This window comes from Kitasatospora sp. NRRL B-11411, from assembly GCF_000721345.1.
Classification (GTDB): Bacteria; Actinomycetota; Actinomycetes; order Streptomycetales; family Streptomycetaceae; genus Kitasatospora; species Kitasatospora cineracea.
The window spans coordinates 1-56,277 of sequence record NZ_JOGH01000003.1 but is presented as its reverse complement, the minus strand read 5'-3'; the positions used below and the strand labels follow the sequence as shown (position 1 = coordinate 56,277).

At 73.4% G+C, this 56,277-nt stretch carries 51 protein-coding genes (1 of these 51 only partly in view); 29 read left to right on the top strand and 22 right to left on the bottom strand.

The genetic code is table 11. From position 1 onward, the window contains the following. From IH44_RS0102665 to IH44_RS0102645, 5 genes are all read left to right on the top strand, one after another. Nucleotides 1-785, top strand: partial view of a F0F1 ATP synthase subunit gamma gene (locus IH44_RS0102665; protein ID WP_030457721.1) — the 3' portion only. Its footprint begins 130 nt before the window's first position; only the last 785 of its 915 coding nucleotides appear in the window; its start codon lies off the left edge, out of view; its stop codon occupies nt 783-785. 2 nt (nt 786-787) lie between these two features. Continuing rightward, a complete protein-coding gene (gene atpD / locus IH44_RS0102660) occupies nt 788-2,233 on the top strand; it encodes a F0F1 ATP synthase subunit beta (protein ID WP_030457720.1) in 1,446 nt (481 codons plus the stop codon). 215 nt (nt 2,234-2,448) lie between these two features. Beyond that, nucleotides 2,449-2,832, top strand: a complete 384-nt coding sequence (locus IH44_RS0102655) for a F0F1 ATP synthase subunit epsilon (RefSeq protein ID WP_030457719.1) — start codon at nt 2,449-2,451, stop codon at nt 2,830-2,832. Nucleotides 2,833-2,955: 123 nt separating this feature from the next. Then, nucleotides 2,956-3,456, top strand: a complete 501-nt coding sequence (locus tag IH44_RS0102650) for a DUF2550 domain-containing protein (RefSeq protein WP_030457718.1) — start codon at nt 2,956-2,958, stop codon at nt 3,454-3,456. Between the two features lie 57 nt (nt 3,457-3,513). Then, nucleotides 3,514-4,086 (top strand): cob(I)yrinic acid a,c-diamide adenosyltransferase, encoded by a 573-nt coding sequence (locus IH44_RS0102645; RefSeq protein WP_030457717.1) that lies wholly within the window; start codon nt 3,514-3,516, stop codon nt 4,084-4,086. Between the two features lie 7 nt (nt 4,087-4,093). Here IH44_RS0102645 and IH44_RS0102640 read toward each other — a convergent pair whose 3' ends face one another. Continuing rightward, nucleotides 4,094-4,624 carry a hypothetical protein gene (locus IH44_RS0102640; RefSeq protein WP_030457716.1) on the bottom strand — a complete coding sequence of 177 codons (531 nt, stop codon included), beginning with the start codon at nt 4,622-4,624 and terminating at the stop codon, nt 4,094-4,096. 123 nt (nt 4,625-4,747) lie between these two features. Here IH44_RS0102640 and IH44_RS0102635 point away from each other — a divergent pair, with 123 nt between their 5' ends. From IH44_RS0102635 to IH44_RS0102620, 4 genes are all read left to right on the top strand, one after another. Continuing rightward, nucleotides 4,748-5,938, top strand: coding sequence for a sensor histidine kinase (locus tag IH44_RS0102635; RefSeq protein ID WP_030457715.1), 1,191 nt, complete (start codon nt 4,748-4,750; stop codon nt 5,936-5,938). Beyond that, nucleotides 5,935-6,591 carry a response regulator transcription factor gene (locus IH44_RS0102630; RefSeq protein WP_030457714.1) on the top strand — a complete coding sequence of 219 codons (657 nt, stop codon included), beginning with the start codon at nt 5,935-5,937 and terminating at the stop codon, nt 6,589-6,591. The genes IH44_RS0102635 and IH44_RS0102630 overlap by 4 nt, the downstream gene beginning before the upstream one ends. A 420-nt stretch (nt 6,592-7,011) precedes the next feature. Then, on the top strand, nt 7,012-7,347 hold the full coding sequence (locus tag IH44_RS0102625) for an STAS domain-containing protein (protein WP_030457713.1): 336 nt from the start codon (nt 7,012-7,014) through the stop codon (nt 7,345-7,347). Between the two features lie 147 nt (nt 7,348-7,494). Then, nucleotides 7,495-9,993, top strand: coding sequence for an ATP-binding protein (locus tag IH44_RS0102620; protein WP_157852067.1), 2,499 nt, complete (start codon nt 7,495-7,497; stop codon nt 9,991-9,993). Between the two features lie 13 nt (nt 9,994-10,006). Here IH44_RS0102620 and IH44_RS0102615 read toward each other — a convergent pair whose 3' ends face one another. The 3 genes from IH44_RS0102615 to nucS form a co-directional block, all read right to left on the bottom strand. Further along, nucleotides 10,007-11,209: a nucleotidyl transferase AbiEii/AbiGii toxin family protein gene (locus IH44_RS0102615; RefSeq protein WP_051816475.1), complete on the bottom strand. Its 1,203-nt coding sequence runs from the start codon at nt 11,207-11,209 to the stop codon at nt 10,007-10,009. Beyond that, nucleotides 11,206-11,862: a hypothetical protein gene (locus tag IH44_RS45125; RefSeq protein ID WP_030457710.1), complete on the bottom strand. Its 657-nt coding sequence runs from the start codon at nt 11,860-11,862 to the stop codon at nt 11,206-11,208. Before IH44_RS45125 ends, IH44_RS0102615 begins: the two co-directional genes overlap by 4 nt. Before the next feature lie 67 nt (nt 11,863-11,929). Further along, a complete protein-coding gene (gene nucS, locus IH44_RS0102605; protein WP_030457709.1) occupies nt 11,930-12,589 on the bottom strand; it encodes an endonuclease NucS in 660 nt (219 codons plus the stop codon). Nucleotides 12,590-13,178: 589 nt separating this feature from the next. On the opposite strand from nucS, the gene IH44_RS0102600 reads away from it, so the two are divergent. Beyond that, nucleotides 13,179-13,571, top strand: coding sequence for an SCO5389 family protein (locus tag IH44_RS0102600; protein WP_030457708.1), 393 nt, complete (start codon nt 13,179-13,181; stop codon nt 13,569-13,571). Between the two features lie 184 nt (nt 13,572-13,755). Here the strand turns inward: IH44_RS0102600 and IH44_RS0102595 are convergent, their stop codons facing one another. Further along, nucleotides 13,756-14,865 (bottom strand): LLM class flavin-dependent oxidoreductase, encoded by a 1,110-nt coding sequence (locus tag IH44_RS0102595; protein ID WP_030457707.1) that lies wholly within the window; start codon nt 14,863-14,865, stop codon nt 13,756-13,758. A gap of 425 nt (nt 14,866-15,290) precedes the next feature. Between IH44_RS0102595 and IH44_RS0102590 the strand changes: the two genes are divergently transcribed. Further along, nucleotides 15,291-15,605 carry a hypothetical protein gene (locus tag IH44_RS0102590; protein ID WP_030457706.1) on the top strand — a complete coding sequence of 105 codons (315 nt, stop codon included), beginning with the start codon at nt 15,291-15,293 and terminating at the stop codon, nt 15,603-15,605. 14 nt (nt 15,606-15,619) lie between these two features. Here IH44_RS0102590 and IH44_RS0102585 read toward each other — a convergent pair whose 3' ends face one another. Further along, nucleotides 15,620-16,387, bottom strand: coding sequence for an ABC transporter permease (locus tag IH44_RS0102585; RefSeq protein ID WP_030457705.1), 768 nt, complete (start codon nt 16,385-16,387; stop codon nt 15,620-15,622). 1 nt (nt 16,388) lies between these two features. Next, nucleotides 16,389-17,366 (bottom strand): ABC transporter ATP-binding protein, encoded by a 978-nt coding sequence (locus IH44_RS0102580; protein ID WP_030457704.1) that lies wholly within the window; start codon nt 17,364-17,366, stop codon nt 16,389-16,391. Between the two features lie 96 nt (nt 17,367-17,462). Here IH44_RS0102580 and IH44_RS0102575 point away from each other — a divergent pair, with 96 nt between their 5' ends. After that, nucleotides 17,463-18,254 (top strand): alpha/beta fold hydrolase, encoded by a 792-nt coding sequence (locus tag IH44_RS0102575; RefSeq protein WP_030457703.1) that lies wholly within the window; start codon nt 17,463-17,465, stop codon nt 18,252-18,254. A 94-nt stretch (nt 18,255-18,348) separates the two neighbouring features. Here the strand turns inward: IH44_RS0102575 and IH44_RS0102570 are convergent, their stop codons facing one another. The 3 genes from IH44_RS0102570 to mce all read right to left on the bottom strand — a co-directional run bounded on the left by IH44_RS0102570 (nt 18,349) and on the right by mce (nt 24,585). Continuing rightward, nucleotides 18,349-19,278 (bottom strand): cellulose-binding protein, encoded by a 930-nt coding sequence (locus IH44_RS0102570; RefSeq protein WP_030457702.1) that lies wholly within the window; start codon nt 19,276-19,278, stop codon nt 18,349-18,351. Nucleotides 19,279-19,386: 108 nt separating this feature from the next. Continuing rightward, nucleotides 19,387-23,802 (bottom strand): hypothetical protein, encoded by a 4,416-nt coding sequence (locus IH44_RS49300; protein ID WP_035953680.1) that lies wholly within the window; start codon nt 23,800-23,802, stop codon nt 19,387-19,389. Between the two features lie 348 nt (nt 23,803-24,150). Beyond that, nucleotides 24,151-24,585: a methylmalonyl-CoA epimerase gene (gene mce, locus IH44_RS0102560; protein ID WP_030457700.1), complete on the bottom strand. Its 435-nt coding sequence runs from the start codon at nt 24,583-24,585 to the stop codon at nt 24,151-24,153. 243 nt (nt 24,586-24,828) lie between these two features. Here mce and IH44_RS0102555 point away from each other — a divergent pair, with 243 nt between their 5' ends. Together IH44_RS0102555 and meaB are read left to right on the top strand one after the other, a co-directional pair. Then, nucleotides 24,829-26,019, top strand: a complete 1,191-nt coding sequence (locus IH44_RS0102555; protein ID WP_030457699.1) for an acetyl-CoA C-acetyltransferase — start codon at nt 24,829-24,831, stop codon at nt 26,017-26,019. Between the two features lie 90 nt (nt 26,020-26,109). Then, nucleotides 26,110-27,063: a methylmalonyl Co-A mutase-associated GTPase MeaB gene (gene meaB / locus IH44_RS0102550; protein ID WP_030457698.1), complete on the top strand. Its 954-nt coding sequence runs from the start codon at nt 26,110-26,112 to the stop codon at nt 27,061-27,063. Between the two features lie 9 nt (nt 27,064-27,072). Here meaB and IH44_RS0102545 read toward each other — a convergent pair whose 3' ends face one another. Next, complete coding sequence (locus tag IH44_RS0102545; protein ID WP_030457697.1) at nt 27,073-27,594, bottom strand: MarR family winged helix-turn-helix transcriptional regulator; 522 nt, start codon at nt 27,592-27,594, stop codon at nt 27,073-27,075. 190 nt (nt 27,595-27,784) lie between these two features. Here IH44_RS0102545 and IH44_RS0102540 point away from each other — a divergent pair, with 190 nt between their 5' ends. From IH44_RS0102540 to IH44_RS0102515, 6 genes are all read left to right on the top strand, one after another. Further along, nucleotides 27,785-28,765 carry an MBL fold metallo-hydrolase gene (locus IH44_RS0102540; RefSeq protein WP_051816474.1) on the top strand — a complete coding sequence of 327 codons (981 nt, stop codon included), beginning with the start codon at nt 27,785-27,787 and terminating at the stop codon, nt 28,763-28,765. Nucleotides 28,766-28,818: 53 nt separating this feature from the next. Further along, entirely contained in the window at nt 28,819-30,216 is a 1,398-nt protein-coding gene (locus IH44_RS0102535) for an ATP-binding protein (protein WP_051816473.1), read from the top strand. Continuing rightward, nucleotides 30,213-30,632, top strand: a complete 420-nt coding sequence (locus tag IH44_RS0102530) for a roadblock/LC7 domain-containing protein (protein ID WP_030457694.1) — start codon at nt 30,213-30,215, stop codon at nt 30,630-30,632. Before IH44_RS0102535 ends, IH44_RS0102530 begins: the two co-directional genes overlap by 4 nt. Beyond that, entirely contained in the window at nt 30,629-30,997 is a 369-nt protein-coding gene (locus IH44_RS0102525) for a DUF742 domain-containing protein (RefSeq protein ID WP_030457693.1), read from the top strand. Before IH44_RS0102530 ends, IH44_RS0102525 begins: the two co-directional genes overlap by 4 nt. Before the next feature lie 70 nt (nt 30,998-31,067). Beyond that, the gene (locus tag IH44_RS0102520; RefSeq protein WP_030457692.1) at nt 31,068-31,616 is read left to right on the top strand and encodes an ATP/GTP-binding protein; all 549 of its coding nucleotides are present in this window, start codon (nt 31,068-31,070) and stop codon (nt 31,614-31,616) included. Next, nucleotides 31,613-32,791 carry a cytochrome P450 gene (locus IH44_RS0102515; RefSeq protein WP_030457691.1) on the top strand — a complete coding sequence of 393 codons (1,179 nt, stop codon included), beginning with the start codon at nt 31,613-31,615 and terminating at the stop codon, nt 32,789-32,791. Before IH44_RS0102520 ends, IH44_RS0102515 begins: the two co-directional genes overlap by 4 nt. A 267-nt stretch (nt 32,792-33,058) precedes the next feature. On the opposite strand, the gene IH44_RS0102510 is transcribed toward IH44_RS0102515, so the two are convergent. The 4 genes from IH44_RS0102510 to IH44_RS0102495 all read right to left on the bottom strand — a co-directional run bounded on the left by IH44_RS0102510 (nt 33,059) and on the right by IH44_RS0102495 (nt 36,238). Beyond that, nucleotides 33,059-33,907 carry an AIM24 family protein gene (locus IH44_RS0102510; protein ID WP_051816493.1) on the bottom strand — a complete coding sequence of 283 codons (849 nt, stop codon included), beginning with the start codon at nt 33,905-33,907 and terminating at the stop codon, nt 33,059-33,061. A gap of 143 nt (nt 33,908-34,050) precedes the next feature. Then, nucleotides 34,051-34,701 carry an AIM24 family protein gene (locus IH44_RS0102505; protein ID WP_030457689.1) on the bottom strand — a complete coding sequence of 217 codons (651 nt, stop codon included), beginning with the start codon at nt 34,699-34,701 and terminating at the stop codon, nt 34,051-34,053. Then, nucleotides 34,701-35,339, bottom strand: coding sequence for an AIM24 family protein (locus IH44_RS0102500; RefSeq protein WP_030457688.1), 639 nt, complete (start codon nt 35,337-35,339; stop codon nt 34,701-34,703). The genes IH44_RS0102505 and IH44_RS0102500 overlap by 1 nt, the downstream gene beginning before the upstream one ends. Nucleotides 35,340-35,464: 125 nt before the next feature. After that, the gene (locus IH44_RS0102495) at nt 35,465-36,238 is read right to left on the bottom strand and encodes a DUF2127 domain-containing protein (protein WP_030457687.1); all 774 of its coding nucleotides are present in this window, start codon (nt 36,236-36,238) and stop codon (nt 35,465-35,467) included. Nucleotides 36,239-36,398: 160 nt separating this feature from the next. On the opposite strand from IH44_RS0102495, the gene IH44_RS0102490 reads away from it, so the two are divergent. Continuing rightward, nucleotides 36,399-36,728, top strand: a complete 330-nt coding sequence (locus IH44_RS0102490) for a DUF3817 domain-containing protein (protein ID WP_035953674.1) — start codon at nt 36,399-36,401, stop codon at nt 36,726-36,728. 79 nt (nt 36,729-36,807) lie between these two features. On the opposite strand, the gene IH44_RS0102485 is transcribed toward IH44_RS0102490, so the two are convergent. Further along, nucleotides 36,808-38,442, bottom strand: a complete 1,635-nt coding sequence (locus IH44_RS0102485; protein ID WP_030457685.1) for a M4 family metallopeptidase — start codon at nt 38,440-38,442, stop codon at nt 36,808-36,810. Nucleotides 38,443-38,902: 460 nt separating this feature from the next. Between IH44_RS0102485 and IH44_RS0102480 the strand changes: the two genes are divergently transcribed. The 3 genes from IH44_RS0102480 to IH44_RS0102470 all read left to right on the top strand — a co-directional run bounded on the left by IH44_RS0102480 (nt 38,903) and on the right by IH44_RS0102470 (nt 41,656). Next, the gene (locus tag IH44_RS0102480; RefSeq protein WP_030457684.1) at nt 38,903-39,442 is read left to right on the top strand and encodes a MarR family winged helix-turn-helix transcriptional regulator; all 540 of its coding nucleotides are present in this window, start codon (nt 38,903-38,905) and stop codon (nt 39,440-39,442) included. A 20-nt stretch (nt 39,443-39,462) separates the two neighbouring features. Then, nucleotides 39,463-39,795 carry a DUF3817 domain-containing protein gene (locus tag IH44_RS0102475; protein WP_030457683.1) on the top strand — a complete coding sequence of 111 codons (333 nt, stop codon included), beginning with the start codon at nt 39,463-39,465 and terminating at the stop codon, nt 39,793-39,795. A gap of 175 nt (nt 39,796-39,970) precedes the next feature. After that, the gene (locus IH44_RS0102470; RefSeq protein ID WP_030457682.1) at nt 39,971-41,656 is read left to right on the top strand and encodes a methylmalonyl-CoA mutase; all 1,686 of its coding nucleotides are present in this window, start codon (nt 39,971-39,973) and stop codon (nt 41,654-41,656) included. A 31-nt stretch (nt 41,657-41,687) separates the two neighbouring features. Here the strand turns inward: IH44_RS0102470 and IH44_RS0102465 are convergent, their stop codons facing one another. Further along, complete coding sequence (locus IH44_RS0102465; RefSeq protein WP_030457681.1) at nt 41,688-42,380, bottom strand: TetR/AcrR family transcriptional regulator; 693 nt, start codon at nt 42,378-42,380, stop codon at nt 41,688-41,690. 338 nt (nt 42,381-42,718) lie between these two features. Between IH44_RS0102465 and trxA the strand changes: the two genes are divergently transcribed. The 4 genes from trxA to IH44_RS46175 all read left to right on the top strand — a co-directional run bounded on the left by trxA (nt 42,719) and on the right by IH44_RS46175 (nt 46,899). Beyond that, entirely contained in the window at nt 42,719-43,702 is a 984-nt protein-coding gene (gene trxA / locus IH44_RS0102460; protein WP_030457680.1) for a thioredoxin, read from the top strand. 591 nt (nt 43,703-44,293) lie between these two features. Beyond that, a complete protein-coding gene (locus tag IH44_RS0102455; RefSeq protein ID WP_030457679.1) occupies nt 44,294-44,944 on the top strand; it encodes a DUF6230 family protein in 651 nt (216 codons plus the stop codon). A gap of 147 nt (nt 44,945-45,091) precedes the next feature. Continuing rightward, nucleotides 45,092-45,658 carry a DUF6114 domain-containing protein gene (locus tag IH44_RS0102450; RefSeq protein ID WP_030457678.1) on the top strand — a complete coding sequence of 189 codons (567 nt, stop codon included), beginning with the start codon at nt 45,092-45,094 and terminating at the stop codon, nt 45,656-45,658. Then, nucleotides 45,655-46,899, top strand: a complete 1,245-nt coding sequence (locus tag IH44_RS46175; protein ID WP_030457677.1) for a hypothetical protein — start codon at nt 45,655-45,657, stop codon at nt 46,897-46,899. The genes IH44_RS0102450 and IH44_RS46175 overlap by 4 nt, the downstream gene beginning before the upstream one ends. 82 nt (nt 46,900-46,981) lie before the next feature. On the opposite strand, the gene pyk is transcribed toward IH44_RS46175, so the two are convergent. The 3 genes from pyk to pta all read right to left on the bottom strand — a co-directional run bounded on the left by pyk (nt 46,982) and on the right by pta (nt 51,871). After that, nucleotides 46,982-48,412 (bottom strand): pyruvate kinase, encoded by a 1,431-nt coding sequence (gene pyk, locus IH44_RS0102440; RefSeq protein ID WP_030457676.1) that lies wholly within the window; start codon nt 48,410-48,412, stop codon nt 46,982-46,984. 112 nt (nt 48,413-48,524) lie between these two features. Beyond that, nucleotides 48,525-49,730, bottom strand: a complete 1,206-nt coding sequence (locus tag IH44_RS0102435) for an acetate/propionate family kinase (RefSeq protein WP_030457675.1) — start codon at nt 49,728-49,730, stop codon at nt 48,525-48,527. Continuing rightward, the gene (gene pta / locus IH44_RS0102430) at nt 49,727-51,871 is read right to left on the bottom strand and encodes a phosphate acetyltransferase (RefSeq protein ID WP_035953703.1); all 2,145 of its coding nucleotides are present in this window, start codon (nt 51,869-51,871) and stop codon (nt 49,727-49,729) included. The genes IH44_RS0102435 and pta overlap by 4 nt, the downstream gene beginning before the upstream one ends. A 376-nt stretch (nt 51,872-52,247) precedes the next feature. On the opposite strand from pta, the gene IH44_RS40500 reads away from it, so the two are divergent. After that, nucleotides 52,248-53,330: a Fic family protein gene (locus IH44_RS40500; RefSeq protein ID WP_369794885.1), complete on the top strand. Its 1,083-nt coding sequence runs from the start codon at nt 52,248-52,250 to the stop codon at nt 53,328-53,330. 2 nt (nt 53,331-53,332) lie between these two features. Here the strand turns inward: IH44_RS40500 and IH44_RS0102420 are convergent, their stop codons facing one another. Both IH44_RS0102420 and glgB read right to left on the bottom strand, forming a co-directional pair. Next, nucleotides 53,333-54,226, bottom strand: a complete 894-nt coding sequence (locus IH44_RS0102420) for an undecaprenyl-diphosphate phosphatase (protein WP_030457673.1) — start codon at nt 54,224-54,226, stop codon at nt 53,333-53,335. A 109-nt stretch (nt 54,227-54,335) separates the two neighbouring features. Further along, the coding region (glgB, locus tag IH44_RS0102415; RefSeq protein ID WP_030457672.1) for a 1,4-alpha-glucan branching protein GlgB at nt 54,336-56,277 on the bottom strand (1,942 nt) is incomplete at its 5' end.

Sequence of the window (56,277 nt, the reverse complement as noted above, 5' to 3'; positions counted from 1 at the left end):
CTCCGTACGCCGACGAGCTCACCCGCGCGGTGACCGCGGTGGCCACCCGGTCCACCGCGAAGCACCCGCTGACCACCGAGAACCCGAACGCCTCGCGCGCCGCCGTCCTGCTGATCACGGCGGACCGCGGCCTGGCGGGCGGCTACTCGACCAACGCCATCAAGCAGTCGCTGGCGCTCGCCGCCCGCCTCCGCGAAGAGGGCAAGGAAGTGGTCACGTACATCGTCGGCCGCAAGGGCGTGGGCTACTACGGCTTCCGCAACCTGGCGGTGGCGAACTCCTGGACCGGCTTCTCCGACAAGCCGACCTACGGGGACGCCAAGACGGTCGCGGCGGACCTGATCGAGGCCTTCACCGCGGAGACCGGCGGCGTGGACGAGCTGCACCTGGTGTCGACCGAGTTCGTGTCGATGCTGACGCAGAACGCCGTGGACGCCCGCCTGCTGCCGCTGAAGCTCGACGAGGTCGAGCTGAGCGACGGCGCGCCGGCCAAGAACCAGATCTTCCCGCTGTACGACTTCGAGCCGTCGGCGGAGGGCGTCCTCGACGCGCTGCTGCCGCGGTACGTCGAGAGCCGGATCTACAACGCGCTGCTGCAGTCGGCCGCTTCCGAGCACGCCGCCCGCCGTCGTGCGATGAAGAGCGCGACGGACAACGCCGGCGAGCTCATCAAGTCGCTCACGCGGCTTGCCAACTCGGCCCGTCAGGCCGAGATCACCCAGGAAATCAGCGAGATCGTGGGCGGCGCGAACGCGCTGGCCGACGCTAGCGCGGGGAGCGAATGAGTATGACCACCACTGTTGAGCCGACCACGGCGACGGGCCGCGTCGCGCGGGTCATCGGCCCGGTCGTCGACGTGGAGTTCCCCGTCGACGCCATCCCGGACATGTTCAACGCCCTGCACGTCGAGGTGGACAACCCCGACGGCTCGGGCAAGAAGACCCTGACCCTCGAGGTCGCCCAGCACCTCGGCGACGGCCTGGTCCGCGGCATCTCGATGCAGCCGACCGACGGCCTGGTCCGCGGTTCGCAGGTCACCGACACCGGTGCGGCGATCTCCGTCCCGGTCGGCCAGATCACCAAGGGCAAGGTGTTCAACGCCCTCGGTGAGGTGCTGAACGTCGACAAGGCCGAGTTCGAGTCCCAGGTGCAGGTCAAGTGGCCGATCCACCGCAAGGCCCCGAACTTCTCCGAGCTCGAGTCGAAGACCGAGATGTTCGAGACCGGCATCAAGGTCATCGACCTCCTCACCCCGTACGTGCAGGGTGGCAAGATCGGTCTGTTCGGTGGTGCCGGTGTCGGCAAGACCGTTCTGATCCAGGAGATGATCTACCGCGTCGCCGAGAACTTCGGTGGTGTGTCGGTGTTCGCCGGTGTCGGCGAGCGCACCCGTGAGGGCAACGACCTCATCGACGAGATGGTCGACTCGGGCGTCCTGGACAAGACCGCGCTGGTCTTCGGCCAGATGGACGAGCCGCCGGGCACCCGCCTCCGGGTCGCGCTCTCCGCGCTGACCATGGCGGAGTACTTCCGCGACGTCGAGAAGCAGGACGTGCTCCTCTTCATCGACAACATCTTCCGGTTCACCCAGGCCGGTTCCGAGGTGTCGACCCTGCTCGGCCGCATGCCCTCCGCGGTGGGCTACCAGCCGAACCTGGCCGACGAGATGGGCCTCCTGCAGGAGCGCATCACCTCGACCCGCGGTCACTCGATCACCTCGATGCAGGCGATCTACGTCCCCGCGGACGACCTGACCGACCCGGCGCCGGCCACCACCTTCGCCCACCTGGACGCGACCACCGTTCTGTCGCGCCCGATCTCGGAGAAGGGCATCTACCCGGCCGTCGACCCGCTGGACTCCACGTCCCGCATCCTCGACCCGCGGTACATCACGCAGCTCCACTACGACACGGCCGTCCGTATCAAGGGGATCCTGCAGAAGTACAAGGACCTCCAGGACATCATCGCGATCCTCGGCATCGACGAGCTGTCCGAGGAGGACAAGGTCACGGTGCAGCGGGCCCGCCGCATCGAGCGCTTCCTCTCGCAGAACACCTACGTGGCGAAGCAGTTCACCGGTGTCGACGGTTCGACCGTGCCGCTGTCGGAGACCATCGAGGCCTTCAACGCGATCGCGGACGGCAAGTACGACCACGTCCCGGAGCAGGCCTTCTTCATGTGCGGTGGCATCGAGGACCTCGAGCGCAACGCCGCCGAGCTGCTCAAGAAGTAACCGCAGGCCGGTTGCAGGCAGACCGAACCGTTGAGGGGTGGTCCCCGGCTCTCGTCGGGGGCCACCCCTCACCGCTGGATCTGCTGTGATCCCGGTCATTTACGAGGTCTTGGTTTCGTTCCGGGGCCGCGCGACCGTTATTCTTACCGAAACTGCCGAGATCGCCGCCCGTTCGCCCGGGTGCCCGAGGACCGGCAAGAGCCAAGGAGCCCACGTTGGCTGAGCTGCACGTCGAGCTGGTCGCAGCCGACCGCAAGGTGTGGTCCGGTGCGGCCACCATCGTTGTCGCCCGCACGGCCTCCGGTGACACCGGCATCATGCCCGGCCACACCCCGGTGCTGAGCGTGCTGGAGACCGGACCGGTCACCATCCGCACCACCGACCAGGGCACGATCGTCGCCGCGGTGCACGGCGGCTTCATCTCGTTCGCCGACAACAAGCTGTCGATCCTCGCCGAGATCGCCGAGCTGGCCGACGAGATCGACGTCGCCCGGGCCGAGCGGGCGCTGGAGAACGCCAAGACCGACCTCGACTCGCACGCCGAGCGTCGTGCCGAGGTCCGCCTGCTCGCCGCCGGCGGGCTGAAGGCGCACCACTGAGCCTGGACTCAGCGACGGTCCCGGGGACGCCTGGAGCGTGACCCCGGGACTGTCGTATCAGTTGGTAGGAATGAGCGGTCGCAGGCCGACCGCCACGGGGAAGCAGCGAGGAGGTAGGTGAGCATGGTCCTCGCCCTTGTGGTGTGCGCGACGGTGGTGGTCCTGGCCATTGCCGGGCTGGTCGGCTTCGCGGTACGCCGCCGCCTCATCCAGCGGGTGGGCGGCACCTTCGACTGCTCCTACCGGTTGAAAATGCCGGCCGACGCCTCCATCCAGCCGGATCTCGACGAGAACGGCCGACCCACCTCAGCCCCGGTCCCGCAGACCGACGGCAAGGGGTGGGTTTTTGGTATCGGCCGCTACAGCGGCGACTCGATCGAGTGGTTCCGGGTCTTCTCCTACGCGCCCCGGCCGCGGCGGGTGCTGCCGCGCACCGAGATCGAGGTGCTGGGCCGCCGCTACCCGCAGGGGCAGGAGGAACTCGCCCTGCTGTCCGGCTCCGTGGTGCTGCGCTGCCTGCACAAGGGCGCCCCGCTGGAGCTGGCGATGAGCGACGACGCGCTGACCGGCTTCCTGGCCTGGCTGGAGGCGGCGCCGCCCGGGCAGAGGGTCAACGTCGCGTGATGTTCGGCTCAGTGAGCCGCCGTTAACACGGTTCGGCGTGCCCGCTAGGCTGCGGGCATGGTGAACCTCACGCGCATCTACACCCGGACCGGGGACGACGGCACGACCGCGCTCGGTGACATGAGCCGGACGACGAAGACCGACCCCCGGCTGATCGCGTACGCGGACACCAACGAGGCCAACGCGGCGCTCGGCGTGGCGCTGGCCGCCGGGCAGCTGGACGAGGAGCTCGTCGCGGTGCTGACCCGGGTCCAGAACGACCTGTTCGACGTCGGCGCGGACCTGGCCACCCCGATCGTCGAGGACCCGAAGTACCCGCCGCTGCGGGTCGAGCAGTCGTACGTCGACCGGCTGGAGGGCGACTGCGACCGGTTCCTGGCCGACCTGGAGAAGCTGCGCAGCTTCATCCTCCCCGGCGGGACGCCCGGCGCCGCGTACCTGCACCTGGCGTGCACGGTGGTGCGGCGGGCCGAGCGGGCGACCTGGGCGGCGATCGAGGCGCACGGCGAGGGCATCAACCCGCTGACCGCGAAGTACCTGAACCGGCTGTCCGACCTGCTGTTCATCCTGGCCCGCACCGCCAACAAGGAGCGCGGCGACGTGCTCTGGGTGCCCGGCGAGAACCGCTGACGCCCGGTCACTTCTCCCGCTTGGGAAAGACCGTGTAGCTGGCGGCGACCAGCAGGTTGATGCCGACCACCAGGCCCATCCGCGGGTACCAGGAGTCCAGCGCCGCCGTCCGGGCGCTGTCGCCGACCAGCCACTGCACGGCCGCCACCAGCGCCACCGTGACCGCCGAGGCGAGCAGCGTCAGCGCGAACACGCCCCACTCGTAACGGGCCCGCGGCGCACCGTACTTGGGCATCCCGGCGGGCTTCGGGCCGCCGGCCAGGCGGTGCGCGGCGTGGCCGTCCGCCCAGCGGACCAGGCGGTGGCCGTAGGCGAGCGAGAAGCCGACGTACGAGGCCGCCAGGCCGTGCGTCCAGTCGGCGGTGGCGCCGCCGCGCAGGTCGGCGACGGTCGCACCGAGGATCACCAGGTCGACCACCGGGAGCAGCGCCAGCGCCGCCGCGCCCGTGCGGCGCAGGCGCAGCCCGTACCGGGCCAGCAGCCCGGCGGTCAGCACCACCCAGAAGCCGATCTCACCGGCGACGATCAGGGAAACCATGCTTCGAGCATGCCGCGCGGGCGGGGCCGGGTCATCGTCCGGCGAGTCGAGCGGGGCGTGCGACTTTCGTCGGACGGCGGGTCGTCCGGCCGGTCGTTCCCGCAGGTCGGAAGGAGTGCTGGGATGGGGCCCGTGAGGCTCACCGCCCGCCAGGAGGACCTGGCCGTCGCCGCCGCCGGGCTGCTCGGCGGCCTGCTGCTGCTCGCGTTCCGCGCCTACGACGCCCGGCCCGGGCTGCCGGTGTGGGCGGTGGCGCTGCCGCTGGTGGCGATGGCCGCACTGGAGACGGTGCGCCGCCGGTGGACGGTGTGGACGGTCTGCCTGGGCGGCGCGCTGTTCGGCGCCGCCGTGTACCTGGGCTCGCTGACGGCCACCCTGCTGATGTACACCGACCTGCTGTACGCGGCCACCCTGTACGGGCCGGCCCGGATGAGCAAGGTGCTGCAACTGACCGGCGCCGCCGCCACCCTGGTGCTCTCCGCGCTGACCTGGCGCTACGGGTCGGTGCCCGGGGCGCTGCTGGTCGCGGTGTTCTGCGGGCTGATCTTCCTCGCCCCGGTCTGGACGGCCGACCTGCTGCGCCGGCACCGGGACCGGGCCGAGACCGAGCGGCTGCGGGCCGAGCAGACCGCGCTGCTCGCCGAGCTGGACCGGCGCGGGGCGGTGGTCGCGGAGCGCGCCCGGATGGCCCGGGAACTGCACGACGTGATCGCCAACCACCTGTCGGCGATCGCCATCCACGCCACCGGTGCCCAGGCGGTGGCCCGCCGCCAGCACCGGGCGCCGGACGAGCCGCTGGTGGAGGCGCTCGCGGTGATCCGGGAGAACAGCGTGCAGGGCCTGGCCGAGATGCGCCGGATGATCGGCCTGCTGCGCGAGAGCGTCCCCGAAGAGCCGTACGCCGCACCGCGGTTGGCCGCCGTGGACGTGCTGCTCGACCAGGCCCGGGCGGCCGGGCGGGACGCCGGGCTGCGGTTCGAGGCCGAGGAGAGCGGCGAGCGCGGCGAGCTGTCCGCGCCGCTGGAGCTCGCCGCGTACCGGATCGTCCAGGAGTCGCTGACCAACGCCGTCAAGCACGCCGCGCCCGGCCCGGTGCGGCTGCGGATCCGGTACGGGGAGGGCGAGTTGGCGATCTCGGTGGAGTCCGCGTACCGGGCCGGCGAGGGCCGGCCGGTGCCCGGGGCGAAGGCCGGGCTGGTCGGCATGGGCGAGCGGGCCCAACTGCTCGGCGGGGAGTTCACCGCCGGGCCGCAGGGGGAGACGTGGACGGTGCGGGCGGTGCTGCCGCGGACGGCGGGCGGGGAGCGGGCATGATCCGGGTACTGGTGGCCGAGGACCAGGCGGCGGTGCGGGCCGCGCTGGTGATGATCCTGCGGGCCGAGGACGACCTGGAGGTGGTCGGCGAGGCCGCCGACGGCGAGCAGGCCGTCCGGCTGGCGCTGGAACTGCGGCCCGACGTGGTGCTGATGGACGTCCAGATGCCCCGGCTGGACGGCGTCGCCGCGACCCGGCAGGTGGTCGCCGCCGGGGCCGGACAGGTGCTGGTGCTCACCACCTTCGACCTCGACGAGTACGTGTGGGGCGCGCTGCGGGCCGGCGCCGCCGGGTTCCTGCTCAAGGACCTGGAGGCCGAGACCCTGGTCGACGGCATCCGGACGGTCGCCCGCGGCGACGGGATGCTCGCGCCGTCCGTCACCCGCCGGCTGATCTCCTCCTTCGCCCGCACCGGCGCCGCCGCCCCCGCGGGCGCCGACGCGCTCGCCGAACTCACCCCCAAGGAGCGCGAGGTGCTGGGCTGCCTCGGCGCGGGCCTGTCCAACGCGGAGATCGCCGCCCGGCTGCGCACCGCCGAGGCCACCACCAAGACGCACGTCAGCCGGATCCTGGCCAAGCTCGGCCTGCGCAGCCGGGTCCAGGCGGCGATCCTCGCCCAGGAGCTGGGAGTGCCCGTCCCCGAGGGGGAGTAGCGGCGGGGGAGGGGGCGCAGATCACACCCGCTCCGGCGCAGATCACACTGCCGGAACGCACCACGGCGGGCGCGCTCCCACTAGAGTCCGGCGAGAGCGATGCCGCTCCCGCAGGTGGTCCGTGCTGCCCGGGTTGCGGGGCGTTCCGGGCGGTTGGGTGAGTTTGCTCACCGTCCGCCCCGCAGACGGGTGATTTGGGCGGTAATCGAGCGTAGGTGTGAGGTGATCCTGCGTATATTCCCTCGGACGGGTGAAGTTGAGGGACAGTCCGGCGGGTGACAGCAACCTGCGGAACTGGTTCACCGTCAGATTCAGGAAGGGCCGGTGCGCGGACCCGGCCCAGCGGAGCACGGACGTTCCCCGAGGTGCGGGCGGCACCGTGGAACGAACGTACGGCGGACGGCCGAGGAGGAGGACAGCGTGCGCATCACCGGCGACCACACCGGACTGGCCATCGAAGGGCGGCTCGACGTGCGCAGCGCCGCCGACGCCCGGGCGCTGCTGCACGCCGCCGTCGACGGCGGCGAAGGAGACCTCGTCCTCGACCTCGGCCACCTGGAGTTCTGGGACGCCACCGGGCTCGGCGTCATCATGGGCACCCACCGCCGGGCCGGCCGGGCCGGCCGGCGCCTGGTGCTCCGGGAAGTGCCCGTCCAGCTGCAGCGCCTGCTGGTGGCCACCCGGCTGCACCGGATCCTGGCGGTCGAGGGATCGGTCCAGGACCCCTGCGGGACGACCCTCCCCGCACTCGGCTAGGCCCTGTCGTCGAACCCCCGCCCGCGGGGCGCGCGCGGAGGTTCGTGTGCCGACCGGCCCGGGGCCGGAACCACCCCTGTGTGGTGACCCGCTGTGCCCGTGTGGGAAAGTCTCCGCTCAGGTGTCCGAGTGGCGGGGAGCAGCGACGTGGGTCAGCCGAGCGGGGAGTTCCGGGGGGACGGGGTGCGCCCGCGGAGCGGGGAACTGGTCAGCGGCGAGCGGCTGGTGGTGGTCGGCGGGCCGGAGGGCTCCGAGGCCCGGCACTGCCCGGACGAGTGGATGCCGCAGCCCCGCCGGATCCGCGGCCTGGTGCAGGCCCGGCCGGAACTCGGCCCCAGCCCCGCCGTCGGACCGCTCGCCCTGGGCACCGGCCCCGCCGACCTGCGGCTGCTGGACCGCGAGGGCGACATCGCCGCGCTGCTCGAACAGCTCCGGGCCGGTCGCTCGGTCCGGCTGCTCGGCCAGGCCGGCTCCGGCCGCTCCGCCCTGCTCGCCGCCGTCGCCGAAGCCGCCGCGGAACTCGCCCCCGACGGCGTGGTGCGGCTCAGCGGCTACCGGCGCACCGCCGCCGACCTGCTCCAGGACCTGTTCGCCGTCACCCACCAGGCCCCCGACTTCCGCCCCGACCGCGAACAGCTGGCCGAACTGCTGGCCGGCGTCGCCGCGGTGGTGGTGATCGACGACGTCGAACCGTTCGGCGAGGAACTGGAGGACCTGCTCGCGCTCGCCCCCGAGTGCGCGTTCCTGCTGGCCACCGTCCCCGACAGCCCGCCCTCGGCCCCCGGCTCGCGGCTGCGCGACCACCTGGTCGCCGGCCTGTCCCGCCCCGCCTGCCTGACCCTCGCCGCCCGGCTGGCCGGCCGCCAGCTGGACGACACCGAACGGGCCTGGGCGGTCGACCTCTGGTTCGAGTCCGAGGGCCTGCCGCTGCGCTTCGTCCGGGCCGCCGCCCTGCTGCGCCAGCGGGACGTCACGGTCGACGCGCTGGTCGCCGCCCAGGAGGACCGGCGGAGCATGTTCGGCTCCGTCCAGGAGTACGAACCGCCCCGCGACCCGGCCGAGTTGGAGCGGGAACTGCGCCGCCAGGTGCCGCTGCCCTCGGTCGGCGAGAGCGCCGCGCCCGCCCGCCGCCTGGTCCAGGGCCTCAGCGAGTCGGCCCGGCTGGTGCTGCGCCTGGCCCTCGCCCTCGGCGGCGAGTGCCCGACCGCCCCGCACCTGCCCGCCCTGGTCGACGTCGGCCTCGGCGAGAGCGCCCTGCAGGAACTCGTCGACACCGGACTGGCGGTCTCCGTCGGCGGCCACCACCGCCTCACCGAGGGCGTGCTCGACGCGCTGCTCCCCGAGGTCGAGGACGACAGCAACGGCCTGCCCGCGCCGTTCGCCCCCGGCGGGATCGCGCACGGCGCCGCCGAACACCTCGCCTGGTGGGTCGGCCACGCCTCGGTCACCACCCGGCAGGTCGCCGCCGAAGCCGAGGTCATCCTCGCCGTGCTGCTCGCCGAACGGGACGCCGACCGCCCCGCCGAGGTCCTCCGCCTGGCCCGGGCCGCCGCCCCCGCCCTCGCGCTGTCGCTGCGCTGGGGCGCCTGGGAACGCGCCCTGCAACTCGGCCTGGAAGCCGCCAGGATGCTCGGCGCCACCGCCGAACAGGGCTGGTTCCACCACGAGTTGGGCGTGCACGCGCTCTGCTCCGGCAGCCCGCAGCGGGCCGTCGCCGAACTCGAGGCCGCGGTCGCGCTGCGCGCCGCCGCCGGAGAGCAGCGCGGCGCCGCCGGAGCCCGCCGGATGCTCGACGTGATCCGGCTGGAGGAGACCGCCGCGCTCACCGCCGGCTCCGGCGCCGCACCCGCCCGCCGCCGCCGCTCCATCCGGGCGATCGCCCAGGTCGTCCCCGGCCGGCTGCGCAAGCGCGCCCCGCGCGGGGCCCGCAAGACCGTCCTGCTCGCGGGCGCGGCCGTGATGGCGCTCGGCGTGTTCGGTACCGCGATAGGCGTCGCCGCCGGCGGCGACGACCACCCCGGCGGCGACCGCACCGGCAACTCCGCGGACGACCTCCCCCCGCTCGACCCCACCACCACCCCCCGCCCCAGCACCTCGCCCACCTCCACGCCCTCCGACAGCGGCAGCCCCACCGCGACGGACAGCCCCGGCGGCAGCGACAGCCCGACGGCCTCCGCCACCGGCCCGGCGAGCACCAGCCCCACGGCCACCCACAAGACCACCACCGCCCCGACCACCACGGCCACCACCACGAAGCCGGGCACGGGCGGCACCACCGGGGGCACCACCGGCGGCAGCACGGGCGGCGGCAGCACCGGCGGGACCACCGGGGGCACCACGGGCGGCGGCACCACGAGCGGCGGCAGCACCGGAGGGACCACCGGCGGCAGCACGGGCGGCACCACCACCGGGGGCAGCACCGGCGGGACCACCACGGGTGGCACGACCACCGGCGGCACCACCGGCACGGGCGGCACGACCACGGGCGGCACCGGCACGACGACCGGCGGCACGGGCACCACCGGGGGCACGACGACCGGCGGCACCGGCACGACGGGCGGGACGACCACCGGCGGCACCACGACCGGGGGGAGCACCGGCGGGACGACCGCGGGCGGCACGACCACCGGCGGGACCACGCCCTGACGGTGGCGGGGCGTCAGTTCAGCAGTTGCTCCAGGCTGATGTGCCCGCGGGCGAGGATGCGGGCGTACCAGGCCCAGGCCGGGCGGGAGAGCAGGGCGTCCAGGGGGTCGGGGGCGTCCGGGCCGAGGGCGCGTTGCAGGAGGCGGCGGGCGACGCCCAGGGAGGCGTTCCGGGCGCGGAGCCAGTCCTCGGCGGCGTCCAGGCCCCCGGCGGCGTGTTCCGCGCGCAGGCGGGCCGCCCAGCCCTCGGCCCACCAGTCGGCGCGTTCGGCGTCCGGGACTTCGGCGAAGGCGGGGGCCAGCGCGGCGGCCAGGCGGCGGGACAGCTCCTCGCCGGAGGTGGTCAGCTCCGGGTACTCCTCGCGGAAGTGCGCCCAGTCGGCGGCGGCGGTGTCCGGTTCGGCGCCGGGGACGGCGTCCGGCCCGGGCGGGGCCTCGGCCAGCCACGCCTCGCCGCCGGTGAACACCTCGCGCAGCACCCCGTACCGCAGCGGGGCGGACTCGGCGAGCAGCACCGCGTCGTACAGGTCCTTGGGCTGCGGGTAGTGGTCGGTGGCCAGCCAGAGGAGTTTCCAGGCCAGCGAGAGCTCCCGCCCGGCGACGCGCAGCACCGCGCCCGGGGCGGCCTCCAGCGGCTCGGGCGGCAGCGGCAGGTGCTCGGTGAAGACGAAGTCCAGCTGGATGCCGCCGCCGGGCAGCCCGTCGGCCGTCCAGGGCAGCAGCAGGCGGCGGCCCGGGACGCGCTCGTACGTCCAGATCTCCTCGTGGACGGCCTCGTCGGGCAGGAAGCGGACCGGCCCGGTGGTGGGGACGGCGGCGGTCAGGTCGTGCAGCAGCTCGGCGGTGCGCGGGTCGTCGGGCGTCCAGTCGGCGGGGGTGAGGACGAAGTCCAGGTCGCCGGGTTCGCGGGCGGCGGCGCCGAACCAGGCGCGCAGCACGACCGAGCCGCGCAGCACCAGGTGCTCGGCCCAGCGGGAGGCGGCGACGGCGGACAGCACGGCGTCCATCGCGGTGCGGCGGGCGGCCAACCAGGCGGCGGCCAGGACCGGGTCGGCGTAGCGCGGGTCGGAGGTCCGGTAGGCGCGGGAGTACTGCTTGAGCGACGGGTCGAAGAGCGCACTCTGCCGGGCCCGCCCGTCCCCGACCGGACGGAACGTCAGCGGCAGCTCCTCGGGGAAGCGGCGGGCCAGGTCGTCGGCGTCGTGGGCGGTGCTCACGGCAGCTCCTCGGTCGGGGTGTCGTCGTCGAGCCAGCCGTCGTCCAGGGCGAGCGCCGAGTCGTGCACCACGTACTCGCGCTCGGCCTTCAGCGGCGGGAAGCCGGCGGCGGTGAGGGCGGCGGTCAGGCGGTCCAGGCGGGCGGTGGCGGTGGTCAGGCCGACCCGGTGGCAGCGCTGGGTGACGAAGTACTGGCGGTGGCCGTCGGGTTCGGTGCGGCGGGCGTTCCAGGAGACGTGCGCGCCGTGGCCGGACGCGGCGCGGGCCAGGGCCGCGCGGGGGGTGCCGGGGGCCAGCCGGATCTTCACGTGGTGTTCGAAGTAGTGGGCGGGGTCGGCGCGTTCGGCCTCGGCGTCGGTGCCCGGGACGCCCGGCACCCAGGGCGCGGCCTCGATCTTGACCCGGACCGGGGTGAACCCGGCCGCCCGCAGCCGGGCCGTCTCGGCGACGGCCCGGCGGTGCTGCGCGGCCAGCGTGCCCTCGGCGCGCCAGGACAGCATCGGCTGCGAGGGGTGCCGGCCGCGGGCCAGCAGGATGTGGGTGAACTCCAGGCCGTGCGCGGCGGCCCAGCCCGCCAGCGCGTCGGCCTCGGCCGGTGCCAGCGTCAGGTGCGTCTCGTACGGGCCGGCCCCGGCGGTGCTGCGAACGGGCATGCCGGGATTGTGGCAGCCGGGTCGGACGGCGCCCCCGGCGGGAGGCGGTGTCGGTCGGCCCGGGGGGCTAGAAGAGCTTGAGCTTGTCGTCGTCGATGCCGCGCAGCTCGTCGTAGTCGAGGACGACGCAGCCGATGCCGCGGTCGGTGGCCAGCACCCGGGCCTGCGGCTTGATCTCCTGGGCGGCGAAGACGCCCTTGACGGGGGCCAGCAGCGGGTCCCGGTTGAGGAGTTCGAGGTAGCGGGTGAGCTGCTCGACGCCGTCGATCTCGCCGCGGCGCTTGATCTCGATGGCGACGGTGGCGCCGTCGGAGTCGCGGCAGAGGAGGTCGACCGGGCCGATCGGGGTGGGGTACTCGCGGCGGATCAGCTGCCAGCCGGAGCCGAGCACCTCCATCCGGTCGGCGAGCAGTTCCTGGAGGTGGGCCTCCACGCCGTCCTTGATCAGGCCGGGGTCGACGCCGAGTTCGTGCGAGGAGTCGTGGTGGACGTCCTCCAGGGTGATGATCAGCTTCTCGCCGGCCTTGTTGGTGACCGTCCACACGCCGTCGGCCTCCTTGAGGGAGCACGGCGGCGACATCCAGTTCAGCGGCTTGTAGGCCCGGTCGTCGGCGTGGATGCTGACGCTCCCGTCGGCCTTCACGATCACCAGGCGCACGGCGGAGGGCAGATGTGCAGCGAGGCGGCCCGCGTAGTCCACGGTGCACTTGGCGATGACAAGACGCATGGGGACAAGCCTAAGGCCCGCCGGGAGTGCCCCGGTCCGTGTTCGATTCCGGAGGGGCGGGGCGGACGGGGGAGCGGCCGGTCGGCGGCGGGCGGGCCGGTGGGGCCGAGGCGGCGGAATCCCGAGACAGCCGGTCCGGGCGGAGCGGGCCCGGGAGCCGTTTGAAGCGAGTGTGCGCGCGGCGGGTGTCGGCCGGGCGGGAGCGGCGAAACATGGTGACCGCACGAGCACGTGCGGTGAGGGGCCGCAGCTCGGCGCACAGGGTTGGGACACGGCGGATTCCGGCCAATCTCCCCTCGGGAGGGGTGTTTCGGGCGGCAATCCGTTGATTCACCAGCCCGGGTGAGAGGGGGCCTGCCACGCTGGTCTGACCCCCGGCCCGAACCCCCCGACGCGCGGCGTCCACCGGGTCGTCGCGCCGTCACCACTCGAACGACGCGCGGGGTTCACCGCACGTCAGTCCCGGCGTCCCGGCGTCCCGGCGCCCCACCCCCGGCGCCGACCGCACCACCGCACCGCCGCACCACCGCACCGCACCGGCACCACCGCCCCGGCGACCACGTCGGAGCGGACCACGAGAGGAGAACCCATGTCGCTCGACGTCTCACCGGCCCTGCTGGAGAAGGCCGAACGAGGCGAGGTCGACGAGCGGGAGTTCGTCGACTGTGTCCGCACCTCGCTGCCCTACGCCTGGGACATGATCAGCTCGCTGGTCGCCCAACTGGAGGTCGACGGAACCGACTTCGCCGACAACGAAGTCCCCCCGCCGAGCGAGCAGGAGCGCGGGCAACTGCTCCGCGCGCTGGCCAGCGACGCGATCCGGGGCGCCCTGCAGCGGCACTTCGGCGTCCAGCTGGCGTTCCAGAATTGCCACCGGGTCGCGGTCTTCGCCCCCGGCCCCGACACCGAGGCGCGGCTCGCCCGCTTCACCTCGATCCGGGGCCAGCTGCTCAACCAGTCGCCGGAACTGCGCGACTGCTGATCCGACGTCACGGCCCGGCGCCGTCCGCCCGCCGACGCACGCCCGGCGGCCGCACGGCAGCCGAACGCGGGCCCCCCGGTCCTCCCGGACCCGGGGCGGCCCGCGGCCGCGCCACGGGCCCGCGCAGCGCCTCCGCGGCGCGGCCGCAGTGCCTCTTCGGCGCCCCCGGGACCGGCGGCGGCCCTCAGGACAGCTGCGGCAGCACCTCCGCGCCCAGCCGGTCCAGGTTGTGCAGCGTCGCCGCAGTGTCGCCCGAGCCCTCCGCCAGCAGCGCGAAGCGCCGGATGCCGGTGCGCTCCGCGGTCGCCAGCAGCCGGTCCGCGCACTGCCGGGGCGTGCCCACCGCGTGCAGGTCGCACAGCAGCTCGGTGTACGCCCGCGGGTCGCGCATCGAGCGCTCCCGGCCGTCCACCGTGCGGTGCGCGCCCAGCCCGTGCGCGAAGAAGTCCGGCATCGCCCGCAGCAGGCTGGCCCGGGCCGCCCCCGCCCGGTCGTCGACCTGCGCCACGCCCGCCGCCACGTGCTCCCGCTCCACCCGGGCCAGCTGCTCCTCGCCGCGTCCCGCCGCCCGCCAGGCCGCCCGGTACGCGGCCAGCATCTCCCGCTTGTCCTCGTCGCCCGAGTGCATGCCCAGCAGCATCGGCAGGCCCCGCTCGGCGGCCGTCCGCACCCCGCCCGGCGAGGTGCAGGCCACCACCACCGGCGGGCCCGACCGGGCCGGCGCCGCCTCGTCCTGGCGCTGGCGCGGGATCACCGCGCCCTCCAGGCCCAGCCAGCCCGCCAGGTCCGCCCGCCGGCCCGGCTCGGCGGCCCGCGGCACCACCGCCACCTCCGGGAACGCGAACTGCGGCCCCGCCGCGCCCACTCGGGCCCCGCGCAGCCAGCGCAGCAGCAGGTCCAGCCGCTCCGGGAAGCCCTGCTCGTACGCCTCCAGGCCGCTGCCGAACACCGCCAGGTCGATCCACGGCCCGCCGCGCCCCACGCCCAGGGTGAACCGGCCGCCCGAGGTCAGGTGCAGCAGCGCCGCCTGCTCGCCCAGCGCCACCGGGTGACGGGTGCTCAGCACGCTCACCGCGGTGCCCACCCCGATCCGCCGGGTGCGGCCCAGCAGCATCGCGGCCAGCGTCGCCGCGTCCGGGCAGACCCCGTACGGCACGAAGTGGTGCTCGGCCAGCCACACCGCGTCCAGGCCCGCCCGCTCGGCGGCCGTCGCGGCCGAGAGCGTCCGCTCCAGCGCCTCGCCGTGGTCCTGGCCCGGGAACTGCGCGGACAGCAGGAAGGCGCCGACCCGGATCGCGTCCGCGCCGGCGCCCGGCGACTGCTCGGGCCGCTCCGCGGGCACCACCCCGGCGCCAACCGTCCGCGGGGCGGCGGAACGGGCCTCGGGCCGGGCGGTGGTCTTCGTCATCGGGTGCCTCCATCGGTACCGCGCAGGGTCGCGGCCCCGCCGTGTCACCACGTGAGTAACCCATGTCATGTGCCAATGGCACGCCGAACCCGCGATTTCCCCGGGGAAAGGGTGGATTACCGCCGAAACGCCGGCGACCGCCCGCCGCCCGTGCTAATGGGGCGGACGGGGCCCGCGGGACGGCCGGCGGCCCCCGGGGTACAACGCGGCACGGGGCCCGCCGGTCACCGCCGGACGGCGGGGCGCTCCCGCCCCGCGGGCCCGGCGCGGCCCGTACCCTGGAGGGACACCGTGCCGAGAGAGGGAGTCCCGTGTCACCCCGCCGCAACCGGATCGACAAGCCCGAGGACCGCGGCAGCGGTGCGCCGATGGGGAGTTCGCTGCGCCGGGTGGAGGAGTACCGGGGCGAGGACTGGGTGGTGCAGACCGTGGCCGGCACCGCCGGGCGGTACTACCGGTGCCCCGGCTGCGACCAGGAGATCCCGCCCGGCGTCGGCCACGTGGTGGCCTGGCCCGACCACGGCGGCGGCGTCGACGACCGGCGGCACTGGCACCGGGCCTGCTGGGGAGCGCGGGAGCGCCGCGGCTCCAACGTGCTGCGGGGCCGCGGCGCTCCGAAGTACTGACGGCTGACGGTCCCTCAGGCGTCGCGCTTCCTCAGCACCAGGTAGCCGCCGAGCAGGGCCGCGACCGTCCAGGCCGCGCAGATCAGCAGGCCGGCCCACGGCCCGTACGGCAGGTCGTCGGTCGGGAAGACCTGGGTGACGGCCGAGCCCGCCTGGTCCGGGAAGTAGTGGACGGCGTTCTTCACCACGGGGACGATCGACAGGATCGGCGAGACCAGCAGGATGAACGGCACCAGGATCGCCAGCGCCAGGATCTGGTGGCGCACCATCACCGTGACGCCGGCCGAGAGCAGGCACAGCAGGGTCAGGTAGAGCGCGGTGCCGAACACCGCCCGCAGCACGTTGTCCGAGCCCAGCGAGGTGGACAGCCCGCTGCCGAGCGCGGCCTGGCCGAGGAAGAAGGTGATGAACACCGTCACCAGCGAGGCGGCCAGCGCCAGGGCGCCCAGCACGGCGGTCTTGGCGGCCAGCAGGGTGCCGCGCTGCGGGACGGCGGCCAGCGAGACCCGGATCATGCCGCTGCTGTACTCGTTGCCGACGGCCAGCACGCCGAACACCACGATGGCGAGCCGGCCGAAGCCGACGCCGATGAACGAGACGGCGGTGGCGTCGAAGGGCACGCCGTCCCGGGTGAAGTCCGACGCGTTGTTCCGGGCGACCAGGCTGATCGCCAGGCCCAGCGCGGCGGTGATCAGGAAGACCGAGACCAGCGACCAGACGGTGGAGCGGACGCTGCGGATCTTGGTCCACTCGGACTGGGCGACGGCGGGGAACGCGGCCATCTCAGCTCTCCTTTCCGGACTTGCGCCCGTTCCAGCCCTCGCCCCAGGCGGCGGGCGGCTGCTCGGGGGTCGCCCCGGCCCCCATGTGGTACTCCACCGAACTCGCGGTCATCTGCATGAACGCCTCCTCCAGCGACGCCTGCTGCGGGCTCAGCTCGTGCAGGGTGACGCCGTGCGCGGCGGCCAGGTCGCCGAGGAAGGCCGGGTCGCCGTCGACGACCTCCCAGGAGCCGTCGGGGCCGCTCTCGGCCCGCAGGCCGGCGCCGTGCAGGGCGTTCAGCAGCTGTTCCTGGTGGGGCGTGCGCAGGCGGACCGCGGAGCGGGAGTTGCGCTTGATGAACTCGGCCATCGGGAGGTCGGCGAGCAGCCGGCCGCGGCCGATCACCACCAGGTGGTCGGCGGTCAGCGCCATCTCGCTCATCAGGTGGGAGGAGACGAAGACGGTGCGGCCCTCGGAGGCCAGGCGCTTCATCAGGTTGCGGATCCACAGGATGCCCTCGGGGTCGAGGCCGTTCACCGGCTCGTCGAACATCAGGGTCTGCGGGTCGGCCAGCAGTGCGGAGGCGATGCCCAGGCGCTGGCCCATGCCGAGCGAGAAGCCGCGGGCGCGCTTCCTGGCCACCGCGGTCAGGCCGACCAGGTCGAGCACCTCGTCGACCCGGCCGCGCGGCACCCGGTTGGACTGGGCCAGCCAGAGCAGGTGGTCGTACGCGGTGCGGCCGGGGTGGACGGCCTTGGCCTCCAGCAGGGCGCCGATCTGCCGCAGCGGGTCCTGGATCCCGGAGTAGTGCCTGCCGTTGATGGTGACCTCGCCGCCGGTCGGGTGGTCGAGGTCGAGGATCATGCGCATGGTGGTGGACTTGCCGGCGCCGTTCGGTCCGAGGAAGCCGGTCACCACGCCCTCCGGGATCCGGAAGCTCAGATCGTCGACGGCCAACTTGTCGCCATAACGCTTCGTCAGGTGGTGCAACTCGATCATCTGCCGCTCCTTGGTCTGGAGCCAGGTTATGGCAAAAAGCGGATGAATCGGACAACCTGCGTCCGGGGCGTGCCCGGCGGGCCCTACGGTGGAACCATGACCTCGTCCAGCGCGCCGGCCGTCCGCGAGAACGGCACCGGCACCCCGCTCGTCCTGCTGCACGCCTTCCCGCTCTCCGCGCGGATGTGGGAGGTCCAACTGGAGCGCGTCCCCGGCCCGGCCGGGGACGACGCCCGGGTGATCGCGCCGGACCAGCGCGGCTTCGGCACCGCCCCGCTCGGCGACCTGCCCCCGTCGCTGGACACCGCCGCCGACGACCTGGCCGACCTGCTGGACGCGCTCGGCGTCGAACGGGCCGTCCTGGCCGGCCTGTCGATGGGCGGCTACGTGGCGATGGCCTTCGCCCGCCGCCACCCCGGCCGGCTGGCCGGACTCGTCCTCGCCGACACCAAGGCCACCACCGACACCGACGCCGCCCGCGCCAACCGGGAGCGGATCGCCGCCGCCGTCCTGGAGCGCGGCAGCGTCGAGCTGCTCATCGAGGAGCAGATGGCGGAGAAGCTGCTCGCCCCCGGCACCGACCCCGAACTCACCGACGCGGTACGGCGGATGATCGCCGAGGCCGACCCGGCCGCGGTCGCCTGGGCGCAGCGCGCGATGGCCGCCCGCCCCGACTCGCTGGACGAACTGGCCGCCCTGGACGTCCCCGCCGCGGTCATCGTCGGCGAACTCGACACCGTCACCCCGCTCAGCGAGGCCCGGATGATGGCCGAGGCGCTCTCCGACGCCGAACTGACCGTCATCCCGGCGGTCGGCCACCTCTCCTCGCTGGAGGCCCCCGAGACCTTCAACACCGCCGTCCGGGCCCTGCTCAAGCGGGTCAAGTAGCCGGACGGCCGCCGGAACGCGCCGAGGGGGCCCGGAGCACGAGCTCCGGGCCCCCTCGGGCCGTTCTGGACTTCAGCGGTGTCCGGACAGGGTGTCAGCGCGACTGCTGCGCCGGCACGCCCAGCGAGTCGTCGGTCGGCTGGGAGGCCGCCGCGACCGCCGCACCGGTCAGCGTGGCCAGCATCTCGCGCACGTTGGTCAGCTGGGCGTTGATCGAGTCGCGGCGGTTGGTGAGCGCCGCCAGCTCGCGCTCCGACTCGCTGCGGACCCGGTCGGCCTTCGCGTTGGCGTCGGCCACGATGTCCTCGGCCTGGCGCTGCGCCGTCTCGATGGTCTGCCGGGAGCGGCGCTCCGCGTCGGTGCGCAGCTTCTCGGCCTCCAGGCGCAGCTGCTCCGCCCGGTGCTCGATCTCGGCCAGGCGCTTCTCCGCCTTGGCCTGACGGGCCGCCAGGTCGCGCTCGGACTGCTCCCGGCGCTTGGCCAGGTTGGTCTCGAACTCCAGGGCGGCCTGGGCGGCCTTGGTGCGGGTCTCCTCGAAGAGGGCGTCCGCCTCCTCGCGCTTGTTCTGCGCGTCCTTGTTGGCCTCGGCCCGCAGCTGCGCCGCGTCCGACTTGGCCTTGTCGACGATCCGCAGGCCCTCGTCCTCCGCCTTGGCCTTGCGGTCCTTGGCGTAGTTCTCGGCCTCGGTGCGGACCTGCTGCGCGGCGGCCTCGGCCAGCTCGCGGTGCTGCTCGGCGGCGCGGTGCGCCTCGTCGCGCAGGTCCTTGGCCTCCTCCTCGGCGAGGCGGAGGATCTTCTCGACGCGGGCACCGAGGCCGGCGTACGAGGGCTCCGCGTCGGTGACCGCGGCCTGGGCCGTCTGGGTCTCCAGGTGGAGTTCCTCGATGCGCTTCTCCAGCGCGCTGATCCGGGAGAGCGCGCTGTCTCGGTCGGCCACCAGCTTGGCGATCCGCTCGTCGACCTGGGCGCGCTCGTACCCACGGCGTACCAGGTCGAAGCCGTGCGGGGAGTGACTGTCGCTCATGGGATTTCTGGGCTTCCTGTCGTCAAACCGCTGAGATGGTTGAGGGAATCCTGACACGGTACCGGAGTGTCAACGGCGAAACGCCGTCGGTTCGCGGACAATGTCCGCTCAATCGGGTGGCGCGCCCCCGGAGCGATTGCCTCCCGACCGCGGAGAGCCCACTCCGGCACCTGCCTTGGGCCCTCCGTCCTTCTTGCTTCCCCCGTTGCCGTGGGCCGACGCGGCGGGCGCCTCGAACGCCTCCAACGCCGACAGCACGTCCTGGACCCGAGAGATCTCGGTGTTGATGTCCTTGCGCCGACGGACCAGCTCGTCCAACTCCCGCTGGCCCTCGTCGGTCACGCGCTTGGCCTCGGACTTCGCCTCGGCGAGGATCCGCTCGCTCTCCTCCGCGGCCAGCCGCAGCTGCTCCTCGGCGTCCGAACCGGCCCGGCGGATCCGCTTCTCGGCCTCCTCGTCGGCACGCTTGAGCCGGGACGCCGCCTCGTCGGCCGCCGCCTCCAACTGCTCCTCGGACTCCATCTCGGCGGCCTTGAGCTTCGCCTCCGCCTTGATGATCAGCGCCTCGGCCCGGGTGGTGGAGTCGGCCAGCTTGTTCTCGGCCTCCTTGAGCAGCGTCTCGGCCTTGCGCACCGCGGCGATCCGCACCCGGCCCGCCTCCGCGGACGCCTCCGACGTCAGCTCGGACACCCGGGACTCGGCCGCCGCGATCAGCTCCGCGGCCCGCTCCTCGGCCTCCGCGACCTGCGCCTGCGCCTGCTCCTCGGCCTCGGTCAGCTGCTCCTGGGCCGCCGTCACCAGCGCGTCCACCCGCTCGCCGGCGGACTTCATCGCCTGCGCGTTCTCCTTGCGGGCCCGCTCGTGCAGCGCCTCGATCTCGGCGTCGGTGCGCTCGCGCAGCTCCTCGGCCCGCTCGCGGATCGCCGTGGAGTCCCGCCGGGCCTCCGAGAGCAGCGCGTCCGCGTCCGAACGGGCCTTCTCCACCTCGGCCTTGCCCTGCGCCTCGGCCTCGGCGCGCAGCCGCTCCGCCTCCTGGCGGGCCGCCGACACCATCGCGTCGGACTGCTCCTCGGCGGCCGCGGCCACCGCCAGCGCCTCCGCCTGGGCCTCCTCGCCGAGCTGCTCGGCGTCCGCGAACGCCTTCTCCAGCACCGACTTCGCCTGCTCGCGGGTCGCCTTGTCGTACGCCTCGGCGGCCTCCCGGGTCTCCCGGTCGAAGGACTCGGCCCGGCCGCGGATGTCCGCGTCGAAGTCCTCCGCCAGCGTCCGGGTCGCCAGCGCGTACTCCTCGGCGTCCGAGCGCAGCGCGGCCGACCGCTCCTCGGCCTCCGCCAGCGCCGCCGCCGCCAACTCCTCCGCCTCGGCCAGCACGCGCTGTCCGGCGGCCTCCGCCTCGGCCCGCTGCTGCTGCACGAACTCCGCGACCGCGGCCCGCAGTTCGGCGCTCTCCCGCTCCGCGGTGGCCCGCAGCTCGCGGTCGTACGCCTCGGCGCTCTCGCGCAGCTCGGTGCTCTCCCGCTCGGCCGCGGCCCGCAGCTCGGCGATCTGCCCGGTGGCCTTCTCGTGCATGCCCGCCACCGACTGGCGGACCTCGGCGGCCTCCTGCTCGGCCGCCGCGACCAGCTCGGCGGCCCGCGCCTCGCCGTTCGCCCGCAGCTGCTCGGCGGCGTGCTCGGCCCGCTCGCGCAGCTCCGCGGTCTCCCGCTCGGCGGTCGCCCGCAGCTCGCGGTCGTACGCCTCGGCGCTCTCCCGCAGTTCGGTGCTCTCGCGCTCGGCGGTGGCGCGCAGCTCGGTGGTCTCGCGTTCGGCGGCGGCCCGCAGTTCGCGGTCGTACGCCTCGGCGGCGGTGCGCTGCTCGGTGGTCTCGTGCTCGGCCCGCTCGCGCAGTTCGGCGGTCTCCCGCTCGGCGGCGGCCCGCAGCTCGGCGGTCTCGCGCTCGGCGGTCGCGCGCAGTTCGGCGGTCTCGCGGTCGGCGGTGGCGCGCAGTTCGCGGTCGTAGCCCTCGGCCTCCTCGCGCAGCCGGGCCGCCTCGGCCCGGTCGGCGGCGGCCTCGGTGCCCAGGGCGGCGGCGTCCGCGCGGGCGGCGGCCAGGGCCTGCTCGGCCTCGGTGCGCAGCCGCTCGGCGTCCTGCTCGGCGTCGGCGCGGGCCCGGGCGGCGTCGGTGGCGGCGCTCTCGCGCAGCGCGGCGGCCTCGGTGCGGGCGGCCTCGCGGACCTGCTCGGCCTCGCCGTCGGCGGCCTCCCGGACGGCGGCGGCCTCGGCCAGCTTCTCGGCGGTCTGCGCCTGGTCGCGCTCCAGGTTGGCGCGGGCGGCCTCGCGGGCGGCGGCGGCCTCCTCGCGCAGCGCCTCGGCGGCGGCCTCGGCCCGCTGGGCGACGGCGCGGGCGGCGTCCTCGGCGTCGGCGCGGAGGATCCGGCCGGCCTCCTCGGCTTCGGCGCGGTGCTGCTCGGCCCACTGGGCGGTGTCGGCCCGCAGCGCCTCGGCGGCGGCGTCGGCCTCGGCCCGGACGGTGGCGGCCGCGGCGGCGGCCTGCTCGCGCAGCTCGGCGCCGTGCCGTTCGGCGGCGGCCCGGGTCTCCTCGGCGGCGGCCTCGGCCGCGGCCAGCTTCTCGGCGCGGGCCTGCTCGGCGGCGGCGGTGATCTTCTCGCCCTCGGCGCGGGCCCGGGCCAGGGTCTGCTCGGCCCGGCCCTGGACGGCGGCGGCCTGCTCGCGGGCCTCCGCGCGCAGCCGCTCGACCTCCTCGCCGACGCCCGAACGCAGCGCGTCCGCATCGGACTTGGCGCTGGTCAGCAGCTCCTCGGCCTGCTTCGCGGACTCCTCGATCTGCACCGCGGCCTGCCGGCGGGCCTCGGCCCGGACCCGTTCGGCCTCGGCCTCGGCGGTGGAGCGCTGCTCCTCGGCCTGCTCGCGGGCCCGGGCGGCGTCGGCCTGCATCCGCTCCAGCTGCTCGCGGATCGAGGCGGCGTCCTCCATGGCGGCGTTCTGCGCCTGCTCGACGGCCTCGCGGGCCTGCTCCAGCAGGGTGCCGGCCTCGGACTTGGCGTGCTCGACCAGCCGTTCGGCCTCGGCGGCGGCCTCGCTGCGGGTGGACTCGGCGTCGTTGCCCGCCCGGGCGAGCACCTCCTCGGCCTGCTTGGCGGCCCGGGCCAGCCGCAGCGCGGCGTCCTTGGCGCCCTCGGCCCGGCCGGCCTCCTCGGCCTCGGTGCGGATCCGTTCGGCCTCGGCGGCGGCCTCCTCGCGCAGCCGGGCGGCCTCGGCCTCGGTGGCGGCCCGGCGCTCGGCGATCTCCGCCTCGGCCTCGGCGCGCAGCTCGTTGGCGACCGACTCGGCGGCGCCGCGCAGGCGCTCGCTCTCCTCGCGGGCGGCGGCCTTGGCGGCGTCCGCCTCGGCCTGCACGGTGGCGGCGGCGGAGCGGATCAGGTCGGCCTCGCGGGTGGCGGCGGCCACCATCTTGGCGATCTCGGCGCGGGCGGTGGCGGAGCGCTGCTCGCTGGCGGCGGCGCCGTCGGCGACCTTGCGCTCGGCCTCGCTGGTGGCCTCGGCCTGCAGGCGCTGGGCGGCGGCGGTGGCCTCCTCGCGCATCCGGGCGGCCTCGGCGCGGGCCCGCTCGGTCTCGGCCAGGGCCTCGGCGCGCAGCCGCTCTATCTCGGCCTGGGCGCCGGCCAGGGCGGCCGCGGCGCGCTCCTGGTCGGCGCGGGCCTGCTGCTTGAGGGTGGTGATCTCGGCCTCGGCGGCGGCGAGCTTCTGCTCGGCGGCGGCGTGCGCGTCGGCGAGCTGCTGCTGGGCGGCGCCGAGGGCGGCGGCGCGGTGCTCCTCGGCCTGGGCGCCGGTCTGCTGGGCCTGCTCGGAGGCGGCGCGCAGCAGGCGCTCGGCGTCGGTCTGGGCGCGCAGCAGGGCGGCCTCGGCCTGGGCCTGGGCCTCGCCGCGGGCGGCGTCCACGTCGGCGGCGGTCTGGGCGCGGGCCTGGTCGGCGAGGGCGGCGGCCTCGGCGCGGACGGCGGCCATCATCCGGTCGGCCTCGGCGCGGGCCTCCTGCAGCAGGCGCTGGGCCTCCTGCTCGGTGCCGGCGCGGGTCTGCTCCGCCCAGCTGACGTTCTCGTTGACGTGGCGCTCGGCGGCGGCCCGGAACTCGGCGAGCTCCTCCTCCAGCCGGCGGCGCCGGGCGTTGAACTCGGCCTCCAGCTGGGCGGTGCGCTCGGCGGCCTCGGCCAGCATCCGCTGGGTGGCGGCCTGCGACTCGCGCACGGCGCGCTCGGCGTCCGCGCGCAGCGCCTCGGCCTGCATCTCGGCGTTGCGCAGGACCTGTTCGGCCTGGCCGGAGACGGAGTCGAAGGCGCGCGGCTGGGCGAGCTGCCGGCGGGCCTCGTGCAGCTTGGCCCGGAGGACCTCCACCTGGTAGGCGAGGTCGTCGGCGTGCTCGATGGTCTTGTCCCGCTCCTTGCGGGCCTTCTCCAGCTCGGCCTCGAACTTGGAGAGGTGATCCTCAGCCTCGTAGCGGTCGTAGCCCCGCACTCCGCGGTCCATCCATCTCCTGGTCGCGTCCTCGACCGGGCCGCTCCGCCCCCGTGGTCCACGGGCGGATCGGTTGGTCCTTGCCGTCGCTCCGCCGTCCGGGTGGACCCGGGAGCGAAATGTTGCCTCTGGAGAATGGTGACAGATCCGAACGGCGACCGTCCGGCCGTGCCCGCGTCGTGGACTCCCCTGCGGTGCGCGGACCGGAGGTACCAGCGCACCTGGGCATTGTAGTGGGAGCCGCTCCCGGGGGAATGGGGGCGAGGTGCTTTTCGGAAGTTACCGACCGGTTCGTTACCGGCCGGACGGCCCCCGTACCCGCCCCGTACCCGGTGCGTACCCGCTCTCGACCGGCTCCGGTCAGTGCTCGGACGGCTCCGCGCTGGTGACCAGTTCGGTCAGCACGCCGCCGCAGTCCTTGGGGTGCAGGAAGGTGATCCGGGAGCCCATCGACCCCCGCCGCGGCTCGTCGTACAGCACCCGCACGCCCTTGCCCGCGATCGCGGCCGCGTCGGCGTCCACGTCGGCGGTGCCGAACGCGATGTGGTGCACGCCCTCGCCGTTCTTGGCCAGCCACTTGGCCACCGTGGAGTCCTCCCGGGTCGGCTCCAGCAGCTGCAGGTAGGAGGCCCCGCCGTCCCCGGTGTCGTTGATCTTCAGCATCGCCTCGCGCACCCCCTGCTCCTCGTTGACCTCGCTGTGGAACACCTCGAAGCCGTAGGCGGAGCGGTAGAACTCGACCGTCCGGTCCAGGTCGAAGCAGGCGATGCCGATGTGGTCGATGCGGGTCAGCACGGTGTCCTCCGGAGGGTGCGGACGGTGAGGGATGGCACCCAGTGCAGCGCATCGCGCCGACCGGACGCCAGCGGGCCGCGCTGCGAGCCTGCTCACACGTCCCCGCCCGGTTCCGGCACAGTGTTCACTGGGAAGTGCCAGTAGCGCTGATCACATCGTCCCGGCGGTGACGCAGAGGTGACCGATCAGTACATTGACCGCATCCCCCGTACCCTCTGGTCCGACGCGCGAAGGGGCTCGTCCATGACTACTTCTGTGATCGTCGCAGGTGCCCGCACCCCGATGGGGCGGCTGCTCGGCTCGCTCAAGGGATTCTCCGGCGCCGAGCTGGGCGGCTTCGCCATCAAGGCCGCGCTGGAGCGGGCCGGGATCACCGGCGGGCAGGTGCAGTACGTGATCATGGGACAGGTGCTGCAGGCCGGCGCGGGGCAGATCCCGGCGCGGCAGGCGGCGGTCAAGGCCGGCATCCCGATGAGCGTCCCGGCGCTGAGCATCAACAAGGTCTGCCTCTCCGGGCTGGACGCGATCGCGCTGGCCGACCAGCTGATCCGGGCCGGGGAGTTCGACATCGTGGTGGCCGGCGGCCAGGAGTCGATGACCAACGCCCCGCACCTGCTGCCGAAGTCCCGCGAGGGCTTCAAGTACGGCGCGATCGGCATGCTCGACGCGATGGCCCACGACGGCCTGACCGACGCCTACGAGAACATCCCGATGGGCGAGTCCACCGAGAAGCACAACACCCGCCTGGGCATCACCCGCGACGTGCAGGACGCGATCGCGGCCGCCTCGCACCAGCGCGCCGCCAAGGCCCAGGCCGACGGCGTGTTCGAGGCCGAGATCACCCCGGTGCCGATCCCGCAGCGCAAGGGCGAGCCGGTGCTGTTCAGCCAGGACGAGGGCATCCGCGCCGACACCACCGTCGAGGGCCTGGCCAAGCTGCGCCCGGCCTTCGCCAAGGACGGCACGATCACGGCCGGCACCTCCTCGCAGATCTCCGACGGCGCCGCCGCGGTCGTGGTGATGAGCAAGGCCAAGGCCGAGGAGCTGGGCCTGACCTGGATCGCCGAGATCGGCGCGCACGGCAACGTCGCGGGCCCGGACAACTCGCTGCAGTCGCAGCCGTCCAACGCGATCAAGCACGCCCTCGCCAAGGAGGGCCTGGAGGTCGGGGACCTCGACCTGATCGAGATCAACGAGGCGTTCGCCGCCGTCGCCCACCAGTCGATGAAGGACCTCGGCGTGGACGACTCGATCGTCAACGTCAACGGCGGCGCGATCGCGCTCGGCCACCCGATCGGCATGTCCGGCGCCCGCGTGGTGCTGCACCTGGCGCTGGAGCTGCAGCGCCGCGGCGGCGGGGTCGGCGCGGCCGCGCTGTGCGGCGGCGGCGGCCAGGGCGACGCGCTGATCGTCAAGGTCCCCGCGCAGGGCTGACCTGAATCCCGGGAAACCCCAGGACCCCCGTCGGGCCGCGCGTGCGGCCCGGCGGGGCGTCCGTCTTTCTGCTGCGAGGAGCGATTTTCGATGGCCGATGTGGCGACGCTGGTCGAGCAGGCCCGGCAGGGCCGTCCCCGGGCGGTGGCCCGGCTGATCACGCTGGTGGAGAACGCCGCGCCCGAACTGCGCGAGGTGATGGCGGCGCTCGCCCCGTACAGCGGGCGGGCCTACACGGTGGGCCTGACCGGCTCGCCCGGGGTGGGCAAGTCCACCTCCACCTCGGCGCTGGTGAGCGCCTACCGCCGGCTCGGCAAGCGGGTCGGGGTGCTGGCCGTCGACCCGTCCTCGCCGTTCTCCGGCGGGGCGCTGCTCGGCGACCGGGTGCGGATGCAGGAGCACGCCACCGACCCGGAGGTGTTCATCCGCTCGATGGCCACCCGCGGCCACCTCGGCGGCCTGGCCTGGGCCGCCCCGCAGGCGCTGCGGGTGCTGGACGGGGCCGGCTGCGACGTGATCCTGGTGGAGACCGTCGGCGTCGGGCAGTCCGAGGTGGAGGTCGCCGCGCAGGCCGACACCTCGGTGGTGCTGCTGGCCCCCGGCATGGGCGACGGCATCCAGGCCGCCAAGGCGGGCATCCTGGAGATCGGCGACGTGTTCGTGGTCAACAAGGCCGACCGGGACGGCGCGGACGCCACCGCCCGCGAGCTCAACCACATGCTCGGCCTGGGGGAGTCCCGGCAGGCGGGCGACTGGCGGCCGCCGATCGTCAAGACCGTGGCGGCCCGCGGCGAGGGCGTGGACGAGCTCGTCGAGGCGCTGGAGAAGCACCGCGGCTGGCTGGCCGAGACCGGCGAGCTGGACGCCCGCCGCCGGCGCCGGGCCGCCCAGGAGGTCGAGGCGATCACGCTGGCCGCGCTGCGCGCCCGGATCGGCGACCTGCGCGGCGACCGGCACCTGGACGCGCTGGCCGGGCAGGTCGCGGCGGGCGAGCTCGACCCGTACGCGGCGGCCGACCGGCTGGTGGCCGAACTGACCTCCTGAGGCTGCCGGTCAGCCCCGGCCGCGGAGCCCGCGCAGGTGCTCGGCGATCGGGGCCAGGGCCGCGTACAGCGCGTCCAGCTGCTCGTCGGTGAGCCGGTCGATGAAGTGCTCGCGGACGCTGCGGACGTGGTCCGGGGCGACCTTGCGGAGCGTCTCCCAGCCGTGCTCGGTCAGGTGCGCGTACAGGCCGCGGCGGTCGCCCGGGCACTCCTGGCGCAGCACCAGGCCGGCCGTCTCCATCCGGGTGATCTGGTGCGAGAGCCGGCTCTTGGACTGCAGGGTGGCGGTGGCCAGGTCGGTCATCCGCATCCGGCGGTCCGGGGACTCGGAGAGCACCACCAGGATCTCGTAGTCGTTGATGGCGAGGTTGTGCGCCTGCAGCTCCCGGCTCAGCTGGTGGTCGAGCAGCTTGCCGACCTCCAGGTGGGCGCGCCAGAACCGCTGCTCGCGGGCGTCGAGCCACGGGGTGTCCGCCTCGCCGTCCCGGCGGGAGGCGGGGACCGCGGGCGCTTCGGTCACAGGGTTGTCCATGCGGCCGAGTATAGCCGAAGTTGTTCAATGTTGTACGAATTCACCACCCGGACCGCCGCGCCCGACCGCGGTCTGGACCGAGTGCTCCGCCCACGCACCACCGCCGCCCCACCCGGCCGGATCCGGCCGCTCGTGGCCAATTCCCGGCCCGGAGTCAAACGGTGACACAGAGTTGGGCATAATCGCGCCCATGACGACGCGGAGCGCGCACTTCCATTCGATAGCCGACGGTATATACGCATGGCAGCCGCAGCAACGTGGTTGGGGACTGGCCAACTGCGGCCTGGTCACCGCCGGCGGCTCCGCGCTGTGGATCGACACCCCCTACGACCGCACCCTGGCCGGCGAGTTCCTGGAGCGCACCCGCGCCGTCCTCGCCCCCGGCACCGAGGTCGGCCGGATCGTGGTCACCCACGCCAACGGCGACCACCTCTGGGGCGCCGGCGTCCTGCCCGACGCCGAGGTCATCACCACCCGCGAGGCCCTGCACCACATCGCCTACGAGCCGACCCCCGAGCAGCAGCACGCCCTGCTGCAGAACCTCGACAAGGACGACGACACCGGCGCCTACCTGCACGAGCACTTCGGCTGCTTCAACTGGGCCGACACCCCGCCGGTCGTCCCCGACACCGTCTTCACCGGCGAACTCGACCTGCGCGTCGGCGACATCCCGGTGCAGATCAGCAGCCTCCCGCCGGCCCACACCAGCGGCGACCTGATCGTCCACCTGCCCACCCGCTCCACCGTCTTCACCGGCGACATCGTCTTCGGCTCCACCGCCGAGCGCCCCGGCGACCACCCCGTGCACTGGGCCGGCCCGCTCGGCAACGTCATCGACGCCGTCGAACGGCTGCTCGACACCGGCGCCGAGACCGTCGTCCCCGGCCACGGCCCGCTGCTCACCCGCGCCGACCTGCGCGCCCACGCCGGCTACCTGCGCTACGTCCGCGACCGCGCGCACGCCCTGCACGCCGCCGGCCGCACCGCCGCCGAAGCCGCCCGGGCCGTCATCGACGAGGCCCGCTACCCCGAACTCGGCCTCCCCGAACGGCTGCTGGTCACCATCGGCACCGAGTACCGGCACCTCGACGGCGCCGAACCCCCCGCCATGCTCGAGGTCGTCGGCCGGATGGCCGGCCTGGCCCGGCAGCGCGCCGCCCGCACCGCCTGAACCGACCCCAGCACCCCCCCTCCGACCCCAGCGACGACTTCCCCGAGGACCCCATGGTCGAGATCGTGCTCGCCCTGCTGGCCGGTGCCGCGCTGACCGCAGGACCCCTGCTCTGGTCGGCCCGGCGGGCCACCCGCACCGCCCGGGTCGCCACCCAGCGCGCCACCGAGGCCGAGACCCGCGCCCAGGGCGCCGAAGTCCGCGCCCGGGCCGCCGAGGACCGCGCCCGCACCGGCGAGGAACGCGCCCGCACGGCCGACGGTCGGGCCCACGCCGCCGAGGCCCGGCACACCCTCGCCGAAGCCCGGCTGGCCACCGCCGTCCGCGAACTCACCCACCTCGCGCACGAACGCCTGCCCGCCGCCGCCACCGCGCTCACCCACCCCCGCACCCCCGTCCCCGGCCCGCTCGACACCGGCACCGGCCACGAGGAACTGCACCGCGCCCTGGACGCCGTCCTGGGCACCGCCGTCCGCGCCGCGCTCGCCGAACGCGAACGCACCGACGCCGCCGCCCGGGCCGCCCTGCGCGGCGCCGCCTCCAAGATCCAGGCGCTGCTGATCCAGGTCCGCTCGCTGCTGGAGGAGATCCAGCTCACCGTCGACGACCCCCGGATGCTCGCCCTCGACTTCCGCAACGAACTCACCCTGCGCCGGGTCCAGTCCCTCGCCGTGCTCTCCGGCGCCTGGCCCGGCATGACCCGGGAGGACTCCCCGCTCGCCGAACTCTGCGTCGGCGCGCAGTCCCGGGTGGCCGGCTACGCCCGCGTCGAGATCACCAACCACCTGCGCGAACCCCGGCTCGCGGTGGCCGCCCGGGCCGCCGAACCCGTCGCCATCGCGCTCGCCGAGATCCTCGGCAACGCCACCGCCTACTCGCACCCCGAGACCCGGGTCGTGGTCTCCGTCGAACAGGGCAGCTCCGGCGCCCTGGTCGTGGTCGACGACATGGGCGTCGGCATGGAGCCCGACCAGCTCGAACGGGCCCGCGACCTGCTCGACGGCCAGGCCGAGGTGCTGCTCACCGAACTCGGCGACCCGCCGCAGGCCGGCTTCGCGGTGATCGGCCTGCTCTGCCGCCAGTTCGGCTTCGGCTGCCGGGTCGAACCCTCCCCGTACGGCGGCGTCCGCGCCATCCTGCGGCTGCCCGCCGACCTGCTCACCCTCACCGACCCGGCCGCCCCGCTCTCCGCCCTGGCCCCCCGCCCGATCACCCAGACCGCCCCGGTGTTCGACGCGGGCGACGCCCTGCCCACCCGCAAGCGCCGCGCCCCCCGCGTCCCGCACCAGGACGCGCCGTCCCCCCTCCCCGCCCCGGCGGGCACCACCCCCGACCGGGCCCGCAGCGCGTGGTCGGCCCTCCAGTCCGGCACCGCCGCCGGACGCAGCGCCACCGACCAGGCGGCGCGCCCCGCAGGACCCGCCGCACCCGAAGGAGTCGAAACCCCGTGACCGCCCAGCTCCGCCGCCACACCGAGGACCTCTCCTGGGTCCTCACCCCGCTGCTCGACCTGCCCGGCGTCCAGAACGCCGTCATCGCCACCGGCGACGGCCTGGTCACCGGCCACTCCGCCGACCTCGGCCGGGACGGCGCCGACCGGGTCGCCGCCATGACCGCCTCGCTGCACGCCGCCGCCCGCGCTTTCACCACCGCCTTCACCGGCGCCGAGAAGGTCAAGCTCAACCAGACCGTGGTCGAGTCCGAGCACGGCTACGCCGTGGTCACCCCGGCCGGCGAGAACTCCTCGCTGGCCGTCTTCGCCCTCCCCGGCGCCGACCTCGGCACCATCGCCTACCAGATGCAGGTCCAGGTCGCCGCGCTCGCCCGGGCCCTGGCCAGCCCCGCCCGGGAAGCGAGCCACACATGACCGCCTCCCCCCGCCCGCAGGGCCCCCACCGCCGCCTGGTGCCCGCCTACCTCGCCACCCAGGGCCGCACCGCCGCGGCCGGCACCCACCGCCTGGAACGGCTCAGCGTGCTGCACGCCGCCGCCGACCTCCCGGCCGGACTCGGCGGCGAGCACCGCCAGTTATGGGAACTCGTCCGCCCCGGCGCGCTGACCGTCGCCGAGGCCGCCGCCCACCTGCGGCTGCCCGTCAGCGCGACCGTCTTCATCGCCGCCGACCTGGCCGAACGCGGCGCCCTGGCGGTCCGCGCGCCGATCCCCTCCGCCCAGCCGGTCAACCGGGACCTCGCCGAAAGGCTCCTCAGTGGACTTCGCGCCCTCAAGTAGCACCGCCACCCTGCCCGGTGACGGACCCGCGGGGGCCCCGGCCTACCTGCCCCCCACCGACCCGATCCTGATGAAACTCATGGTCACCGGGCCCTTCGGGGTCGGCAAGACCACCTTCGTGCGCACCCTGTCGGAGATCCCGACGCTGCACACCGAGGAGACCATGACCGCGGCCAGCCTCCCGGTCGACGACCTCAGCCGCACCCCCGACAAGACCGCCACCACCGTCGCCGTCGACTTCGGCCGACTCACCCTCTCCGGGGGCGAGTTCGTCCTCTACCTGTTCGGCACCCCCGGCCAGCGCCGCTTCCTCCCGCTCTGGGAGGACCTCGCCCGCGGCGCCCTCGGCGCCCTCGTGCTGGCCGACACCCGCCGGCTCGCCGACGCCTTCGACGCCATGGACCTGATCGAGGAAGCCGGCCTGCCCTACGCCGTCGCCGTCAACCGCTTCCCCGACACCCCGCCGATCGCCCTCGACGCGATCCGCGCCGCCCTCGACCTCGACCCCGCCACCCCGCTGGTCGAAGTCGACGCCCGCGAACGCGAAGGCTGCGTCGACGCCCTGATCGCCCTCACCGAGCACGTCCTGGACCGCCTCCCCCCGGAGACCGCCCCGTGACCCCCCGCACCGCCCTCTACGGGCCCCAGTTCGCCGCCGACCCGCACGCCCACTACGCCCGGCTGCGCGACCGCGGACCGCTCGCCCCCGTCGAACTCGCCCCCGGCGTCGACGCCTGGCTGGTCACCGACTACCACGTCGCCCTCGAAGTCCTCCGCGACACCGACACCTGGACCCGCGACCCGCGCCGCTGGCAGGCCACCCAGCCCGCCGACTCCCCGCTGCTCCCGCTGTTCGGCTGGCGCCCCACCGCCCTCTTCTCCGACGGCCCCGCCCACACCCGCTACCGCCAGGTCATCACCGACAGCGTCGGCATCCTCGAACCCCACCTGCTGCAACGCGACACCACCGCCGTCGCCGAACAGCTCATCGCCGAGTTCGCCGGCGGCGGCAAGGCCGACCTGCTCGCCCAGTACGCCTACCGGCTCCCGCTGCTCATCCTCACCTCCTGGTACGGCGTCCCCGACCCGGACATCGACCGGATCAGCACCGCGATGAACCGCTCCTTCGAAACCTCCACCGGCGCCGCCGCCGCGTACGCCGACCTGGTCGCCGTCATCACCGAACAGGTCGCCGACCGCCGCACCGCACCCCGGCACGACCTGATCTCCGCCTTCCTCGGCCACCCCGCCCAGCTCGCCGACGACGAGGTCGTCCGGCACATCACCCTCACCCTGATGGCCGGCCACGAACCCACCGCCAACCTGATCGCCAACGCGCTGCTGCGGATGCTCTCCGACGACCGCTACGCCGGCTCGCTGCACAGCGGCGCGATGACCGCCCACGACGCGGTCAACGAAGTGCTCTGGAACGACCCCCCGCTGTCCAACTTCTCCCCGCACTACCCCCGGCACGAGATCGTCTTCCACGGCACCCCGCTCACCCCCGAGCAGCCGGTGCTGGTCTCCTACGCCTCCGCCAACGCGCAGGCCGTGCTCACCCCCGCCGAGAGCGAGTCCCTCGGCGGCTCCTACGCTCACCTCGCCTGGGGCGCCGGCCCGCACCGCTGCCCGGCCCGCCAACCCGCCGTCCTGATGGCCGTCACCGCCATCGAGTACCTGATCAGCCGCCTCACCGACCTCCGCCTAGCCGTCCCCACCCCGGACGTCCTCTGGCGCCCGGGCCCCATCCACCGGGCCCTGGTCTCCCTCCCGGTGGAGTTCACACCCGTGTGAGACCAGCCATGCCAGCAGGGGCGCGGGGAGAACTGCCGCGCCAGACGCTGCGAAACCAGGGGCGCAGGGAGAACTGCCGCGCCAGGCCCTGCGCAAGCAGGGGCGCGGGGAACTGCGCGGCCGAGCGAGCACGCACAGCCAGATCGCCTCGTAGGACAGTGTGTTGCACTATCCCGCGAACTCGCTGACGTGCTCCTCCGCCGCGCGCAGTTCCCCGCGCCCCTGGTTTCGCGCTCACCAGGCTTCGCGCCCCCCTGGACCCCCCCGTCAGAGCCCGAAGCGCCGCCCCAGGTCCCCCAGGTTGCCGAGCCCCGCCGCCCCGCCGCCGCCGTGCTGCTGCGGGACGTTCGCGCCGGGAATGCCCGGCTCCGCGCCGACCACGCCGACGGACCTCTCGGCCATCAGCGTCTCGGAGGACTGCATCAGCACCTGCCCGGCCCCGATGAACTCGAACTGGTGCTCCTCGCCGCTGGCGCCGCCGATCCCGGTCAGGTGCCGCAGGCCGCCGAGGACGCCGTGCAGGTAGCCGTGGTCGTAGTGGTGGCAGGGCGCGGGGCAGTCGGCCCAGCCGACCAGGGCCTGCGGGTCGACCCGGATCGGGGGTTCGACGAAGTGCACCGGCCCGTTGGAGGCGGCGACGAACTTGCCGGTGCCGATCAGGGTCAGGAACCCGGGGATGATCGACTGCTTGAGCTGCAGAGTGGGCTCGAAGGCGAGCAGGTTGCCCGAGCGCACCGTCAGGTTGCCGTCCTCCAGGTCGTACGAGTTGAGGTCGTACGAGCGGTCGGCGAGCAGCAGCTTGCCCCGCCCCTCGGCGACCACCCAGTCGGCGGCGTGCAGCGGGGAGTTGAAGTTCCGTTCGAGGAGCTGGTCGAGCGCGCCGCGGCCGATCCCGGAGAAGCGCATCTCGCCGTAGTAGGCGATCATCTTGCCCTTCTGCAGGTAGTACGCGCCGTTCAGGTCGACCGAGAAGCAGTACGGGTTGACGTTGTCGTTGGCGGGCAGCGTGCCGGCGTCCCAGACCTGCGGGCCGTCGCCGCCGGGCGGCTGGAACACCGGTGCGCCGAACTGCCCGGCGGGGGGCGCCTGGTGGGGCGGCGGCACCGGGACGTGCATCCCGGCCTGGGTGGCCTGGTGGGACTGCTCGTACTGCTGCTGGGAGTACCCGGGCGGGGGGCCCTGCGGCGGGTACGGCGGGGGCTGCTGGCCGTACGGCTGCTGGCCGTAGGGCGACTGCGGGGGCTGCGGGGGGTAGGACATCAGAGCTTCACCTCGCTGGCCTGCACGTACACCGTGCCCTGCCCGGACAGTTCGAGCTGGAACGCCTCGCCGGAGCCGCGGCCGACCATGTCGCGCCAGCCGAGGGCGGTGGAGAGCTTGTTGGTGACCTCGCCGCGGTGCGCGACGTAGGCCTGCGGGTCGACGTGGACGGACTGGCCGGGGAAGATCGGGAGTTCGATCACCCCGCCGTGGGCCATCACGGCGACCGCGCCCTTGCCGGTGAGCTTGGTGGTGAACAGGCCCTGGCCGGTCACCTGGCCGCGGACCACGCCCATCAGGCCGCCCTGCTGGCCCATGAACATGGTGGACTGCTGCAGGCTGCCCTCGAAGGCGAGCAGCCGGTCGGCCTCCACGTACAGGGTGTCGCCGATCAGGTCGATCACGTGCACGTGGTGGCCGCCGTGGCCGAACATCACGGTGCCGTGGCCCTCGACGGTCATCAGCGGGGTGTCCTCGTTGGCGACCCGGCGGCCGATCATCGACATCACGCCGCCCTGGCCGCCCATCAGGTTGGGCTGGAAGGAGACCTCGCCGGTGTAGCCGAGCATCGAGCCGCGCTGGGAGAGGACCCGCTGGCCGGGCAGGATCTGCGCGGAGATCATCTTGCTGTTGATCCGGGTGAAGGCCATCAGACCTCGCCTCCCAGCGTCCTGCGCTCGGAGGGCTGGACGTAGACCAGGCCCTCGCCGGTGAACTCGACCTGCATGGCCTCGCCGCCGCCCTCGCCGATCAGGGTGGTCCAGCCGGCCCCGGACTTGAGCGCCCGCTGCAGGTTGCCGGTGTGGGCGATGTACGCGCCCGGGTCGACCCGCAGCGGCAGGCCCTGGGAGACCCGGAGGATCACCGCGGGGCCGTCCGAGGTGACCGCGGCCCAGCCCTGGCCCTCGACCTTGGTGGTGAACAGGCCGTTGCCGCTGGCCATGCCGTTCAGGCCGGTGAAGGAGGTGCCGGTGCGCAGCGTCGCCTCGGTGGCGAGCAGGTTGTCGGACTCGACGAACAGCGTCTCGCCGTTCAGCCGGACCAGGTTGATCTCGGTGGCCTTGTCGGCGAAGTAGCAGGTGCCCTGCCCCTTCACCTCCATGACCTCCATGCGTTCGCCGGTGAGCCGGCGGGTGACCATGCCGCGCAGGCCGTCGCCGCCGCCGGTGAGCTTCTTGAAGCCCATCTGCCCGGTGTAGGCGACCATCGAGCCGTTGCGTGCCTTGACGGTGTCCCCGGCGAGATCGACGGCGAGGACTCTGGACCCCTGGAGTCGGAACTGTGCCACGTCCGGGAATCTAGCGGCCCCCTCCCCGGCTGGGGAGGGGAACCGGGAGGGCTGGTACCCGTTCGGTACGAAACCCGTACATCGGACATACCGTCAGGCGGACATACCGGACGAATCCCCGGCGGTCAGGCCGCCTGCGGCAGCGCCCCCGCGGAGACCTCGACCTCCAGCAGCGAGGCCGAGTGCCGCTCGGCCTCGAACGCGGCGCGGCCGCCGCGCAGGCCGAACAGGCGCTTGGAGAGCATGATCCAGAGCACCGCGGCGATGTTCAGCAGCAGCGTGCAGATCTTCAGCGCGCTGACGTGCTCGGTGAGTTCGTAGCCCTCCAGCGGCAGGAACGCGGCGGTGGCGACCACGGTCAGGTACTCGGCCCAGCGGTGGCCCCACCACAGGCCGAACGCCTCGACGATCTCGATCAGCGCGTACACCACCAGCGCCGCGGCCACGTAGACCAGGGTGGAGTGCTTGTACTCGAAGGTCTTGCGGATGGTGTCGACGATCGGCGAGTGCTCCAGGTCGAAGTGGAAGTGGTCGGTGACCGGCTTGAAGACGGTCAGGTTCTCGTCGAAGATCCGGCGCACCGCGTCCTGGCTGTTGGAGAACTTCCACACGCCCCAGGCGACGACCACGATCAGCAGGCCGCGCAGCATCCGCTCGACGGCCAGGAAGCGCAGGATGAACAGGTCGCGCAGCGCCTTGCCGCGGGGCACCAGCGGCGCGTCCTCGGCCGGGCCGGAGCCGTGCGGGGCGCCGAGGGCGAAGTCGCCGCAGCGCAGGCAGCGCCAGGCGGTGCCGACGGCGGTGGCGGTGTGCAGGCGCGTCCGCAGGTCGGGCTCGTCGGGCGCGTAGGTGATGTGGCCGCGCTTGGCGCAGGTGTGCCGGTTCCAGTCCCGTTTCAGCATGGTGCGTTCCCCCGTGGGTCTGCGCGGCCCGGCGGTCGGGTCGCGCGCAGCACAGCAGAATAGGGGGTCCGCGGTCGGGCGCGGCGTCGGGTCGGTGATAATAGGCCTGGCTTGTGCATCCGTTCACAAACCCGCCGCCCGTCCTGCCCCGTGAGGAATCCCCGTGAAGAGCGTCGCCGCCGTCCACCGCCTGCGCCTGGTCTCCGGCCCCGAGGGCCTGTCGTTCCTGCTGCTGCTGGTCTGCTCGGTGCTGAAGCGCACCACGAGCTTCAACGCCGTCCCGGTGATGGGCACGGTGCACGGCGTGCTGTTCATCCTCTACCTGGTGTTCCTGGTCCAGGCGTACCAGGCCCGCCGCTGGGAGCCGAAGCGCGGCCTGCTGCTGTTCGTGCTGTCGGTGCTGCCGACCGGCGGCTTCTTCGCCGAGCGGATGCTGGCCAAGGAGGAGCGCGGCGAGCTGGACGGGGCGGCGCCGGCCGCCGCCTGACCCCGGACGTGGTGCGCGGCGGCCGGGCCTCTTCGTGGGAGGCCCGGCCGCCGCGGGCTTTTCTGCTACCGGGTCGGCGTCAGCTGACGTTCACCGCGGTCCACGCGGCCGCGACCGCGTTGTACTCGGCCGAGCCGGAGCCGTACAGGTCGGCGGCGGCGCTCAGGGTCGCGGTGCGCGCGCCCTTGTAGTTGGTGGTCGAGGTCATGTAGACGCTCAGCGCCCGGTACCAGACCTGGGCGGCCTTGTCCCGGCCGATGCCGGTGACCGAGGAGCCGCTGTAGGTGGGCGAGTTGTAGCTGACGCCGTTGATGGTCTTGGCGCCGCTGCCCTCGGCCAGCAGGTAGAAGAAGTGGTTGGCGACGCCCGAGGAGTAGTGGACGTCCTTGCTGCCGACGGTGGAGGACCAGTAGTCGGCGGACGCGCCGTCCTTGGAGGGCTTGTCCATGTAACGGAGCGGCGTGCCGTTGCCGTTGATGTCGATCAGCTCGCCGATCAGGTAGTCCGGGTTGTCCTTCGGCAGGTTCGCGTAGAACTCGACCATGGTGCCGAAGATGTCGGAGGTGGCCTCGTTCAGGCCGCCGGACTCGCCCGAGTAGTTGAGGCCCGCGGTGTTGGAGGTCACACCGTGGCTCATCTCGTGGCCGGAGACGTCGAGCTCGGTCAGCGGGTGGGTGTTGGAGGCGCCGTCGCCGTAGGTCATGCAGAAGCAGCTGTCGTCCCAGAACGCGTTGACGTAGTTGCGCCCGTAGTGGACCCGGCTGTACGCGCCGACGCCGTCGCCGCGGATGCCGGCCCGGCCGAAGGTGTTCTTGTAGAAGTCCCAGGTGACGGCCGCGCCGTACTGGGCGTCGACGGCCGCGGACTCGCCGTTGGAGGCCAGGCCGTTGCCCCAGGTGTTGGTGGACTTCGAGTAGAGGGTGCCCTTGCCCGAGGTCTTGTTGGCCAGCGTGGTGGTGTACTGGCCGCCGCGGGTGGCGTCCTTCAACTGGTAAGCGGTACCGGTGTAGTTGGTGGTCAGCGAGACGTTGCCGACGAAGACGCCGTTGCCGGTGCCGGTCGCGTTGGCGGTCTGGATCTCCTCGTGGGTGGAGAGCACCGCGCCGGTGTCCGCGTCGGTGACCAGCAGCTGGCGGCTCGGGGTGCCGTCCGCCCGCAGGCCCTCCACGGTGGTGCGGTAGGCCAGCCGCGGGGCGCCGTCGGCGGCCCAGACCACCAGCTGGGCGTCGCCGCTGGCGCCGGAGACCGAGGTGAGGGCGGACTCGTCGGCGTCCTTCGCGATGCCGACGGTGGCCTGCACCGCGCCGGTCGCCTTGCCGGCGGCCTGGCCGGCCGTCAGCTTCGGGCTCAGCGAGGCGGGGGCCAGGCTGCCGGCGACGGCCTTGTCGGTGGACTTCAGCTTGCCGTTGGCGGCCTGGTGCACGACCAGGTCGCCGCCGAGCACCGGCAGCCCGTTGTAGGTGCGCTCGTAGCGGAAGTGGCGGGTGCCGTCGGCGTCGACGACGACGTCCTTGACGACCAGCTTCTCCTGGGCGCCGAGGCCCAGGGCCTTGGCGGCGGCGGGGGCCTGGGCGGCGGCCAGCGCGAGCTGGTCGCCGCGGTTGAGGGAGGCGGGGTTGGGTGCGGCGTACGCCATGCCGGCGCTCACCTGGATCGCGCCGGCCAGCAGGGCCGAGGCAGAGAGAACGGCGCCGACAGCGAGCTTTCGCTTCACGTACGGGTTCCTTCCGGATCAACCGCGTCTGTGCGGTCGCACCGCGCTCCGGGGCACCGGGGTCAGTGCCTGCTGGGGCGGAACGGGTGCTGACGTGCAGCTCCGTGCGGTCAGATGACAGGCGCCGGTGGGGTGGGCCGGCGGTGTCGAACGGGGCTGGCCAGAAGCATGACGACGCGGAGAATCCCGGAACAGCGGTTCGGCAACTATTGGCAAACTCTCGCCAGCGGACCGGCAATGGGGGTGCCGGGAAATCGGAGGTTTCGCTGCGAACCATGCGGTGCGGGCTGGGCGAAGGCCCAACTCCGTTGAAAACACTGAATATTGCCGGAATATGCACGGTAAAGGGCAGCCAACGGGTTGCCCTCGCCTGTTTGGCGTGATCCCGCCAATGGGGTCGGGTTGTCCACCATCGTGGACACCTGCTACCCCCGCCGGGCCCCGCGGGTACGGTGGGGGCGTGCCCAAGCCCCTCGCCCTCGACTTCGACCCGATCGCCCGCGCCGACGAGCTCTGGACCCGCCGCTGGGGCAAGGTGCCGTCCATGGCGGCGATCACCTCGGTGATGCGCGCCCACCAGATCCTGCTCGGCCGGGTCGACGCCGTGGTCAAGCCCTACGGCCTCACCTTCGCCCGCTACGAGGCCCTGGTGCTGCTCACCTTCAGCCGCTCCGGCGAACTCCCGCTCTCCAAGATCGGCGAGCGCCTGATGGTCCACCCCACCAGCGTCACCAACACCGTCGACCGCCTGGAGCGCTCCGGCCTGGTCACCCGCCGCCCCAACCCGCTCGACGGCCGCGGCGTGCTGGCCGCCATCACCGACCGCGGCCGCCAGGTCGTCGAGCAGGCCACCCGCGAACTCGTCGCCGTCGAGTTCGGCCTGGACGGCTACGACGCCGACGCCTGCCACGAGGTGTTCGAACTGCTCCGCCCGCTGCGGGTCGCCGCCGGCGACTTCGAGCCCCCCGCCGAGGAGGGCCCCGACCGGGGCGACGCGTAGGGGCGGTTACCCTCGACTGCATGAAGCAGAGTGTGCTGACCCGCTACCGCGCCATGGCCTACCTCACCGGTGTGCTCCTGATCCTGCTCACCCTCGGGGTGATCGCCAAGTACGTCCTCGACATCTCGGGCGCGGCGGGCTTCACCACCGCGGTCGGCATCGCGCACGGCTGGCTGTACGTGGTCTACCTGGCGTTCGCCTTCGACCTGGGCACCAAGGCCAAGTGGCCGATGGGCAAGCTCGCCTGGACGCTGCTGGCCGGCACCGTCCCCACCGCCGTGTTCTTCGTCGAGCGCCGGGTCACCCGCGAGGTCGCACCGCTGATCGTCACGCCGGAGCCGGTCGCCGCCTGACCGCGCCCGCACCAGCGCTCTGCCGGGGCGCCCCTTCCACCGGAAGGGGCGCCCTCCGCGTGTCCGGGAGCCGCCATCGACAGGTACTAGGACGTCCGAGTAAATTACTAGGACATCCAAGCAGTTCTTCCGCCGCCCCCACCGGAGCGGCCGTACGGAGCGGGAGTCGGAGCCGATGGACGCCGAGCAGATCGAGGCCGGCCGGCAGCGCTGGCAGCAGCGGTACGACAAGGCGCGCAAGCGCGACGCGGACTTCACCACGCTGAGCGGCGAGGACGTCGACCCGGTCTACGGCCCGCCCGCCGGCCAGGACGTCGAGGGCTTCGAGCGGATCGGCTGGCCCGGCGAGTACCCCTACACCCGCGGCCTGCACCCCACCGGCTACCGCGGCCGGGCCTGGACCATCCGCCAGTTCGCCGGCTTCGGCAACGCCGAGCAGACCAACGAGCGCTACCGGATGATCCTGGAGGCCGGCGGCGGCGGCCTCTCGGTGGCCTTCGACATGCCGACCCTGATGGGCTACGACTCCGACGACGCCCGCTCGCTCGGCGAGGTCGGCCACTGCGGCGTCGCCATCGACTCCGCCGCCGACATGGAGGTGCTGTTCCGCGGCATCCCGCTCGGCGAGGTCACCACCTCGATGACGATCAGCGGCCCGGCCGTCCCGGTCTTCTGCATGTACCTGGTGGCCGCCGAGCGCCAGGGCGTCGACCCCGGCGTGCTCAACGGCACCCTGCAGACCGACATCTTCAAGGAGTACATCGCGCAGAAGGAGTGGCTGTTCGCCCCCGAGCCGCACCTGCGCCTGATCGGCGACCTGATGGAGCACTGCGCCGCGGGCATCCCCGCCTACAAGCCGCTCTCGGTCTCCGGCTACCACATCCGCGAGGCCGGGGCCACGGCCGCCCAGGAGCTCGCCTACACGCTGGCCGACGGCCTGGCCTACGTCGAACTCGGCCTCTCCCGCGGCCTGGACGTCGACGTGTTCGCCCCCGGCCTGTCCTTCTTCTTCGACGCCCACCTCGACTTCTTCGAGGAGATCGCCAAGTTCCGCGCCGCCCGCCGGATCTGGGCCCGCTGGATGCGCGACCACTTCGGCGCGAAGACCGAGAAGGCGCAGTGGCTGCGCTTCCACACCCAGACCGCGGGCGTCTCGCTGACCGCCCAGCAGCCGTACAACAACGTGGTCCGCACCGCGGTCGAGGCGCTGTCCGCCGTCCTCGGCGGCACCAACTCGCTGCACACCAACGCCCTCGACGAGACCCTCGCCCTCCCCAGCGAGCAGGCCGCCGAGATCGCCCTGCGCACCCAGCAGGTGATCATGGAGGAGACCGGCGTCACCAACGTCGCCGACCCGCTCGGCGGCTCCTGGTACGTCGAGGCGCTCACCGACCGGATCGAGGCCCAGACCGAGGAGATCTTCCGGAAGATCCTCGACAAGGGCAGCGCCGAGCACCCGATCGGCCCGATGACCTCCGGCATCCTGCGCGGCATCGAGGAGGGCTGGTTCACCGGCGAGATCGCCGAGGCCGCGTTCCGCTACCAGCAGGGCGTCGAGAAGGGCGACAAGCGGGTGGTCGGCGTCAACTGCCACCCCCGCAGCGTCACCCCCGAACTGGAGATCCTCCGGGTCAGCCACGAGGTCGAACGCGAGCAGGTCCGGGTCCTGCGCGAGCGCAAGTCGCACCGCGACGAGGCCGCCGTCCGGGCCGGCCTGGACGCGATGCTCGAAGCCGCCCGCTCCGGCACCAACATGATCGAGCCGATGCTCCGGGCGGTCCGCGCCGAGGCGACCCTGGGCGAGATCTGCCACGCCCTGCGCGAGGAGTGGGGCACCTACCGGGAGAACGCCAGCTTCTGACCCCGCCGGCCTTCCGGCCCGCCGGGGCCGGTCAGGCCCCGGCGGCCGGGCGGTGCAGCAGCCCCGGGAAGGGGCCCAGCAGCAGGGTGGTGAAGCGGCGGATCCACTCGGGGGTGACGGGTTCGCCGCTCACCAGCAGCCGGTGCTCGACGGTGCCGGCGATGGTGTCGAAGATGATGCCGATCTCCTCGTCGGCGGCGGCCGGGTCCCGGTCCGGGTCCATCTCGCCGCGGGCCTGGGCGTTGGCCCGGCCGAGCTCGACCAGCACCTTCTGCGGCTGGACGATCCGCTCCCGGATCCGCCGGCGCAACTGCGGGTCGCGGGAGCCCTCGGCGAACAGGGCGAGCAGCGCGGCCTGGGTCTCGGGGAGGGTGAGCAGTTCGGCGAAGCGGGCGACCACGGCCTCGATGTCGGCCTGCAGGCTGCCGCGGTCGGCGCACTCCAACTGGTCGAAGAGGCTGGCGATGGCGTCGACGACCAGCTCGCTCTTGGACGGCCAGCGCCGGTAGAGGGTGGTCTTGGCGACGCCGGCCCGCTGGGCGACGTCGCCCATGGTGAGCCCGCCCCAGCCGAGTTCGGCGAGCGCCTCGCGGGTGGCGTCGAGGATGGCCTGGTCGGCGGCGGCGCTGCGCGGGCGGCCCTTGCCGCGGGCGGCGGGGGAGGCCGGGGCGTCCGCGGCGGGCGGGTCCTGGTGCTCGGCGGGCTGCCGGGTGGTGGGGGCCACCGCGCCTCCTGGCTTGTTTACTCAGAAGTAACTTGGTGGTTCCACGGTAGCGACATGCCGTGGTGACCGGCACCCGCCGCGCGGTGGAAAGTGGGGCAGCTCACGCTCCGGGAGGGGGCGCGGGGCTTGCGGGGGGAGCCCGGGGGGCAGATACGCTACGACCAGTAGCGAAAGAGCGACGACCAATCGCGCCCGGCCCCTGGGATCGGGCGGGCGCGCGGTGCGGGTGGGGACCCGCGCCGGACGGTCCGGGCCCCGCCGGGGAGGCGGACGGCCCGCTCCGGGTTTTTCCGGGCGGTTGGCGCCCGGCACCGGCTCCGACGGGGGAGGATAGAGCCATGCAGTCACGGAATTCGCGTCTCAACAGCTCCGCCCTGCGCGGTGCGGTGGACCTCGCCGCGGTGAAGGCGGCCGGAGAGGCCGCCCAGAAGGCCGAGCAGACCCGGGCCGAGCGGGCCCGGCAGGCGGCGACGGGCGACGGCCCGGCGCTCGCGGACCACCCCCTGGTGCTGGACGTCACCGAGGAGACCTTCGAGTCCGAGGTGGTCCAGCGCTCGGCCGAGGTCCCGGTGGTGGTGGACTTCTGGGCCGAGTGGTGCGGCCCGTGCAAGCAGCTCAGCCCGATCCTCGAGCGCCTGGCCGAGGAGTACGCGGGCCGGATCGTGCTCGCCAAGATCGACGTGGACGCCAACCAGCTGATCGCCCAGCAGTTCGGCATCCAGGGCATCCCGGCCGTGATGGCCGTGGTGGCGGGCCAGCTGGTGCCGCTGTTCCAGGGCGCCGAGAACGAGGCCAACGTCCGCAAGATCCTGGACCAGCTGATCGCGGTGGCCGAGCAGCGCTTCGGCATCGTCGGCACCCGGGCGGGCGGCGGCGGCGAGGACGCGGCGGCCGAGCCGCGGGTGCCGGCCGACCCGGCGCTGGAGGCGGCGCACGAGGCGCTGGACCGGGGCGACCTGGCCGGCGCGGTGCGGGCGTACCAGAACGTGCTGAGCGACCGGCCCGGGCACGTCGAGGCCAAGCTGGGCCTGGCCCAGGCGCAGCTGCTGCAGCGGGTGGAGCAGCTCGACCCGCAGCAGGTGCGGGCCGACGCGGCGGGCGACCCGAAGGACGTGCCGGCCCAGCTGCGGGCCGCCGACCTGGACCTGGTCGGCGGGCACGTGGAGGACGCCTTCGGACGCCTGGTCGACACCGTCGCCCGGACGTTCGGCGACGACCGGGACGCGGCCCGGGTGCGGCTGCTGGAGCTGTTCGAGGTGATCGGTCCGGAGGACCCGCGCACGGTGGCGGCCCGTCAGGCGCTGGCCCGGGTGCTGTTCTGACGGGCGGTCCGGGTGTCACCGGGCGGCGTTCCGGCGGCACCCGGTGACACCTCGGGTGACCTGCGGTGTCGTCGGCGATTTGACGACTTTCGCGTGCCGTTCCGGCGCGTTTACCAAATCTTGATAACACCCCTCCGCGGTCACGGTTCGTGACCGCGGAGGGGTGTTTCGTCGGTGTTTCCACGGGTCGGAATCGGCCGTGCGCGCGATTTCGGTCACACTCCGTTGCGAAGCCTTCGATTCCATGATCGACCCCGTTCACTGTTGGATTACCCGTCAGTAACGGACCTCTTGTGCTCCGCCCCGGTTTGGACAACGATCGGCGACGCCCGGTCCCTCGGCGACGAGGGGTCCCCACCGGGTGAGGACAGGGGGGTAACCGCAGATCCCACGCGGCGGTTCCTGACCTCGAAACGGTCGCGCAGCCCGCGCGGCCGCCTGGTTGTCGCTCGGGGGTGATCGCCGGCGCCGTCCCCACGGCAGCAGGCGCTCTCCGCTACCGAGGACGTAGCTCTCTCCCATCCCGGGCCGGACCACGTGCGGGACGCACCGGAACGGCCGGAGATGTACGTCCTAGAAGGAGGACCACGCATGTCCCAGTCCTACGGCAAGACCCGCTGGAAGCGCTTCGCCCTGGTGATGGTGCCCAGCATCGCGGCCACCGCCGCGATCGGCGTCTCGCTGGCCAACTCCGCGCTGGCGGCCTCGTTCTCGGTCTCCGGCCAGCAGTTCAAGGTCACCGTCGACGACCTGCAGGGCGAGGGCTTCTCGCAGTTCGGCAGCGTGGACGCCGAGACGAACGGCGCCGCGCACCCGGTGGCGGTCTCGGCCTTCGACCACGCGAAGCTGAAGAACCTGTGCCAGTCGGTCGTCACCGACCTCGGCCCGGTGCTCGGCAAGTGGACCCTGGTCCTGCGGGCCGGCCAGAGCGACGACGCGGCCAAGCAGGTCGACGCCCAGCAGCTGCTGATCGACCTCAACCAGCTGAACGCGGACGCCGAGTTCAAGAACATCAACATCGGCCAGGACGCGAGCACCCTCAAGGGCTCCGCGGTCGACAAGCTCAAGCAGGACGGCGGCAAGCTGCCGAGCGGCGCCCAGGGCTTCGCCCAGGCCGCCGATTCCGCGCACCTGCAGCACGTCCAGCAGACCGCGTGGGCCACCTCGGCCGGCACCTTCACGCTCAACGGCCTGAAGCTCAACATCAACAAGGGCTCGGGCGACGGCGTCGAGTGCTACTAGTCCGCGGCTAGTGCGGGCCCGCAGGCCGGGCCCGCCAGCGGACCATGGGTCCGGGGAGGCGGCCGAGCGCCGTCTCCCCGGACCGCACCCCGGCCCACCCGGGGCCATCCGTCTTTCCCCTCGGACCCACCATCGAGGAGTCGCACCATGTCCAGCGCAACCGTCGAGGCCTGGCCCGAGGGCCAGGTCGGCTTCGCCAGCCGAGTCCGGCGGGGGTTCCGCACCTGGCGGCGCACCCGGCCGTTCTGGGGTGGGCTGATTGCGATGATCGCGGGCGTCCCGATCCTGTACTTCCCCTACGCCCACCTCAGCCTGGGCGGCCTGACGGTGGCGATGGCCACCACCGCCGGCGCCGGCTCGATGATCATCGGCCTGCTGATGATCGCGCTCGGGCTGACCGCCTGGTTCCAGCCGATGGTGCGGGTCTTCTGCGGCGTGGCGACCACCATCCTGGCGCTGATCTCGATTCCGGTCTCCAACCTCGGCGGGTTCGGCATGGGCCTGGTGACCGGCCTGGTCGCCGGCGGCCTGCTGGTCTCCTGGGCCCCGCTGCCGCCGAAGCCGGCCGCCGAGGGCGCCGACGCGGGCACCGCCGAGTCCGTCGCCGCACCGGACGCCGCGCCCACCGCGCAGCTGCCCGCCCAGGCCGCGGCCGAGCCGCCGCTGGAGCACGGCACCGCCCCGCACACACCCGCCGAGGAGGAGCAGCGGTGACCGGATCCGAGAAACCGACCGTCCCCGGCCCGCGGCACGCCGTGCCCCGGGAAGGGGTGCGCTCCCGGCTGCGCGGCCGGGCGCTGGCGATCGCCGCGGTGCCGACCGCGCTGCTGGTCGGCGCGGCCTACACGCCGACGCTGGCGGCGGCCGCCGACCCGCAGCAGGCCGGGAACTGCGCTCCGGACACGGTGCTGAAGGAGACGCCCGTCCCGAAGAGCGAGATCAAGGTGCTGCCGGACTCCTCGGTCCAGCAGGCCGCGGCGCTCCGGCAGCCCGGGACCGGGCAGGCGCCCGCGGGCAGCGCGGCCGCGGTGCCCGCCGTGTACACCGGGGGCGCCGCCGCGCAGTCCGCCGTGTACACGGTGCCGAAGGCGGCCGCCGCGCCCGGCGGCACGGTGCAGCAGGCCGGGGTGATCGACGACTGGTGGAACAACCTGATCCACCCGGGCGCGAGCGCCTCGCCGTCCCCCACGCCCACGCCCGCGCCGACCGCGAAGTCCGGCACCGCCGCGCCGACGCCGACCCCCGCGGCCACCCCCGCCCCCTCCGGGGCCCCGCGCTCCGCCACCGCCGCGCCCGCCACGACGCCCGCGCCGACCCCCTCGGCCGGCGCCACCGCGTCCAAGGGCGCCGCGGCCAAGCCCTCCGCCGCGCCGTCCGCCTCGCCCTCGCCGTCCGCCTCCGCCCCGGTGGGCCCGAACTGCCTGGTGAGCACCAGGGGCCTGGCCGCGAAGGCGGCCCCGTCGGGGCACGTGGTGCCGGACCAGAACTGGGTGCTGCACTCGACCCGGCTGGCGCTGCACGGCTCGGTGTTCAACGGCGTCTACGACGTCACCACGGAGAGCGGCACCAAGCGGGTGCTGAAGTTCACCACCGACAGCGTCGACATCGAGAACCTCGACATGTCGACCATCCAGATCCCCGGGCTGACCTTCCACGTGAAGAGCCGCGAGGGGTCGACCTCGACCATGCGCAACGGCCCGGTCACCATGTACGTGGAGAGCCTGTCGGGCAACCTGGCGGCGGTCTACGGCCTGCCGATCCTGATCGACCTGGGGCAGATCACGCTCACCCCGGACACCCTGCCGAAGTGGCTGTGGGACCTGCTGGGCGCGGTGCCGATCCCGCTGGACCTGACCCTGACCAACGCCAAGGCGGTGCAGGCGGGCCAGTTCGGCGGCGACCTGACCATCCCCGGCATGCGGCTGTTCAACGACAAGACGCCGTACGACGGCTGACCCGCCGCCACCGAACGCCGCAGGGGCGGGACCCGGTCCTCGGGTCCCGCCCCTGCGGCGTTCAGGCGTCCGTGCGCGGCGCTCAGCCCTCCGAGCGAGCGCCCAGGTGGTGCACCTGCACCATGTTGGTGGTGCCGGGGATGCCGACCGGCACGCCGGCCGTGACGATCACGGTGTCGCCCTCGGCGAGGCGGTTCATCTTGAGCAGCTCGCGGTCGACCTGCTCGACCATCTCGTCGGTGGTGGCCACCTGCTCCGAGACGTACGCCTCGACGCCCCAGCTCAGCGAGAGCTGGTTGCGGGTGGCGACGTCCGGGGTGAAGGCGATCACCGGGATCGGCGAGCGGTAGCGGGACAGCCGGCGCGCGGTGTCACCGGACTTGGTGAACGCGACCAGCGCCTTGCCGTCGAGGAAGTCGCCCAGCTCGCACGCGGCGCGGGCGACCGAGCCGCCCTGGGTGCGCGGCTTGCGGCCCGGGTTGAGCGGCTGGAGGCCCTGCGAGAGCAGCTCCTCCTCGGCCTTCTCGGCGATCCGGCTCATGGTCTTGACGGTCTCGACCGGGTACTTGCCGACGCTCGACTCGGCGGACAGCATGACCGCGTCCGTGCCGTCCAGGATGGCGTTGGCGACGTCGGAGACCTCGGCGCGGGTCGGGCGCGAGGCGTGGATCATCGACTCCATCATCTGGGTGGCGACGATGACCGGCTTGGCGTTGCGGCGGGCCAGGGTGACCAGCTGCTTCTGGACCAGCGGCACCTTCTCCAGCGGGTACTCGACCGCGAGGTCGCCGCGGGCCACCATGATCGCGTCGAAGGCGAGGACGATCTCCTCCATCGCCTCGACGGCCTGCGGCTTCTCGATCTTGGCGATGACCGGCACCCGGATGCCGACCTCGTCCATGACCTTGTGCACGTCGTCGATGTCCGCGGCGTTGCGGACGAAGGACAGCGCGACCATGTCGACGCCCAGCTGCAGGGCGAAGCGCAGGTCGTCCTTGTCCTTCTCGGACAGCGCGGGGACGTTGACCGCCGCGCCGGGCAGGTTGATGCCCTTGTTGTTGGAGAGCACACCGCCCTCGACCACCACGGTCTTCACCCGCGGGCCGTCGACGCTGACGACCTCCAGGGCGATGACGCCGTCGTTGATCAGGATCGGGTCGCCGGGCTTCACGTCGCCGGGCAGGCCCTTGTAGGTGGTGCCGCAGATGTGCTGGTCACCGGGGACGTCCTCGGTGGTGATGGTGAACGTGTCGCCGTTGTCAACGGTCACCGGGCCGTTGGCGAAGGTCGCCAGACGGATCTTGGGGCCCTGCAGGTCGGCCAGCACGCCGATGGTGCGGCCGGTGTCCTCCGAGACCTGGCGGACGCGGCGGTACCGGTCCTCGTGCTCGGCGTGGGAGCCGTGGCTCATGTTGAGGCGGGCGACGTTCATGCCCGCTTCGACGATGGCCTTCAGCTGTTCGTAGGAGTCCGTCGCGGGACCCAGGGTGCAGACAATTTTCGCTCGGCGCATATCCGTCAGTCTATCCGTTCGTGTTATCGGTACATTCAGCTCGAATCGTCAGATATCGCCAACGAACATTCCGAGGGGTGGGATACTGACGGGTAGTCATCCCGCGCCGGGCCTACACCTCGTGGACCAGCGCGAACGTCTGCTGGGCGATCTCCAGCTCCTCGTCGGTCGGCACCACCGCGACGGTGACCCGCGAGTAGGACGGCGAGACCGTCCGGGCGTCCCGGGAACGCACCGCGTTCAGCTCCGGATCGACCGAAATGCCCAGCTCCTCCAGATTGGCACAGACCGCGGCCCGCACCTCGGCGGAGTTCTCCCCGACACCCGCGGTGAACGCCACCGCGTCCACCCGCCCCAGCACCGCGTAGTAGCCGCCCAGGTAGCGCCGGATCCGGTGCACGTACGAGTCGAAGGCCAGCTTGGCGTCCTCCTCGCCCTCCTGGGCCCGGCGGACCACCTCGCGCATGTCGTTGTCCCCGCACAGGCCCAGCAGGCCGCTGCGCCGGTTCAGCAGGTCGTCGATCTGGTCGATGCTCATCCCGCCGACCCGGTGCAGGTGGAACACCAGGCCCGGGTCCACGTCGCCGGAGCGGGTGCCCATCACCAGGCCCTCCAGCGGGGTCAGCCCCATCGAGGTCTCCACGCACACCCCGCCCGCCACCGCCGAGGCCGAGGCGCCGTTGCCCAGGTGCAGCACGATCACGTTCAGCTCCGCCGGGTCCCGGCCGAGCAGCCGGGCGGTGGCCCGCGAGACGTACTGGTGCGAGGTGCCGTGGAAGCCGTAGCGGCGCACCCGGTGCTCGTCGGCCGTCCTCCGGTCGATCGCGTAGCGGGCCGCGTGCTCGGGCAGCGTGGCGTGGAACGCGGTGTCGAACACCGCGACCTGCGGCAGGTCCGGGCGCAGCGCCCGGGCCACCTCGATGCCGGTGATGTTCGCCGGGTTGTGCAGCGGCGCGACCGGGATCAGCCGGCGGATCTCGGCCAGCACCGCGTCGGTGACCAGCGTCGGCCGGGTGAAGCGCAGCCCGCCGTGCACCACCCGGTGGCCGATCGCCGCCAGCTCCGGCGAGTCCAGGCCCATCAGGTCCTTCGCCAGCTCGTCGGCCACCGCCCGCAGCGCCACGTCGTGCCCGTCGAAGCGCCGCAGCGTCTCGCGCGGCTCCCCGGTCAGCGGCAGGTGCAGCAGCCGGCCGGCCTCCTCGCCGATCCGCTCCACCAGGCCGGAGGCCAGCCGGGAGCCGTCCAGCATGTCGATCAGCTGGTACTTCACCGAGGACGACCCGGCGTTCAGCACCAGGACACGGGTACCGGCGGTCACAGCGCGCCTCCTGCGGCGGGGGTCTCGGTCTCGGCGGCGGGCTGGGACTGGATCGCGGTGATCGCCACGGTGGAGACGATGTCCTCCACCAGGGCGCCCCGGGACAGGTCGTTCACCGGCTTGTTCAGGCCCTGCAGCACCGGCCCGACCGCGATCGCCCCGGCCGAGCGCTGCACCGCCTTGTACGTGTTGTTGCCGGTGTTCAGGTCCGGGAAGACCAGCACGGTGGCCCGGCCGGCCACCGCCGAGCCCGGCAGCTTGGTCGCCGCGACGCGCGCGTCCACCGCCGCGTCGTACTGGATCGGCCCCTCCACCAGCAGGTCCGGGCGCAGCTCGCGGACCAGCTCGGTGGCCTTGCGGACCTTGTCCACGTCCGCGCCCGAGCCCGAGGCGCCGGTCGAGTACGACAGCATCGCCACCCGCGGCTCCACCCCGAACTGGGCCGCGGTCTCCGCCGACTGGATCGCGATGTCGGCCAGTTGCTGGGCGTCCGGGTCCGGGTTGACCGCGCAGTCGCCGTACACCAGCACCTTGTCGGCCAGGCACATGAAGAACACCGAGGAGACGATCGCCGCCCCCGGCGAGGTCTTGATCACCTCGAAGGCCGGGCGGATGGTCGCCGCCGTCGAGTGCACCGCGCCCGAGACCATGCCGTCCGCGATGCCCTCCTGCACCATCAGGGTGCCGAAGTACGAGACGTCGGTGACCACGTCCAGCGCCCGCTCCACCGTCATGCCCTTGTGCGCCCGGGCCTTCGCGTACAGCTCGGCGAACTGCTGGCGCAGCGGGCTGGCCGCCGGGTCGACGATCCGCAGCTGCGCGCCCGCGTCGCCGGCCTGCGGGAGCTCGATGCCGAGCGCGGCCAGCTTGCGGTGCACCTCGTCCGGGGCGCCGAGCAGGGTCAGGTCGCAGATGTTGCGGCGCAGCAGCACTTCGGCGGCGCGCAGCACCCGGTCCTCGGTGCCCTCCGGCAGGACGATGTGCCGGCGGTCCGCGCGGGCCCGCTCCAGCAGCGCGTGCTCGAACATCATCGGGGTGACCCGCTCGGACCGGCTCAGCTCGATCCGGCTGGTCAACTCGGCGGTGTCCACGTGCAGTTCGAACAGGCCGAGGGCGATCTCGGCCTTCCGCGGGCTGTTCGGGCCGATCCGGCCCTCCAGGTGGGTCAGGGCCGCCGCGGTCAGCCAGGAGCCCTCGGTCACCTCGGCCACCGGGGTGCCCGGGGCCAGCCGGGAGGCCAGCGCCATCACGTTCGGGCCCGGGTGCTGACCGAGCGTCAGCAGCACGCCGGCGATCGGCGGGGAGCCCGCCGCGTGCGCCGCCAGCGACCCGATCACCAGGTCCGCCCGGTCGCCCGGGGTGACCACCAGCGCGCCCTCGGTCAGCGCGTCCAGGAAGGTCGGCAGCATCGCCCCGCCGAACACGAAGTTCCGCACGTCCCGGGAGAGCCCCGCCGCGTCGCCCAGCAGCACCGTCGCGCCGGTCGCCTCCACCAGCTGCGCCACCGTCGGCGCGGCCAGCGCGGGCTCCTCCGGGATCACGTACACCGGCACCGGCAGCTTCTCGGTCAGCGCCCGCTGCACCTGCTGCTTGGCCCCCGGCCGGACCCGGTTGGCCACCATCGCCAGGATCGAGCACCCCAGGTCCCGGTACGCCCGGTGCGCGTTGCGCACCTCCGCGACCACCGCCTGCGGGTCCTCGTGCCGGCCGCCGACCACCGGCAGCACGCCCGCCCCGAACTCGTTCGCCAGCCGGGCGTTGAAGGCCAGCTCGTCCGGGATGTTGGTGTCCGAGAAGTCGGTGCCCAGCACCAGCACCGCCTGGCAGCGCCGCTCCAGCTGGTGGAACCGCTCCACCAGCGCCGAGACCAGCTCGTCCTGCCCGCTGGCCGCCTGCAGCGCCGCCGCCTCGTCGTACGTCAGCCCGTACAGCTCGGAGACCGGCAGGTCCAGCCGGTACCGGCCGCGCAGCAGCTCCACCACGTGGTCGCCGGCCGCCCCGCCGCCGTCCGCGGCGTGCACCAGCGGACGGAACACGCCCACCCGGTCCACCTGGCGGGTGAGCAGTTCCATGACCCCGAGCTCCACGGCCTGCCGGCCGTCCCCCCGGTCGATCCCGGTCACGTACACGCTGCGCGCCACGGTGGAGCTCTCCGTCCGGTCGTCCCAGGCTGCGGTCACACCGACCATACCGTCGTACAACACGGGCACCGCGCTGCGGCACCAGCGTTCATGCCGGGCGGATGGCAGGAGCGGCCCAAGCGCCCAACCTTGAATTTCGACGGTGGATATCAAGCAACCATGAGCTCCTCACCTGAACGTGTCGAACCGCTCTGAGCTGGACGCATGTGGGGTCGGAGGGAATGCAAGGTTGCTTGAGAAGGCTCCCTCACTTTTCAAGGTTGGCTAGCCTCGAGTCATGTCTGTCTCTCCTCTGGCGAACTCCCCGATCGGCCTGCTGGTGCCGGTGGGCGGTTACGACCCGCGTCGCGGTGCCGACTACTCGGCGTCGGCCTAGCTGCCGAACCAGCTCCCCGGCGACCTCGCGCTGTCCGGTGCGACCCACAACGCCATCACCAGGGCGATGAGCAAAGTGGCCCGGGCGGACCAGGCCATGCTCCAGCTCCCCAACCCCGAACTCCTGGCCCGGCTGGTGATCAGGCAGGAGGCCGTCAGCACCTCGGCCATCGAGGGCACGTACGTGCAGATGGAGGAGGTGCTCCAGGCGGACTTCCTCACCTCGTCCGAATACAGCGGTGATGTCGCCGAGGTCTACAACTACGTCCTGGCGGCCGAGGCCGCGGTCGACTGGATCAAGGAGCTGCGGCTGATCAGCGTCCATCTGCTGGAGTACCTCCAGAAGCAGCTCGTCACCGGCACCACCAGCGACGGCCCGCAGGCCGGCCGGGTGCGGGAGGTCCAGGTCTTCATCGGCGTCCCGGGCCATCGGATCGAGGACGCCCGGTTCATCCCGTGCCCGCCCGGGCAGCAGCTGAGGGACGGACTACTGGACTGGGAGGCGTGGATCAACCGTCCCGGCGACCTGCCGCTGCTCGCCCGACTGGCGCTCGGCCACTACCAGTTCGAGACCCTGCACCCCTTCAACGACGGCAACGGCAGGCTCGGGCGGCTGGTGATGCTGCTTCAGCTGATCGCCGCCGAGGAACTGCGGTTGCCGAGCATCGCCCTGTCGCCGTGGCTGGAGGCGAACCGGAGGGAGTACCAGGACCACCTCTACCAGGTGAGTGTCACGGGTGACTTCGAGCCCTGGATCGTCTTCGTCTGCCAGGCGATCGAGGCGCAGGCCGTGGCCGCGGTCCGCCGGGTCGGGAAGCTCGTCGACATCCGGAACCGCATGCTCGAAGAGCTGAAGGGACACAAGGCCAAGGGCACGCCGATGGAGATCGCCCGCGAGCTGATCGGGTATCCGATGCTCACGGTGAACGCGATGAAGGACCGGCACGGCGTGACCTACCAGGCGGCGAACACGGCTGTTCGCCGCCTGGTGGACCTCGGGTATCTCCGTCAGTTCTCCGAGGGCAACTACGACCGGGTGTTCGTCTGCGACGAGGTGCTGGAAGCTCTGGTCCAGGCGCTCTGAATTCAGACGTTCAGGTAGACCAGGCAGCCGAGGCCGGCCAGGGTGCAGTAGGCGGCGAAGGGGGTGAGGCTGCGGGTCTCGAAGTACTTGGTGAGGAAGCGGACGGAGACGTAGCCGGCCAGGAAGGCGGCCAGCGAGCCGGCCAGCAGGGGGCCGCGGACGGGGGCGTTGGCGGGGGAGAGGAGTTCGGGGAGCTTGAGGGCGGAGGCGGCCAGGATGACGGGGGTGGCGAGCAGGAAGGAGAACCGGGCGGCGTCCTCGTGGTTGAGGCCGCGCAGGACGCCGGCGCTCATGGTGGTGCCGGAGCGGGAGATGCCGGGGAGCAGGGCGAGGATCTGCGCGGAGCCGATCCAGGCGCCCTGGCGGAAGGTCAGCCGGGCCAGCCGGCGGTCGGAGTCCGCGGCGGGGCCGTCGCCGGCCCGGCGGCGGCCGGTGCCGCCGCGCTTGAGGCGCTCGGCGGTGTAGAGGACCAGGCCGTTGAGGGCGAGGAAGAACGCGGCCGGGTTCGGCTTGCCGAGGGCGTCGCGCAGCAGGTGGTCCAGGGCCAGTCCGGCGATGCCGACCGGGATGGTGGACAGCACGAGCAGCCAGGCGAGCTTCTGCTCGGGGGTGGCGATCTCGCGCCGGGTGAGCGAGGAGAACAGGCCGCCGACGATCCGGATCCAGTCGCGGCGGAAGTAGACGACCAGGGCCAGGGCGGTGGCCAGGTGCAGGCCGACCAGGACGGCCAGGTAGGGGGAGCCGTCGGCGGTGACGTCCAGGTCGTGCCGGGTCCGGCCGCCGATCAGCGCCGGTATCAGGATGGCGTGGCCGAGGCTGGAGACCGGGAAGAGCTCGGTGACGCCCTGGAGCAGGCCGATGCCGATGGATTCGGGGTAGGTCAGGGACGGCGACATCGCACTCTTCTCGGCGGCTGCGGCGGGCGGCGGGCGAGCGCGAACCTACTACAGCGTTGTAGACGAGTGCGATGCCGGAAGTCGACCTTTTACCTGATGTTCAGCACGGTCAGCGGGCCGGCCGCAGCCAGACCGTGGCCAGCGGCGGCAGCACCAGCTCGACCGAGCGCGGCTGGGCGTCCCACGGCTCGGCCTCCGACTTCACCGGGCCCGGGTTGCCGACCCCGCTGCCGCCGTACTCCTCGGCGTCGGTGTTCAGCACCTCCTCCCAGACCTGCTCCGCGCCCTCCAGCCGGGGCAGGCCGACCCGGAAGCCGTGCCGCACCACCGGGGAGAAGTTGGAGACCGCGACCAGCGGGCTGCCGTCGGCGGCGAACCGGACGAAGGACAGCACGTTGTCCTCGGCCGCCCCGCCGTCCAGCCAGCGGAAGCCGTCGGGGACGGTGTCCTGCTCCCACAGCGCCGGGGTGGCGCGGTAGACCCGGTTCAGCGCGCCGACCAGCCGCTGCACGCCGCGGTGGTCGCCGTGCGCCGGCCAGCCCTCGTCCAGCACCCACCACTGCGGGCCGTGCTCGTGGTCCCATTCGGCGCCCTGGGCGAACTCCTGTCCCATGAACAGGAGTTGCTTGCCGGGGTGGGCCCACATGAAGCCCAGGTAGGCACGGTGGTTGGCACGCTGCTGCCACCAGTCGCCGGGCATCTTGGAGACCAGCGCCTGCTTGCCGTGGACGACTTCGTCGTGCGAGATCGGCAGGATGTAGTTCTCGGAGTAGGCGTACACCATCGAGAAGGTCATCTCGTTGTGGTGGTACTTGCGGTGCACCGGCTCCTTGGCGATGTACACCAGCGAGTCGTGCATCCAGCCCATGTTCCACTTCAGACCGAAGCCCAGGCCGCCGCTGTCGGTCGGCCGGGTCACCCCGTCCCACGCGGTGGACTCCTCGGCCACCGTCAGCACACCCGGGCAGCGCCGGTAGACGGTGGCGTTCATCTCCTGGAGGAAGGAAGCCGCGTCCAGGTTCTCCCGGCCGCCGTACTGGTTGGGCGTCCAGGCACCGCCCTCGCGCGAGTAGTCCAGGTAGAGCATCGAGGCCACCGCGTCCACCCGCAGGCCGTCGACGTGGAACTCCTCGCACCAGTACACCGCGTTGGCGACCAGGAAGTTGCGCACCTCCGTGCGGCCGTAGTCGAACTCCAGCGTCCCCCAGTCCGGGTGTTCGGCGCGCAGCGGGTCGGCCGGCTCGTACAGCGGCTCGCCGTCGAAGCGGGCCAGGGCGAAGTCGTCCTTCGGGAAGTGCGCGGGCACCCAGTCGACCAGCACACCGATGCCGTGCCGGTGCAGAGCGTCGACCAGGAAACGGAAGTCGTCCGGAGTGCCGAGCCGAGCCGTGGGAGCATAGAAACCGGAGACCTGGTAGCCCCAGGAGCCGCCGAACGGGTGCTCCATCACCGGCATGAACTCGACGTGGGTGAAACCGAGTTCGACCAGATACCCGGGCAGGACCTCGGCGATCTCCCGATAGGACGTCAACTCCGGCCGCCAGGACGCGAGGTGCATTTCGTAGACCGACATCGGGGCGCGGTGGTGCACGGTGCGGGCGCGCTGCTCCATCCACTCGGCGTCCTGCCAGGTGTGGCGGGAGGTGGTGACGACGGAGGCGGTGTCGGGGGGGCACTGGGTGGCGCGGGCCAGCGGATCGGCCTTCTCCAGGCGGTGTCCGTGGCGGGTGAGGATCTGGTACTTGTAGCGGTCGCCCTCGCCGACGTCGGGCAGGAACACCTCCCAGACGCCCGAGGAGCCCAGCGAGCGCATCGGGTGCGCGGTGCCGTCCCAGTGGTTGAACGAGCCGATCACCCGCACCCCGACCGCGTTCGGCGCCCACACCGCGAACGCCGTACCGGTCACGCCGTCCACGGTGCGCAGGTGCGAGCCCAGCACGGTCCACAGCTGCTCGTGGCGGCCCTCGCGGATCAGGTGCAGGTCCAGCTCGCCCAGCGTCGGGGCCAGCCGGTAGCCGTCCTCCTGCACCAGCGGCTCACCGCCCGGATAC

Bases quoted from the DNA above. Each gene is read 5' to 3' on its own strand.
- atpD (WP_030457720.1), top strand. From the start codon at position 788: ATGACCACCACTGTTGAGCCGACCACGGCGACGGGCCGCGTCGCGCGG.
- IH44_RS0102650 (WP_030457718.1), top strand. From the start codon at position 2,956: ATGGTCCTCGCCCTTGTGGTGTGCGCGACGGTGGTGGTCCTGGCCATT.
- IH44_RS0102645 (WP_030457717.1), top strand. From the start codon at position 3,514: ATGGTGAACCTCACGCGCATCTACACCCGGACCGGGGACGACGGCACG.
- IH44_RS0102640 (WP_030457716.1), bottom strand. From the start codon at position 4,624: ATGGTTTCCCTGATCGTCGCCGGTGAGATCGGCTTCTGGGTGGTGCTG.
- IH44_RS0102635 (WP_030457715.1), top strand. From the start codon at position 4,748: ATGGGGCCCGTGAGGCTCACCGCCCGCCAGGAGGACCTGGCCGTCGCC.
- IH44_RS0102630 (WP_030457714.1), top strand. From the start codon at position 5,935: ATGATCCGGGTACTGGTGGCCGAGGACCAGGCGGCGGTGCGGGCCGCG.
- IH44_RS45125 (WP_030457710.1), bottom strand. From the start codon at position 11,862: ATGCCCGTTCGCAGCACCGCCGGGGCCGGCCCGTACGAGACGCACCTG.
- nucS (WP_030457709.1), bottom strand. From the start codon at position 12,589: ATGCGTCTTGTCATCGCCAAGTGCACCGTGGACTACGCGGGCCGCCTC.
- IH44_RS0102600 (WP_030457708.1), top strand. From the start codon at position 13,179: ATGTCGCTCGACGTCTCACCGGCCCTGCTGGAGAAGGCCGAACGAGGC.
- IH44_RS0102585 (WP_030457705.1), bottom strand. From the start codon at position 16,387: ATGGCCGCGTTCCCCGCCGTCGCCCAGTCCGAGTGGACCAAGATCCGC.
- IH44_RS0102580 (WP_030457704.1), bottom strand. From the start codon at position 17,366: ATGATCGAGTTGCACCACCTGACGAAGCGTTATGGCGACAAGTTGGCC.
- IH44_RS0102575 (WP_030457703.1), top strand. From the start codon at position 17,463: ATGACCTCGTCCAGCGCGCCGGCCGTCCGCGAGAACGGCACCGGCACC.
- IH44_RS0102570 (WP_030457702.1), bottom strand. From the start codon at position 19,278: ATGAGCGACAGTCACTCCCCGCACGGCTTCGACCTGGTACGCCGTGGG.
- IH44_RS49300 (WP_035953680.1), bottom strand. From the start codon at position 23,802: ATGGACCGCGGAGTGCGGGGCTACGACCGCTACGAGGCTGAGGATCAC.
- IH44_RS0102555 (WP_030457699.1), top strand. From the start codon at position 24,829: ATGACTACTTCTGTGATCGTCGCAGGTGCCCGCACCCCGATGGGGCGG.
- meaB (WP_030457698.1), top strand. From the start codon at position 26,110: ATGGCCGATGTGGCGACGCTGGTCGAGCAGGCCCGGCAGGGCCGTCCC.
- IH44_RS0102545 (WP_030457697.1), bottom strand. From the start codon at position 27,594: ATGGACAACCCTGTGACCGAAGCGCCCGCGGTCCCCGCCTCCCGCCGG.
- IH44_RS0102540 (WP_051816474.1), top strand. From the start codon at position 27,785: ATGACGACGCGGAGCGCGCACTTCCATTCGATAGCCGACGGTATATAC.
- IH44_RS0102535 (WP_051816473.1), top strand. From the start codon at position 28,819: ATGGTCGAGATCGTGCTCGCCCTGCTGGCCGGTGCCGCGCTGACCGCA.
- IH44_RS0102525 (WP_030457693.1), top strand. From the start codon at position 30,629: ATGACCGCCTCCCCCCGCCCGCAGGGCCCCCACCGCCGCCTGGTGCCC.
- IH44_RS0102520 (WP_030457692.1), top strand. From the start codon at position 31,068: ATGAAACTCATGGTCACCGGGCCCTTCGGGGTCGGCAAGACCACCTTC.
- IH44_RS0102510 (WP_051816493.1), bottom strand. From the start codon at position 33,907: ATGCACGTCCCGGTGCCGCCGCCCCACCAGGCGCCCCCCGCCGGGCAG.
- IH44_RS0102505 (WP_030457689.1), bottom strand. From the start codon at position 34,701: ATGGCCTTCACCCGGATCAACAGCAAGATGATCTCCGCGCAGATCCTG.
- IH44_RS0102475 (WP_030457683.1), top strand. From the start codon at position 39,463: ATGAAGCAGAGTGTGCTGACCCGCTACCGCGCCATGGCCTACCTCACC.
- IH44_RS0102470 (WP_030457682.1), top strand. From the start codon at position 39,971: ATGGACGCCGAGCAGATCGAGGCCGGCCGGCAGCGCTGGCAGCAGCGG.
- trxA (WP_030457680.1), top strand. From the start codon at position 42,719: ATGCAGTCACGGAATTCGCGTCTCAACAGCTCCGCCCTGCGCGGTGCG.
- IH44_RS0102455 (WP_030457679.1), top strand. From the start codon at position 44,294: ATGTCCCAGTCCTACGGCAAGACCCGCTGGAAGCGCTTCGCCCTGGTG.
- IH44_RS0102450 (WP_030457678.1), top strand. From the start codon at position 45,092: ATGTCCAGCGCAACCGTCGAGGCCTGGCCCGAGGGCCAGGTCGGCTTC.
- pyk (WP_030457676.1), bottom strand. From the start codon at position 48,412: ATGCGCCGAGCGAAAATTGTCTGCACCCTGGGTCCCGCGACGGACTCC.
- IH44_RS0102420 (WP_030457673.1), bottom strand. From the start codon at position 54,226: ATGTCGCCGTCCCTGACCTACCCCGAATCCATCGGCATCGGCCTGCTC.